The organism is Caballeronia sp. HLA56 (assembly GCF_054655155.1).
The window spans coordinates 965,892-1,022,282 of record NZ_BAAHOB010000001.1 but is presented as its reverse complement, the minus strand read 5'-3'; the positions used below and the strand labels follow the sequence as shown (position 1 = coordinate 1,022,282).

The 56,391-nt window shown below is 61.8% G+C and carries 56 protein-coding genes and 1 pseudogene (1 of these 57 cut by a window edge); 45 read left to right on the top strand and 12 right to left on the bottom strand.

The window, feature by feature from the left end; all coding sequences use genetic code 11:
- The first annotated feature begins 471 nt into the window (after positions 1-471).
- A complete protein-coding gene (locus ACYQ47_RS04760; protein WP_244829348.1) occupies positions 472-1,146 on the top strand; it encodes a hypothetical protein in 675 nt (224 codons plus the stop codon).
- Between the two features lie 146 nt (positions 1,147-1,292).
- Complete coding sequence (locus ACYQ47_RS04755; protein ID WP_370652191.1) at positions 1,293-4,262, top strand: EAL domain-containing protein; 2,970 nt, start codon at positions 1,293-1,295, stop codon at positions 4,260-4,262.
- Positions 4,263-4,281: 19 nt separating this feature from the next.
- Here the strand turns inward: ACYQ47_RS04755 and ACYQ47_RS04750 are convergent, their stop codons facing one another.
- Entirely contained in the window at positions 4,282-4,491 is a 210-nt protein-coding gene (locus ACYQ47_RS04750) for a hypothetical protein (RefSeq protein ID WP_244829350.1), read from the bottom strand.
- Positions 4,492-4,725: 234 nt separating this feature from the next.
- Between ACYQ47_RS04750 and ACYQ47_RS04745 the strand changes: the two genes are divergently transcribed.
- The 3 genes from ACYQ47_RS04745 to hutI all read left to right on the top strand — a co-directional run bounded on the left by ACYQ47_RS04745 (position 4,726) and on the right by hutI (position 9,030).
- On the top strand, positions 4,726-5,940 hold the full coding sequence (locus ACYQ47_RS04745; protein WP_459904620.1) for an ROK family transcriptional regulator: 1,215 nt from the start codon (positions 4,726-4,728) through the stop codon (positions 5,938-5,940).
- A 169-nt stretch (positions 5,941-6,109) separates the two neighbouring features.
- Positions 6,110-7,798 (top strand): urocanate hydratase, encoded by a 1,689-nt coding sequence (gene hutU / locus ACYQ47_RS04740; protein ID WP_459904619.1) that lies wholly within the window; start codon positions 6,110-6,112, stop codon positions 7,796-7,798.
- The gene (gene hutI / locus ACYQ47_RS04735; protein WP_459904618.1) at positions 7,795-9,030 is read left to right on the top strand and encodes an imidazolonepropionase; all 1,236 of its coding nucleotides are present in this window, start codon (positions 7,795-7,797) and stop codon (positions 9,028-9,030) included. The genes hutU and hutI overlap by 4 nt, the downstream gene beginning before the upstream one ends.
- Before the next feature lie 53 nt (positions 9,031-9,083).
- Here the strand turns inward: hutI and ACYQ47_RS04730 are convergent, their stop codons facing one another.
- Positions 9,084-9,338, bottom strand: coding sequence for a GlsB/YeaQ/YmgE family stress response membrane protein (locus ACYQ47_RS04730; protein WP_244829354.1), 255 nt, complete (start codon positions 9,336-9,338; stop codon positions 9,084-9,086).
- Between the two features lie 216 nt (positions 9,339-9,554).
- Here ACYQ47_RS04730 and ACYQ47_RS04725 point away from each other — a divergent pair, with 216 nt between their 5' ends.
- The gene (locus ACYQ47_RS04725; protein WP_244829355.1) at positions 9,555-10,043 is read left to right on the top strand and encodes a hypothetical protein; all 489 of its coding nucleotides are present in this window, start codon (positions 9,555-9,557) and stop codon (positions 10,041-10,043) included.
- Between the two features lie 89 nt (positions 10,044-10,132).
- Here ACYQ47_RS04725 and ACYQ47_RS04720 read toward each other — a convergent pair whose 3' ends face one another.
- Both ACYQ47_RS04720 and ACYQ47_RS04715 read right to left on the bottom strand, forming a co-directional pair.
- Complete coding sequence (locus ACYQ47_RS04720; protein ID WP_459904617.1) at positions 10,133-12,007, bottom strand: OmpA family protein; 1,875 nt, start codon at positions 12,005-12,007, stop codon at positions 10,133-10,135.
- A 148-nt stretch (positions 12,008-12,155) separates the two neighbouring features.
- Positions 12,156-12,335 carry a hypothetical protein gene (locus tag ACYQ47_RS04715; protein ID WP_244829357.1) on the bottom strand — a complete coding sequence of 60 codons (180 nt, stop codon included), beginning with the start codon at positions 12,333-12,335 and terminating at the stop codon, positions 12,156-12,158.
- A gap of 203 nt (positions 12,336-12,538) precedes the next feature.
- On the opposite strand from ACYQ47_RS04715, the gene ACYQ47_RS04710 reads away from it, so the two are divergent.
- Positions 12,539-12,835 (top strand): YciI-like protein, encoded by a 297-nt coding sequence (locus ACYQ47_RS04710; RefSeq protein WP_459904616.1) that lies wholly within the window; start codon positions 12,539-12,541, stop codon positions 12,833-12,835.
- Here ACYQ47_RS04710 and ACYQ47_RS04705 read toward each other — a convergent pair.
- Positions 12,832-13,824, bottom strand: coding sequence for a LysR family transcriptional regulator (locus tag ACYQ47_RS04705; RefSeq protein WP_244829359.1), 993 nt, complete (start codon positions 13,822-13,824; stop codon positions 12,832-12,834). The genes ACYQ47_RS04710 and ACYQ47_RS04705 overlap by 4 nt on opposite strands.
- A 194-nt stretch (positions 13,825-14,018) precedes the next feature.
- The gene (locus tag ACYQ47_RS04700; protein WP_244829360.1) at positions 14,019-15,284 is read right to left on the bottom strand and encodes a mechanosensitive ion channel family protein; all 1,266 of its coding nucleotides are present in this window, start codon (positions 15,282-15,284) and stop codon (positions 14,019-14,021) included.
- A gap of 192 nt (positions 15,285-15,476) precedes the next feature.
- Between ACYQ47_RS04700 and ACYQ47_RS04695 the strand changes: the two genes are divergently transcribed.
- The 18 genes from ACYQ47_RS04695 to ACYQ47_RS04610 all read left to right on the top strand — a co-directional run bounded on the left by ACYQ47_RS04695 (position 15,477) and on the right by ACYQ47_RS04610 (position 32,323).
- Positions 15,477-16,448 carry a MurR/RpiR family transcriptional regulator gene (locus tag ACYQ47_RS04695; RefSeq protein WP_250526854.1) on the top strand — a complete coding sequence of 324 codons (972 nt, stop codon included), beginning with the start codon at positions 15,477-15,479 and terminating at the stop codon, positions 16,446-16,448.
- Entirely contained in the window at positions 16,445-17,413 is a 969-nt protein-coding gene (locus ACYQ47_RS04690; protein WP_250510204.1) for an isoaspartyl peptidase/L-asparaginase family protein, read from the top strand. The genes ACYQ47_RS04695 and ACYQ47_RS04690 overlap by 4 nt, the downstream gene beginning before the upstream one ends.
- Positions 17,410-19,302 carry a dipeptide ABC transporter ATP-binding protein gene (locus ACYQ47_RS04685; protein ID WP_250493577.1) on the top strand — a complete coding sequence of 631 codons (1,893 nt, stop codon included), beginning with the start codon at positions 17,410-17,412 and terminating at the stop codon, positions 19,300-19,302. The genes ACYQ47_RS04690 and ACYQ47_RS04685 overlap by 4 nt, the downstream gene beginning before the upstream one ends.
- A 62-nt stretch (positions 19,303-19,364) precedes the next feature.
- The gene (gene gsiB, locus ACYQ47_RS04680; RefSeq protein WP_370652206.1) at positions 19,365-20,894 is read left to right on the top strand and encodes a glutathione ABC transporter substrate-binding protein GsiB; all 1,530 of its coding nucleotides are present in this window, start codon (positions 19,365-19,367) and stop codon (positions 20,892-20,894) included.
- Between the two features lie 12 nt (positions 20,895-20,906).
- The gene (gsiC, locus tag ACYQ47_RS04675; protein ID WP_244829365.1) at positions 20,907-21,827 is read left to right on the top strand and encodes a glutathione ABC transporter permease GsiC; all 921 of its coding nucleotides are present in this window, start codon (positions 20,907-20,909) and stop codon (positions 21,825-21,827) included.
- 7 nt (positions 21,828-21,834) lie between these two features.
- Positions 21,835-22,734, top strand: coding sequence for a glutathione ABC transporter permease GsiD (gsiD, locus tag ACYQ47_RS04670; RefSeq protein WP_250493576.1), 900 nt, complete (start codon positions 21,835-21,837; stop codon positions 22,732-22,734).
- The gene (locus ACYQ47_RS04665; RefSeq protein ID WP_250526850.1) at positions 22,731-23,741 is read left to right on the top strand and encodes a DmpA family aminopeptidase; all 1,011 of its coding nucleotides are present in this window, start codon (positions 22,731-22,733) and stop codon (positions 23,739-23,741) included. The genes gsiD and ACYQ47_RS04665 overlap by 4 nt, the downstream gene beginning before the upstream one ends.
- Complete coding sequence (locus ACYQ47_RS04660) at positions 23,738-24,562, top strand: M55 family metallopeptidase (protein WP_244829368.1); 825 nt, start codon at positions 23,738-23,740, stop codon at positions 24,560-24,562. The genes ACYQ47_RS04665 and ACYQ47_RS04660 overlap by 4 nt, the downstream gene beginning before the upstream one ends.
- Before the next feature lie 86 nt (positions 24,563-24,648).
- Positions 24,649-24,867 (top strand): hypothetical protein, encoded by a 219-nt coding sequence (locus tag ACYQ47_RS04655; protein WP_459904615.1) that lies wholly within the window; start codon positions 24,649-24,651, stop codon positions 24,865-24,867.
- Between the two features lie 46 nt (positions 24,868-24,913).
- Positions 24,914-25,291 carry a fluoride efflux transporter CrcB gene (gene crcB, locus ACYQ47_RS04650; protein ID WP_244829370.1) on the top strand — a complete coding sequence of 126 codons (378 nt, stop codon included), beginning with the start codon at positions 24,914-24,916 and terminating at the stop codon, positions 25,289-25,291.
- 129 nt (positions 25,292-25,420) lie between these two features.
- The gene (locus tag ACYQ47_RS04645; RefSeq protein WP_459904614.1) at positions 25,421-25,906 is read left to right on the top strand and encodes a GNAT family N-acetyltransferase; all 486 of its coding nucleotides are present in this window, start codon (positions 25,421-25,423) and stop codon (positions 25,904-25,906) included.
- A gap of 119 nt (positions 25,907-26,025) precedes the next feature.
- Positions 26,026-27,567 (top strand): histidine ammonia-lyase, encoded by a 1,542-nt coding sequence (hutH, locus tag ACYQ47_RS04640; RefSeq protein WP_459904613.1) that lies wholly within the window; start codon positions 26,026-26,028, stop codon positions 27,565-27,567.
- On the top strand, positions 27,564-28,259 hold the full coding sequence (gene hutC, locus ACYQ47_RS04635; protein ID WP_244829373.1) for a histidine utilization repressor: 696 nt from the start codon (positions 27,564-27,566) through the stop codon (positions 28,257-28,259). The genes hutH and hutC overlap by 4 nt, the downstream gene beginning before the upstream one ends.
- A gap of 2 nt (positions 28,260-28,261) precedes the next feature.
- A complete protein-coding gene (locus ACYQ47_RS04630) occupies positions 28,262-28,837 on the top strand; it encodes a HutD/Ves family protein (protein ID WP_459904612.1) in 576 nt (191 codons plus the stop codon).
- A gap of 18 nt (positions 28,838-28,855) precedes the next feature.
- Complete coding sequence (locus ACYQ47_RS04625) at positions 28,856-29,011, top strand: hypothetical protein (protein ID WP_250467353.1); 156 nt, start codon at positions 28,856-28,858, stop codon at positions 29,009-29,011.
- 112 nt (positions 29,012-29,123) lie between these two features.
- Positions 29,124-29,927, top strand: coding sequence for an N-formylglutamate deformylase (gene hutG / locus ACYQ47_RS04620; protein WP_459904611.1), 804 nt, complete (start codon positions 29,124-29,126; stop codon positions 29,925-29,927).
- A 313-nt stretch (positions 29,928-30,240) separates the two neighbouring features.
- Positions 30,241-30,549 (top strand): DUF4148 domain-containing protein, encoded by a 309-nt coding sequence (locus tag ACYQ47_RS04615; protein ID WP_459904832.1) that lies wholly within the window; start codon positions 30,241-30,243, stop codon positions 30,547-30,549.
- A gap of 448 nt (positions 30,550-30,997) precedes the next feature.
- Positions 30,998-32,323, top strand: coding sequence for a DUF1996 domain-containing protein (locus ACYQ47_RS04610; RefSeq protein WP_459904609.1), 1,326 nt, complete (start codon positions 30,998-31,000; stop codon positions 32,321-32,323).
- A 21-nt stretch (positions 32,324-32,344) separates the two neighbouring features.
- On the opposite strand, the gene ACYQ47_RS04605 is transcribed toward ACYQ47_RS04610, so the two are convergent.
- A complete protein-coding gene (locus ACYQ47_RS04605) occupies positions 32,345-33,040 on the bottom strand; it encodes a TetR/AcrR family transcriptional regulator (RefSeq protein ID WP_250467350.1) in 696 nt (231 codons plus the stop codon).
- Between the two features lie 352 nt (positions 33,041-33,392).
- Here ACYQ47_RS04605 and ACYQ47_RS04600 point away from each other — a divergent pair, with 352 nt between their 5' ends.
- The 7 genes from ACYQ47_RS04600 to ACYQ47_RS04570 all read left to right on the top strand — a co-directional run bounded on the left by ACYQ47_RS04600 (position 33,393) and on the right by ACYQ47_RS04570 (position 41,895).
- Positions 33,393-34,673 (top strand): allantoate amidohydrolase, encoded by a 1,281-nt coding sequence (locus ACYQ47_RS04600; RefSeq protein WP_459904608.1) that lies wholly within the window; start codon positions 33,393-33,395, stop codon positions 34,671-34,673.
- A gap of 93 nt (positions 34,674-34,766) precedes the next feature.
- Entirely contained in the window at positions 34,767-36,089 is a 1,323-nt protein-coding gene (locus tag ACYQ47_RS04595) for an NAD(P)-dependent oxidoreductase (protein ID WP_459904607.1), read from the top strand.
- Between the two features lie 38 nt (positions 36,090-36,127).
- Positions 36,128-37,414 carry an NAD-dependent dihydropyrimidine dehydrogenase subunit PreA gene (gene preA / locus ACYQ47_RS04590; RefSeq protein WP_459904606.1) on the top strand — a complete coding sequence of 429 codons (1,287 nt, stop codon included), beginning with the start codon at positions 36,128-36,130 and terminating at the stop codon, positions 37,412-37,414.
- Positions 37,415-37,446: 32 nt separating this feature from the next.
- The gene (locus ACYQ47_RS04585) at positions 37,447-38,958 is read left to right on the top strand and encodes an NCS1 family nucleobase:cation symporter-1 (protein WP_459904605.1); all 1,512 of its coding nucleotides are present in this window, start codon (positions 37,447-37,449) and stop codon (positions 38,956-38,958) included.
- A gap of 46 nt (positions 38,959-39,004) precedes the next feature.
- On the top strand, positions 39,005-40,483 hold the full coding sequence (hydA, locus tag ACYQ47_RS04580) for a dihydropyrimidinase (RefSeq protein ID WP_310393540.1): 1,479 nt from the start codon (positions 39,005-39,007) through the stop codon (positions 40,481-40,483).
- A gap of 127 nt (positions 40,484-40,610) precedes the next feature.
- Positions 40,611-41,381, top strand: a complete 771-nt coding sequence (locus ACYQ47_RS04575) for a CDP-diacylglycerol diphosphatase (RefSeq protein WP_459904604.1) — start codon at positions 40,611-40,613, stop codon at positions 41,379-41,381.
- 13 nt (positions 41,382-41,394) lie between these two features.
- Entirely contained in the window at positions 41,395-41,895 is a 501-nt protein-coding gene (locus ACYQ47_RS04570; protein WP_459904603.1) for a BrnT family toxin, read from the top strand.
- Positions 41,896-41,977: 82 nt separating this feature from the next.
- On the opposite strand, the gene ACYQ47_RS04565 is transcribed toward ACYQ47_RS04570, so the two are convergent.
- The 3 genes from ACYQ47_RS04565 to ACYQ47_RS04555 form a co-directional block, all read right to left on the bottom strand.
- Entirely contained in the window at positions 41,978-42,292 is a 315-nt protein-coding gene (locus tag ACYQ47_RS04565) for a hypothetical protein (RefSeq protein ID WP_244829384.1), read from the bottom strand.
- 93 nt (positions 42,293-42,385) lie between these two features.
- Complete coding sequence (locus ACYQ47_RS04560) at positions 42,386-43,627, bottom strand: aspartate carbamoyltransferase (RefSeq protein WP_244829687.1); 1,242 nt, start codon at positions 43,625-43,627, stop codon at positions 42,386-42,388.
- A gap of 72 nt (positions 43,628-43,699) precedes the next feature.
- Positions 43,700-44,119, bottom strand: coding sequence for a secondary thiamine-phosphate synthase enzyme YjbQ (locus ACYQ47_RS04555; protein ID WP_244829385.1), 420 nt, complete (start codon positions 44,117-44,119; stop codon positions 43,700-43,702).
- 88 nt (positions 44,120-44,207) lie between these two features.
- On the opposite strand from ACYQ47_RS04555, the gene ACYQ47_RS04550 reads away from it, so the two are divergent.
- From ACYQ47_RS04550 to ACYQ47_RS04540, 3 genes and pseudogenes are all read left to right on the top strand, one after another.
- On the top strand, positions 44,208-44,696 hold the full coding sequence (locus tag ACYQ47_RS04550; RefSeq protein ID WP_250467345.1) for a BON domain-containing protein: 489 nt from the start codon (positions 44,208-44,210) through the stop codon (positions 44,694-44,696).
- A gap of 108 nt (positions 44,697-44,804) precedes the next feature.
- Positions 44,805-45,290: pseudogene (locus ACYQ47_RS04545) on the top strand (NfeD family protein); the annotation flags it as partial.
- Positions 45,291-45,303: 13 nt separating this feature from the next.
- Positions 45,304-46,077: a slipin family protein gene (locus ACYQ47_RS04540; protein WP_244829387.1), complete on the top strand. Its 774-nt coding sequence runs from the start codon at positions 45,304-45,306 to the stop codon at positions 46,075-46,077.
- Here ACYQ47_RS04540 and ACYQ47_RS04535 read toward each other — a convergent pair.
- Together ACYQ47_RS04535 and ACYQ47_RS04530 are read right to left on the bottom strand one after the other, a co-directional pair.
- Positions 46,074-46,610 carry a carboxymuconolactone decarboxylase family protein gene (locus ACYQ47_RS04535; RefSeq protein ID WP_459904601.1) on the bottom strand — a complete coding sequence of 179 codons (537 nt, stop codon included), beginning with the start codon at positions 46,608-46,610 and terminating at the stop codon, positions 46,074-46,076. The two genes, ACYQ47_RS04540 and ACYQ47_RS04535, sit on opposite strands and share 4 nt — an antisense overlap.
- 127 nt (positions 46,611-46,737) lie before the next feature.
- On the bottom strand, positions 46,738-47,322 hold the full coding sequence (locus tag ACYQ47_RS04530; RefSeq protein ID WP_309848741.1) for a DNA-3-methyladenine glycosylase: 585 nt from the start codon (positions 47,320-47,322) through the stop codon (positions 46,738-46,740).
- Positions 47,323-47,369: 47 nt separating this feature from the next.
- On the opposite strand from ACYQ47_RS04530, the gene ACYQ47_RS04525 reads away from it, so the two are divergent.
- The 10 genes from ACYQ47_RS04525 to ACYQ47_RS04480 form a co-directional block, all read left to right on the top strand.
- The gene (locus ACYQ47_RS04525; protein WP_244829390.1) at positions 47,370-47,807 is read left to right on the top strand and encodes a low affinity iron permease family protein; all 438 of its coding nucleotides are present in this window, start codon (positions 47,370-47,372) and stop codon (positions 47,805-47,807) included.
- 497 nt (positions 47,808-48,304) lie between these two features.
- On the top strand, positions 48,305-48,481 hold the full coding sequence (locus ACYQ47_RS04520) for a Flp family type IVb pilin (protein ID WP_244829391.1): 177 nt from the start codon (positions 48,305-48,307) through the stop codon (positions 48,479-48,481).
- Positions 48,482-48,545: 64 nt separating this feature from the next.
- A complete protein-coding gene (locus tag ACYQ47_RS04515; protein ID WP_250467343.1) occupies positions 48,546-49,055 on the top strand; it encodes an A24 family peptidase in 510 nt (169 codons plus the stop codon).
- A gap of 12 nt (positions 49,056-49,067) precedes the next feature.
- A complete protein-coding gene (gene cpaB, locus ACYQ47_RS04510; protein ID WP_244829393.1) occupies positions 49,068-50,045 on the top strand; it encodes a Flp pilus assembly protein CpaB in 978 nt (325 codons plus the stop codon).
- Between the two features lie 44 nt (positions 50,046-50,089).
- Positions 50,090-51,589, top strand: coding sequence for a type II and III secretion system protein family protein (locus ACYQ47_RS04505; RefSeq protein ID WP_250510186.1), 1,500 nt, complete (start codon positions 50,090-50,092; stop codon positions 51,587-51,589).
- A 10-nt stretch (positions 51,590-51,599) separates the two neighbouring features.
- A complete protein-coding gene (locus tag ACYQ47_RS04500; RefSeq protein WP_244829395.1) occupies positions 51,600-51,980 on the top strand; it encodes a CpaD family pilus assembly lipoprotein in 381 nt (126 codons plus the stop codon).
- Positions 51,981-52,004: 24 nt separating this feature from the next.
- Positions 52,005-53,225, top strand: a complete 1,221-nt coding sequence (locus ACYQ47_RS04495; RefSeq protein WP_459904599.1) for an AAA family ATPase — start codon at positions 52,005-52,007, stop codon at positions 53,223-53,225.
- Positions 53,225-54,634: a CpaF family protein gene (locus ACYQ47_RS04490; protein WP_250510185.1), complete on the top strand. Its 1,410-nt coding sequence runs from the start codon at positions 53,225-53,227 to the stop codon at positions 54,632-54,634. The genes ACYQ47_RS04495 and ACYQ47_RS04490 overlap by 1 nt, the downstream gene beginning before the upstream one ends.
- Entirely contained in the window at positions 54,631-55,605 is a 975-nt protein-coding gene (locus ACYQ47_RS04485; protein WP_244829398.1) for a type II secretion system F family protein, read from the top strand. The genes ACYQ47_RS04490 and ACYQ47_RS04485 overlap by 4 nt, the downstream gene beginning before the upstream one ends.
- A protein-coding gene (locus ACYQ47_RS04480; RefSeq protein WP_244829399.1) for a type II secretion system F family protein crosses the window boundary here: on the top strand, positions 55,602-56,391 show its 5' portion. Its footprint extends 170 nt past the window's final position; the window shows 790 of its 960 coding nt (coding positions 1-790); its start codon is at positions 55,602-55,604; the stop codon falls past the right edge of the window. Before ACYQ47_RS04485 ends, ACYQ47_RS04480 begins: the two co-directional genes overlap by 4 nt.

Here is a 56,391-nt window from a genome sequence, read left to right as displayed (position 1 = left end):
GTCCCCTTTTTTTAGTCTTTTGACGTGATTACGCGATATTTCGTATTGCTTGACAGACGGCTATTCTCCTGAATACCTCTCACGGCATTTGGTGGCTGTTGGCCCTCGTTTCTTTTCACTCTTCTTGTGCATGCATATTCGAATACCGGCTATGCATATTTATTTTTGCAGCAGTTGCCCGGCGATTAGTTCGGCAATTAGAATAAAAGTTCTAATTGTTTAGCCTGAATTTTGCTGAGAAACAGTGGCAAGCGCGCACCCCGTTATTTGACTTCGTGAGAGGCTCGATTCGCCGTGTGAGGGCACAACCTTAAAACGCCCATATCACGCGGCAATTTCCTAATCGCCAAGAAAAATGGGGTTTACAAAATGGAACGTCTGAACCTTGCCACGAATGCCGCCGCTAACCAATCTGAAACGGCGCTTCGTCCGACACTCACGGTAGTGCCCGCACTTCAGAAAACGGAACGCATGCCGTTTACTATCCGTATCGTCCAGGACGACGACGGGCTCCAGAAAGCCGTAAGCATCAGGCGTTCTGCGTATGGTCGGCATTTGCCCGAATTCGCCGAGAAAATGACGATCGAGCATTCCGATCGCGATAGCGGCACCGCGGTTTTGCTCGCGGAATCGAAACTCGATGGCGCGCCGTTGGGCACCATGCGCATTCAGACCAATGCGTATGCGCCGCTCGCGGTCGAGCAATCGATCAAGCTGCCGGGTCATCTCGCCGAAAGCCGTCTCGCGGAAGCAACGCGCCTTGGCGTGGCGGGCGGCATGGTGGGAAGAGTCGTGAAGGTGGCGTTGTGCAAGGCGTTGTGGATGTTCTGCGAACTGCATGAGATCGACTGGATGGTGATTACCGCGCGTGCGCCGCTCGACCGGGAATACGAAGCCATGCTGTTCAAGGACGTGTTCGGCGTAAACGAGTATCTGCCGATGGCGCACGTGGGCGGCATGCCGCATCGCGTGCTGGCCAAGGAAGTGGCTGTCGCGCGGCAGCGTTGGGAAGAGGCGCGTCACCCATTGTTCAACTACATGGTGAATACGCATCATCCGGACATCGATTTGCAATCTGTAGATTTATCTTTTGACTGGGAACCGGTACGATGCCCTGAGGCTCCGCTGATGGCTTACGGCCGGTAGAAGAAGGGCTGCGGTAACGAAAGCAAGAGCAAAAAAGCCGGGCCCGAAGTGGTCCGGTTGGCCAAAGAGTGCGGTGGCGGGGGCAAGCTCGGCTCCGCCGCGCCTCTCGCCGGCAAGATCGGCGCAAACGGGGGGCTTATTCAGGTATGGCGTCGGTTATTCCAGCTTCCTTATCGAGATTCAGACGCTCGGGCTCGTGGATCGACGGCGCGTTGTACGCGGTCGCCGTCTACGCGGTCCCGTTTCTGATCGCACTCGGTACGCTAGCGACGCTCTTCTTTTTACCCCGCCAGTACGAAACGCGGGGCGCGGTCCCGCTCGAACTTCACGTTCTCGCCGATCATGGCGACTCGCTCGGTCCAGAAGCCGCGCGCGAAGCCCTGCGCGCCGCACCGGCCACCACGCGCTACAACACGCATCTCTCCGAAAAACCCGTCTGGTTTTCCATCACGGCGCCCGTCATGAGCACGGAGTCGTCGACTGCAATCGAACTGCCTTCGCGCCACGCGCAGTCGCTTTCATGCTGGAACGCCAGTAACCTCCAGCCGCTCGGCACCGCCGATCGCGAAAGCGTGAGCGGCGAGATGCATCCGGTCAAGGCCGGTTTCTTCGTGCAGGTGGGGCGCATCAAGGCACCGTTGTCCGTCATTTGCCGCGGCGTTTATTCGGGCCCGGCGCAGATCAACGCGTTTGCGTGGGAATGGCAAGGTCTCCGAAGCTCGGCGCTCGACTTCCAGGAAAGCTCCGGGCTGATCGCGGGCGGTTTGCTCACGCTCGCGGTATTCGTTTTCGTCACCGCGTTGATCAATCACGAATGGACGTACGTGATATTCGCGGTGTGGCTCGTCGGCAATCTGCGTTTGTGCGCCAACGCCATGGGCTGGGACATGCAGTGGCTCGGCCGCGTACTGCCAGCCGACTTCATGACGCCGCTCAGGCAAATCACGTTCGCCGCGTACTACTTGCTGACCGCCGCGCTATTCCAGCAGCTGTTCCGCCGCGAATTGCGCGTGGTCGGTTACCGGTGGCTTTTGCGTGTCATTCAGTACGTCGGCATCGTGCTCCTTGGGGCAGCCGTGGCGTTGCCGTATTCGCTGTTCATTCCGACGCTGTGGGTCATTGCCGGCTTCGGTATCTGCGTGCTGCTGTTCTTCCTCGTGCGGCTCGTGTGGATGGCCCGTTCGCGCACGGTCATGTGGTATGTGGCGTCGCTCGCCATCGTGCTGTTTTCCACGTTCTCCGAAGTACTTGGCGCGGCGTTCGGCCTCAAGGTGCTGGTCGGCGGCGTGAACACGGTAATGGCCGCGCTGTCGTCGAGCATGATGGCGGCGTTTGCCATCGCCGAGCAGATGCGCGCCGAGCGCGACTTCCGCCGTCAGGCGCAGATGGAATTACGCAACACTTACGAAGTCACGCCAATCGGTCTCTTCACGCTCGATACCGACGGCCGCTTCGTGCGCGCCAATCCGGCGCTGCGCTCGATGCTCGACCTGCAGAAAGCGGAATACAAAGTCCGCCACTGGAACGATTACTTCGAGCCCGGCGCGTGGGGCGCGCTGCAGGCGCTGGCATCGAAAGGCAGTGACGGTGAGCTCGAAATGGGCGGTTCCGCCGCGCGCGGCACGGGCGAGCGGCGCTATCTATTGAAGGCTATCCGCTCGAATGGTTGGATCGAAGGCTCGCTGCAGGACACGACCGAACGTTCGCGCGCTGTCGAGCGTCTGCGCTTTCTCGCGGAGCATGATCCGCTGACGGGCTCGCTGAACCGGCGCGGTATCGAGAAAGCTATTTCCGCCCAAAGCGATGAAATGTTGCCGTGGGCGCTTGCCTATGTCGACCTCGACCGCTTCAAGCTCGTGAACGACCTCTTCGGCCACCGCAGTGGCGACGAAGTCTTGCGACAGGTCGCGGCACGCACGCGGGCGCACTTCGCGCGCAATTACGCAGTGGGGCGAATCGGTGGCGACGAGTTCGTCTGCGTCATGCACGACACGTCGATTGAAGACGCCATCGCGCAATGCCGCGAACTCATTTCCATTCTTTCTGACGCGCCCTATCAGGTCGGAAATCGCGCGTTTCAGGTGAAGGCTTCGATCGGTCTCGTCGAATGCTCGCAGGGCGTGCGCGTGCAGGACGCGCTGTCGCATGCGGATCGCGCGTGCCGCGAAGCGAAGAAGGTCGCGCATACTCACCTCGTCACGTACCGCAAGGGCGCGGCGGCGTTCGAGGAGCGCGCGGAAGAATTGAAACTCGTCGAGACGCTCGGCCGCAATCGTCTGCCGCCGGGCCTTTTTCTCGTGATGCAGCCGATCATGTCGTTATCGGCGCCAACGGAATCGCTTAATTTCGAAGTACTTCTGCGCATGCGCGCGCCGGACGGCACGACGCTGCCTGCGGGCAAGGTGATCGTCGCGGCGGAAGAGTCCGGCAATATTGCTGCAATCGACCGCTGGGTCATAACCACGTTGCTCGAATGGATCGAGGCGCATCGCCATGAATTGAAGAACACGCAATTCATTTGCGTCAACCTTTCAGGCGGTTCGCTCAACGACGAGCAATTCATGGAGGACATTTTCGCGTTGTTCGCGCGGCATCAGTCAGTGGTGCATTACCTTTGCCTCGAAATCACCGAAAGCGTGGCGCTGCACGATCTGGAGAACACGCAGCGCTTTATCGCGCGCGTCCATGACATGGGCGGCAAAATCGCGCTCGACGACTTTGGCGCGGGTTATTCCTCGTTCAAATATTTGAAGGCACTTTCCGCCGATGCGCTGAAAATCGACGGCGAATTCGTGCGCTCCATGTGTGCGCATCCGGCGGATATCGCCATTGTCGAAGCCATCGTCGCGCTTGCGCGCAATCTCGGCATGCGCAGCGTGGCGGAATGGGTCGAAGACATCGATACCCTGCGCGCATTGCAGGAAATCGGCGTCGATTATGTGCAGGGTTTTTTAGTCGCGAAACCGCAAGACAGCGTCGCCATTCTTTCGGCGACTTCCGCTGCGAGTTTCGTAAAAGATCCGGAAGTGGTGAGTTTTGTCGAGTGCCTATCCGCGCCGGCGCAGGCGCTCGCATTCGACTATGAATGGCGCGCCCGCGCCGCGGGCACCCATTAATTTCTATTTTCGAACCCGTTCAGGCGGGTTTCGATTCACTCAAAATTTTGTTCGCCGCGATGGGAATGCGCGTGTCGTCCCATTGCGCGAGCCATTGAATCTCCTTTTGCGTGAAATAGCCGGGATGATTGCGCAGCGCGAACTGCAGGGAATCGACGATGTGATCGCGAATGATCTGCGGGGCGTTGTCGTCGTTGACAATCGCGTGAAGGGCTTCGAGTGTGCTCATGTTGCGTGGCCTGGCCGGTGAATAGGGAACGTCGGCGTCACCATAACCCGATAAAAATCGCGAAACATATTGCAGCGCGAAACTTTCCATGCGGCGGTTTCCTTACAGGAGCTTGCTAGAATCGGCGCGGATGCCTCAAATCGATCAACGCGCCGGACTTGAAGCGGGAGCCGCTTATGAACGACCTGGAGCGCGCTTCGCCTGGCGCGTGTTTGCGCTGCGAAGAGGGCGCGCATGCCTGATCGATCCTCGCGCCAAGCGTCTATTCATTCAGTCGGCTCGAATCAGCTCGGCATGCGCCAATTCAACGAGCGCATCGTGCTGCAGGCCATTCGTCTGCACGGCGCGCTGCCGAAGGCGGACATCGCGCGCCTCACGCGCCTTTCCATGCAAACGGCGTCGATGATCGTCGATCACCTTATCGACGACGGCCTGCTCGTGAAGGAAGCGCGAACGCGTGTGCCGGGGCGCCTCGGGCAGCCATCGGTGCCGATTGCGCTGCGAGCGGACGGCGCGTTTTCCATCGGCGTGAAAGTAGGGCGACGCAGCCTCGACGTGCTGTCGATGGACTTCACCGGCGCCATTCGCACGCGCGACACGCTCGACTATCCCTATCCCGATCCCGCCACGCTTTTCACGGAACTTGCCGCACGGCTCACGCGCGCCATCGACGCGCTCGGCGACGACGCGCGCAAGATCGCGGGCATCGGCGTGGCGGCGCCGTTGTGGCTCGGCGGCTGGCGCGATTTCTTCGATACGCCGCCCGACGTGCTCGCCGCATGGAACGAGATCGATATCCGCGGGCGCATTCAGGCGCTCACGGCGTTGCCCGTCGAGTTCGCAAAGGACACCACGGCCGCCTGCGCCGCCGAACTCGTGATGGGGCAAGGGCGCGGGTTGCGCAACTTTCTGTACGTGTTCATCGGGACGTTCATCGGCGGCGGGCTGGTCATCGACGGCCGCTTGCACGCGGGGCCGGGCGGCAACGCGGGAGCAATCGGCTCGCTGCCGCTGCAAAAGCGCGACGGTGCGGCGCAGTTGCTCAACACCGCGTCGGTCTATGTGCTCGAAAAGGCGTTCGCGGCGGCCGGCGCGCCCGCCGCCGCCGCTCACGACGAACGTGCATGGTCGGCTTCGCTGCGGCCGCTGTCCGAGGCGTGGCTCGACGACGCGTGCCCGGCGATCGCGTTGAGCATCGCGTCGTCGGCGGCTTTGCTGGATCTCGAGGCGGTCGTGATCGACGGCGAAATCGATCGCGGCTTGTTGCGCGAGATCATCCGGCGTACGGATGAAGCGCTCGGCCATTTCGACTGGCAAGGCATGACGCGTCCACGCCTGGTGGAAGGACAGATCGGTACCGATGCACGCGCGATGGGCGGCGCCATTCTGCCGCTTTACGCGCACTTCGCGCCGAAGCATGAATTGTTTTTGAAGCCGCTGGAGACTTGACACGGGCGGTTTGCATTGTCTATACAACGCGCTGGCAAACACGACAAATCGGCGTCGGGAAATCCCTAATACAATGAAAGTTGTATATACAAGAACATGAACTCGAATTCGGGCCTGCGAGAAATCCGCGTCCGTTCGCTCAATCTTCCGACGCGCAGGAGCCTGCCTCGTGACCTCATCTTTCCGTTATCGCGACACTGAAATTCGCGCCCCGCGCGGCACACGACTCAATGCCAAAAGCTGGCTGACTGAGGCACCGCTGCGCATGCTGATGAACAATCTCGACCCGGAAGTCGCCGAGAATCCGCGCGAACTGGTGGTCTATGGCGGAATTGGCCGCGCGGCGCGTGACTGGCCGAGCTTCGACAAGATCGTCGAAACGCTCAAGCGGCTCGAAGCGGATGAAACCCTGCTGATTCAATCGGGCAAGCCGGTTGGCGTCTTCAAGACGCATGAGAACGCGCCGCGCGTGCTCATCGCCAATTCGAATCTCGTGCCGCACTGGGCGAACTGGGAGCATTTCAACGAACTCGACGCCAAGGGTCTCGCCATGTACGGGCAGATGACGGCGGGAAGCTGGATCTACATTGGCAGCCAGGGAATCGTGCAGGGCACGTATGAAACCTTCGTCGAAGCCGGTCGGCAGCATTACGGCGGCGATCTCAAGGGACGTTGGGTGCTGACCGCCGGACTTGGCGGCATGGGTGGCGCGCAGCCGCTCGCCGCGACGCTCGCGGGCGCGTGTTCGCTCAATATCGAATGCCAGCAAAGCCGGATCGATTTCCGTCTGAAGACACGTTATGTCGATGAACAAGCCACCGATCTCGACGATGCCCTTGCCCGCATGCAGCAATACACGTCCGAAGGACGCTCGGTGTCAGTCGCACTCTGCGGGAACGCCGCCGATGTTTTGCCCGAACTCGTGCGCCGTGGCGTGCGCCCGGACCTCGTAACCGATCAGACGAGCGCGCACGATCCGCTCAACGGCTATCTGCCGAACGGCTGGACGTGGACGCAGTATCGCGATCGCGCGCAAAGCGATCCGCAGGGCACGGTGAAGGCGGCGAAGCAATCGATGGCCGAACACGTGCGGGCAATGCTCGCCTTCCGCGAACAAGGCGTGCCGGTGTTCGATTACGGCAACAACATCCGCCAGATGGCCAAGGACGAAGGCGTCACGAATGCGTTCGATTTCCCCGGCTTCGTGCCCGCCTATATCCGGCCGCTGTTTTGCCGGGGCGTCGGACCGTTCCGTTGGGCCGCGCTTTCTGGCGATCCGCAGGACATCTACAAGACCGACGCGAAGGTAAAGGAGCTGATCGCGGACGACGCGCATCTGCATCGCTGGCTCGACATGGCGCGCGAACGCATCAGCTTCCAGGGCTTGCCGGCGCGCATCTGCTGGGTCGGCCTCGGGCAACGCGCGAAGCTCGGCCTCGCGTTCAACGAGATGGTGCGCAACGGCGAGCTGTCCGCGCCGGTGGTGATCGGCCGCGATCATCTCGATTCCGGTTCGGTCGCGAGCCCCAACCGCGAGACCGAGTCGATGCGGGACGGCTCGGACGCCGTCTCCGACTGGCCGCTTCTCAACGCGCTGCTCAACACGGCGAGCGGCGCAACGTGGGTATCGATCCATCACGGCGGCGGCGTCGGCATGGGCTTTTCGCAGCACGCGGGCGTCGTCATCGTCTGCGATGGCAGCGTCGAAGCCGACGCGCGTATCGCCCGCGTGCTGCATAACGATCCGGCCACCGGCGTCATGCGTCATGCCGATGCGGGCTACGACATCGCCGTCGACTGCGCGCGCGAGCAAGGCCTCGACTTGCCGATGATCGACGGAGCGAACGGCAAGCGATGAACAAGCTCTGGCAGCATTGCCACGTCGCAACCATGACGGGCGGCAAGTATTCGATCATCGAAGATGCCGCGATCCTGACGCATGGCGGGCGTATCGAATGGATCGGGCCGCGCGTCGCCGCGCCGGAGCGCGATTGCGAGCGTATCGATCTCGAAGGCGCGTGGGTTACGCCGGGTCTAATCGATTGCCATACGCATCTCGTCTTCGGCGGCGACCGCAGCGGCGAATTCGAGGCCCGTCTGGAAGGCGCGAGCTACGCGGAGATCGCGGCGCGCGGCGGCGGTATTGCAAGCACGGTACGCGCGACGCGTGAAGCCAGCGAGGACGCGCTGTTCGAAAGCGCCCGCGCGCGCGCCGTCGGCCTGCTGCGCGACGGCGTGACCGTGCTCGAAGTCAAATCCGGCTACGGGCTCGATCTCGCGAACGAACGCAAGATGCTGAGAGTCGCGCGGCGTCTTGGCGAAACGCTGCCCTTGACCGTGCGCGCGACCTGTCTCGCAGCTCACGCACTGCCGCCCGAGTATGCGAATCGCGCGGACGACTACATCGCATTCGTCTGCGATGAAATGTTGCCGGCGCTCATCGATGAAGGCCTGGTCGATGCCGTCGATGCCTTTTGCGAGCATCTCGCGTTTTCGCCGCAACAAGTCGAGCGAGTGTTTCTCGCCGCGCAAAAACACGGCGTGCCGGTGAAGCTGCACGCCGAACAGTTGTCGTCGCTGCATGGTTCGACCCTCGCGGCGCGCTATCAGGCGCTTTCCGCCGATCATCTCGAATACATGACGGACGATGATGCCGCGGCGATGGCAAGCGCGGGCACCGTCGCCGTGCTGCTGCCTGGCGCGTTCTACATGCTGCGCGAAACGCAGCTACCGCCCGTCGATGCCTTGCGACGCCACGGCGTTCCAGTTGCACTCGCCAGCGATCTGAATCCCGGCACATCGCCCGCGCTTTCGTTGCGGATGATGCTCAACCTCGGCTGCACGCTCTTTCGTCTGACGCCGGAAGAAGCGCTCGCTGGCGTGACCCTTCATGCGGCGCGCGCACTCAGCCTGCACGGCTCGCATGGATCGCTGGAAGCGGGAAAGGCGGCGGACTTCGTCGCGTGGAAAATCGGTCGGCCGGCCGAACTGGCTTATTGGTTGGGCGGTTCATTGTCCAATTGCGTGGTGCGAAACGGCGAAGTGGTGACGACTTCTGTCTGGCAATACGGCCTTACGGCGTTAAGGTAATAAAAAAACGCCTCGTCCAAAAGCACGAGGCGTTTTTCGACAACCGATAAGAATCACACGCTGCGCTTGCGGATCATGCCCCACACGACGAGCAAGATGATTGCGCCGATCACGGAGGCGATCCATCCGGCGGGCTGCCCGGGCTGATACCAGCCGAGCGCGCGTCCCACATAGCCCGCCACCAGCGAACCGACGACCCCCAGCACAATGGTCATGATCCAGCCCATGCTGTCATCGCCTGGTTTGACGGCGCGCGCAATGAGCCCGATAACCAGTCCGACGATCAAAGTCCCGATGAATGCAAACATGCGGTAGCTCCTTCTGAATTGCTGCTCGTTGGCTGAGATTGCTCCGGACGCATTCCGGCACGTCCAAAGTAGCACGCGACAATGCGTTTGGATATGACACGCCGCGCGACTTGGCCGGGATTGGCCATTCGGCCAGTCTCCTTAGCACGTGGGATGCCACGTCATCTCGCGCGGTAAAATCCGTGTTCTGCATCACTTTGCCTGCACGGCGCCGCCATGACCGATTCCGATTTCCCCGCAACCGACGACCCGATTCACGAAGACCGCCTCTGGCGCGACGACGGCTGGACCGCTCGCGTCATGAAGAACGAAGACGACGATGGCTGGGCCGTCGCGATGATCCAGGCGGGCGAGGCCGAGCCCGCGCTCGTCGGCCCGTGGACCATGGGCCGCGACAAGAAGAACCCGAAGCCGCTGGACGCGAACGCTTTTCGCACGCTGGTCAAGACGGCGTCGGAGGTATTGCGCCGTCACGAGCAGCAGCGGCATGCCATGCTGCACAAGAACGTTTCCATCGACGTACGTGGCGAAGACGTTACCGTCACGCTGGAAATCGTCCCCGACGATGACGACCCCTACGCCAACCTGAAGGCCTTCGATGCATTTGGCACGCAGCTCGCGCACGTGCGCGTGTCGCCTGCGTTCAAGCTGAGCAAGACAAGCGCCGAACGCTGGGCCGAGAACGACTACGCGGCGCCGCATTGAGCGGCGCTCGAAAAGCGTCAGCGCAATAAAAAAGCCGTCGCATTTGCGACGGCTTGCAGACAACGAGCAGCGAGTCACCGACCCGCAGCTTATTTCACGACGAACTCGATACGACGGTTGGCGAAACGACCGCTTGCGGTGGCGTTATCGGCGATAGGGTTTGCGTCGCCGTAGCCGTTCGACGTGAGGGAATTCGAAGGCACGCCGGCTTTCATCAAATAGCCGCGCACGGCTTGAGCGCGTTCCCTCGACATTTCCAGTTTGGCTGACGGAACACCTGTTGCGTCCGAGTATCCCGCGACTTCGAGTTTGACCATCGAACCCTTGGCCGCGCAGTCTTTCAGCAACGCGGCAGTCTGATCCAGCGTGGCATACGCGTCTTGCGGCACGGTTGCGCTGGAGCGTCCGAAGTTGACCACCTGCAGATCGAGCACCTTCGAGAGCTTGTCGCCGGAACAGGAATCTTCCGCGGCGAGCAGTGTCTTCATGGCGCTGCGGAACGATTGCGTGGCATTGGCGACCGCGCTGTCCACGTTGAACGAGGTGACCTGAAACATGTCGCCGAAGGTGGTTTTCAAGCGATCCATCCAGCCGAATTTCGCTTCGGCGGCCGTGCCGCTCAGTTCAACCTTCGAACCCGCGATTTTCGCTTCCGCGCCCGGCACGGCCATTAGCGGCAAGAGATCCGTCACGTGCGAAAGCCACGTGGCGGGACGCGCTTGTGCATCGACGGAAACGTTGGCGCTGTAGTTCTTGCCAAAGTGCTGTTCAAGTGCATCGATTAGACGTTGCTTCTCGGCGTCCGTGGCAACGGTTGCCTCGATCGAAGGAACGCCCGCAGAACTCACGTGAAACAGCAAGCTGGCGTCTTTCGACTTCGCCGGTGCTGCATCGGGTACGGAAGCCGCCGCGATGCCGCTTGCGGCATCGACCGAGGAAGCAATCGCCGTTGCGGATGCCGTGTCCGCGCGCAGCGTGTCTGAACCATTGACTTGTGTCTCGACCGAAGATGCAGCCGGTGTGACCTGCGTGACGGGTGATGCAGCGGTCGACGCTCTCAGGTCGAACTTGTCGCCGTTCGTAAAGCCACGGTAGTACACCGCCGCGAGAATCGCGGCGAGCATGGCAAACAGGAGCCAAATCCATTTGTGCGACTTTTTCGGCGCGGGCTTGCGCACGGGTGCTCGCATTTGGGTCGTTGCGGCCGCGAAAGCGGGGGCGGGAGTGGAAGCAGGCGCAGGCGTGGGCGTGGGTGCGGGCGCGGGTGCGGGTGCGATAGGCGCAATGGCTCGCGGCGCCGGTGGGGCTGTCGTCGCAATGGCCGCCGTTGCCGGAATGGTTGCAATAGCGGGCTCAAGTGCCGGTTCCAGCGTCGAACCGACGGCATCCAGGCGGCCCGCGATATTGCTGGCAAAACCTTCCGTGTTGCCAAGACCAATGGCGGCCGCGATTCCGTTCGAAAGCGTTGCGCGGATTTCGGCTACCTGATCGCGCAACAGCGCGGGCAACGCATGCACCGAAACCTGCGAGAGCAGGAAGTAATGCTTCATCACACCGAACAACACGGCGGAGAGCATGCCCGAGAGGGCCGATGTAGCTTGTGCCGGCACGCCGGTCTCAATGGAAGCCGCATCTGTCAGAGCGTCGATGCGTTGTCCCGTCGCGCGCGCGGCCATCAAATGTCCGCTTGCTTCGAGGTGTTTGAGGCCACTCGTCGTGGTTATCACGTTGCTCAACTGATCCGCGATAAAAGCGTTCGCGTCCGGCGACATGACGACCGTGTACAGCGCGTTCGCGCCATCAGCAAAAGCCGAACGTTCCATGAGAGATGCAACGAGACCAGGCACTGCGCGTGCGGTCAGCTGCTGAACGATTTGCGCAGGGATACCGAATTTCTGCGATAGCTGTTCCGCGATTTGGTCCGTAATCGCGGACCTGACTGCCTGGACCAGATTGATGCTCATCGACTGTCTATCCTATATGCTGTAGCGCCAGATGAAGGCGCATTGACGCGACGCATTTTATATGCGCAGCTATCCTAAAATATTTTCGAGATACTTATTTACAGAAACCGTTACGTTCGTGTCACGGTTGAGCGGGCATGAGCTCGAATCAGCGTGCCCGAAGGGAAGAATCCGAGAAAAAGCGGGCCACGCGTTTGGCGGCGATTCCGAGCCATGATGCTTCGGATGGCATGGGTTCGTGCTGATGCACGTTCGATGCGAGGATGGCGTAGACCGGGTTCGAATGGACGAACGCGCGATACGACGCATCGAGAGGTGAAGTCCACACGCAAGCACGGCATTCGTGCTTCGAACAGCTGCTGCAGGGAGGTTGATCGCGCTTCATGACGGGTCCTTGACTTAACCTGTCGATGATGTTTGATCCTTGCGGGGAACGCGATCGGACGCTTCTGATTGGAGTCTTAAAATAACTCCGAAAGCATGCAAAATAGGATACTTCGCACGTTCGCAATCACATCAAGGAGACAGACGATGCATTACCTGATGATCTACGAACTCAGCGCCGACTATCTCGAGCGGCGCGCGGAATTTCGCGATGCGCATTTAAAGCTCGCCTGGCAGGCAGCCGAGCGCGGCGAGATCGTGCTGGCCGGTGCGCTCGATGCGCCCGCCGATCGCGCCATATTGCTGTTTCAGGGCGACTCGCCCGCGGTCGCCGAGGCGTTCGCACGTAACGATCCTTACGTGGTGAACGGTCTCGTCGAACGCTGGCAAGTGCGCAAGTGGAACACCGTGGTGGGCGAGGACGCGGCCACGCCCGTTCGTTAGACGTCGGCGGTTTCTTCCGAAGGCCGGTCGCGGCGTGCGGGCGCGTTGCGGCGCGCGGCGCGATAAAGGCTCGTGAGCGTATCGTCCATTTGCTGCGTGCGCTCGAAGAGGTCCGCGAGCCAGTCGACGAATACCGAGACGCGCGGCGTCGCCTGCCGGCTCTTCAAGAACGCCACCGAGACCCGCAGCGGCGGCGACTTCCATTGCGGCAGCACTTCCACCAGTTGCCCCGAGCGCAGATACGGCTGCGCGGCGATCCGCAACGGCTGTATCAGTCCGAGCCCTTCTATGCCGCACGCAAGATACGCGTGTTCATCGGCGACCTGGACGAAGCCGCGCATCTTCATGGTGACGGCTTCACCGTCCACGTCGAAATCGAAATCGGCGGGGCGGCCATTCTTGCTCGACACGCAGTTCACCGCGACGTGCTGCGCGAGTGAATCGACCGATGCGGGCATGCCGTGCTTTTCCAGATACGCGGGACTCGCGCAAGTCACTTGTTCGAGCACGCCAAGCCGCCGCGCGATGAGCCCCGAGTCAGGCAATTCGCCAAGCTGCACGCTGCAATCGACGCCTTCGCCGACCAGATCGACATTACGCATGCCGATGCCGATCGACAGTTCGATCTGCGGATAACGCGCATGGAACTCCGGCAACGCGGGCACGACGATGGACGTCGCGACGGTGTCCGGCATCTCCACGCGCAACCGTCCGCGCAGACGTTCCTCGCCCGCGCCGAAGCCGGATTCGAGTTCGTCGATATCCGCGAGAATCTGCGCGCAACGTTCGTAATAAGCGGCGCCGTCGACCGTGAGGTTCAGGCGGCGCGTGGTGCGGGCGAGCAATTGCACGCCGATCAATGCTTCGAGTTGTTGCACAGTCGTCGAGACGCTTGCACGCGGCATGCCGAGCGATTCGGCAGCGCGCGTGAAGCTGTTCGTATCGACGACACGCGTAAAGACACGCATGGCATGGACGCGATCGATCACGTTGAGTTTTCCTTATTCCGACGATGGAAAGGCGATGCGCGCCACTACACACCGCCGCTTGACCGGGCAGGCGAAGCGGCGGGAAACAAGGCACATCGGCGATGATCACATCGTAAGGATTCGAAACCCTTGCGTGAATACACAAAACTGGACGATTCTTGCCCGATTCTTCCCGCGCCCGTGTGAAGGCGTAATCAAAGCGTCGGCATTTCGCCGCGCAGACGGCCCGAGAGTCCCGACATATCCGCGCCCGACGGCGCTTGGTAGAGCCGCAATCCCATCTCCGGAAGAATGGACAGCAGATGGTCGAAGACATCGCCCTGAATGCGCTCGTACTGCGTCCAGGCGGTCGTCGCGGTGAAGCAGTAGACCTCCACCGGAATGCCCTGCGATTCGGGCTCCATCATGCGCACCATGATCGTCATGTCCTGCCGGATCTCGGGATGCCGCTGCAAGTAAGCCAGCGCGTAGGCGCGAAACGTGCCGATGTTCGTGAGCCTGCGCCGGTTCGCGGGTTCGTTGGCGAGTTCGCCGAGATTGCGGTTGGCCTGTTCGACTTCCGTTTGTTTTTGCTGCAGATAATCGTGCAGCAGGCGAAAGCGCATGAGACGGTCGGTTTCGTCGTCGCTTAGAAAGCGCACGCATTGCGCGTCGATACGCATGGTCCGCTTGATGCGCCGCCCGCCCGATTCGAACATGTGCCGATAATTGCGATAGCTCTCCGAAAAGAGCTTGTAGGTCGGCACCGTGGTGACCGTGTTGTCCCAGTTCTGCACCTTGACCGTATGCAACGCGATGTCCTTCACGAAGCCATCGGCGGATGCTTGCGGCATCTCGATCCAGTCGCCTATGCGCAGCATGTCGTTCGACGTGAGCTGCGTGCTCGCGACGAGCGACAGCAGCGTGTCCTTGAACACGAGCAGCAGCACGGCGGACAACGCGCCGAGACCCGAGAGCATCCAGAGCGGCGAACGGTCGATGAGAATGGACAGCACGAGCACGCTGCACACCAGCGCGAGCGCGAGCTTGCCGATCTGGACATAGCCCTTGATGGAGCGCGTCTGCGCTTCCTTGCTCGATGCATAGACATCCTGCCACGCCGATAACGCGCTGCCCGTCGCGAGGAACACGCACACCCACGCGCCGCTGTGCGCCACACGCTCGATGACCGTCGCCCAGCGGCCGATATGCGGCACGTCGTCGATACCGAGCGCAATGGTCGCAAACGGCACCGCGTACCACAACCGGTGATAGGCGCGCCGGCGGATGAACGCCTGATCCCACGCGGTGTGTCCGGCCAGCACGAGCAGCCGGTGCGCGATCACGAGCACGATGCGCGCGACCACCCACTGCACGAAGAGCGCGACGAGCGCCAGCATGACGATGCCGAAGACCAGTTGCGCCCACGGATGCGTGGGCAAATGCTGTTGCAACTGGTCGGGCAGAAAATCGAGATTCATGGCTTCCACGAAAGGGCGAATGCAAGGCGCCCCTTATTGTGCATGAACGCGCACCATTTCCGCGCGCACGGTTTGCTCGATGACCGTCTTATCGAAAACCCGCGTTCGATGAAAATGAATTTTTTTCGGCGATTGTTTTGGGTAAATATACTTTCATTGCATTTGCTTACAGCGGGAGTTGTTCCAGCGCCCATGTCACGCTTACCAGCGGTCCATCCGTCGACGGATGCCGACGATCTGATCTCCGCGCGCATCGCGGCGGCCATGCCGGGCCTGACGCCGATCCATCAGCGCATGGGCGCGTTCGTGCTCGCCAACCTGTTTCGCTCGGCCACCATGCGGATCGACGAACTGGCGGAAGCGGTCGGGGCATCGGTTGCCACGGCGAACCGCTTTGCGCGCGCGCTCGGTTTTTCCGGCTATCCCGCGTTTCGCGAGGCGCTGGTGCGCGGCTTCGAAGCCACCATCGCGCCGGTCGAACGATTGCGCTCCGCGCTGGAATCGCCCGCTAGCGGCGCGGATGTCTTCGATGCCTCGCTCGCGCAGGCCTCGGCGAACCTGCGTCTTGCCCAGACTTCCGTCGATGCCGCGAAGGCCGTCGCCGTCGTCGAAGCCATTCTCGCGGCGCGCCAGGTCTTCGTGCTCGGTTACGGCGCGAGCGCGTTCCTCGCCGGTCTCATGGAGCATGGCCTCACGCCTTATTGCGCGAACGTGCAGTCGCTCGCGCTGACGGGCGGGCCATCGCATGCGGCGCGGCGTCTGTTCACGGCATCGCGCGAGGATTTGCTCGTTGCCATCGCCTTCCCGCGCTATGTCGACGACACCATCACGCTTGCGCGGCAAGCGCGCGACCATGGCGTGCGCGTGGTTGCGCTCACCGACAGCATCGCGTCGCCGCTCGCGCGTATCGCGGATCTCGTGCTGACCATCGGCGCGGAACGGCGGCTCGCCGCGAATTGCGACACCGCCGTGCTTGCCGTCATCGAAGCCTTGTGCGACGCCGTTGCGCATCGCGCGAAGCGTTCGGTCGAGGCGGCATCCGGATTGACCGAATTCGTGCTGCCGTGGCTCGTCGCACCTTCTATCCTCAAGAGTGCGTCCGGCGTGCAAACACCGCGCCGCCGGCAGACTCGACATCCCCACACGGAGCCGCGCGAATCATGAACGCCATTCCGGTCATTGCCATTCACGGCGGCGCCGGCACGATCGTACGCGCCGCGCTCAAGAGCGACGCCGAAGCGCGCTATCACGCGGCGCTCGCGGAGATTCTGCGCGCGGTTGAACGCCTGCTCGCCGATGGCGGCAGCGCACTCGACGCCGTCACCGAAGCCGTGCGTCTGCTCGAAAATTGTCCGCTTTTCAATGCAGGTCACGGCGCGGTCTTCACGTCCGCGGGCACGCACGAACTCGATGCATCCATCATGGACGGCGCGACGCTCGAAGCAGGCGCCGTCTCGTGCGTGACGCGCTTGAAGAACCCGGTGCTCGCCGCGCGCCGCGTGCTCGACGTGAGCGAACACGTGATGTTTACGGCGGCCGGCGCGGAAGCGTTCGCGGCGGCGCAAGGCCTCGAATTCGTCGAGCCGTCGTACTTTCATACCGATGCGCGCTACGAGCAATGGCAGAAGGCGCGTGGCGCATCCGGCACGATGCTCGATCACGACGCCGCGACGCTCGCCGCGGGCGAAGACGATCCGCTCGATCCCGCGAAGAAGTTCGGCACGGTCGGCGCGGTGGCGCTCGACGCGCACGGTCATCTCGCGGCCGCGACATCGACGGGCGGCATGACCAACAAGCAGATCGGCCGCGTCGGCGATGCTCCGTTGATCGGCGCGGGCTGCTACGCGAACGATGCGACCTGTGCGGTCTCGACCACGGGCACGGGCGAGATGTTCATGCGCATGCTGGCTGCCTACGACGTGGCGGCGCAGATGGAATATCGCGGGCTGCCGCTCGAAGTCGCCGCGCGCGATGTCGTGATGAACAAGCTGCCGCGTATCGATGGACGCGGCGGGCTCATCGCCGTCGATGCAAAGGGCAATGTCACGCTGCCGTTCAATACCGAAGGGATGTATCGCGGGTTCGCGCGCGTGGGCGAGCAACCCTTCACGGCGATCTACCGCACATGACGACGTTACCCGACGCACGCGTCATCGACGTACGCGATCTCTCCGTCACTTTCCGCTCGCGCTCGCGCACGGTCGAAGCGGTGCGCAACATGTCTTTTGCCGTCGATCGTGGCGAGACGCTCGCCATTGTCGGCGAATCGGGATCGGGCAAGTCGGTGACGTCGCTTGCGCTCATGCGTCTCGTCGAACACGGCGGCGGCGCGGTGACGGCAGGCAGCATGGCGTTCCGGCGACGCAGCGGGCAAGTGCTCGATCTGGCGCAAGCCTCGTCCGCCACGATGCGCGGCGTGCGCGGCGCCGATATCGCGATGATCTTCCAGGAGCCGATGACCTCGCTCAATCCAGTGTTCACGGTGGGCGATCAAATCGCGGAAGCCATCGCGCTGCATCAGGGCAAGAGCCGCGCGGAGGCGAAGAACGAAGTGCTGCGTCTGCTCGATCTCGTGCGCATTCCCGAGGCGCGCCGCGTGTTCGGGCGCTATCCGCATCAGTTGTCGGGCGGTATGCGGCAGCGCGTGATGATCGCCATGGCGCTTTCGTGCCGGCCCGCGCTGCTCATTGCCGACGAACCGACCACCGCGCTCGACGTGACCATTCAGGCGCAGATTCTGCAACTCGTGCGCGGCCTACAGGACGAGATGAACATGGCCGTGATCTTCATCACGCACGACATGGGCGTGGTCGCGGAAGTGGCGGATCGCGTGCTGGTGATGTATCGCGGCGAGAAGGTGGAGGAAGCCGAATCCGACGCGCTGTTCGCGCGTCCGCGGCATCCGTACACGAAGGCGCTGCTCGCCGCCGTGCCGACGCTCGGCGCGATGCAGGGCACCGATCGCCCCGCCAAGTTTCCGATTCTCGAAGTGGAGCCTGCCGAACTCGCCCCCGACGATGCCAGCGCGCTGCGGCCATCCGCGGCGGTCGAAAGAGAGACGCAGCCCGCCATCGACGAAACCGCGCGGCCAATTTTGCGCGTGCGCGATCTGGTCACGCGCTTTCCGGTGAAGACCGGCATCTTCGGACGCACGACGGCGGCGGTGCATGCGGTCGAGCGCGTGAGTTTCGATCTGCGTCCGGGCGAGACGCTTGCGCTCGTCGGCGAATCGGGCTGCGGCAAGTCGACCACGGGGCGCTCGCTCTTGCGGCTCGTCGAAAGCCAGAGCGGTTCCATCGAATTCGACGGACGCGACATCAGCGCGCTGAAAGGCCCCGAACTTCAGGCGCTGCGCCGCAATATCCAGTTCATCTTTCAGGACCCGTTCGCCTCGCTGAATCCACGTTTGACCGTGGGCTTTTCCGTGATGGAACCGCTCCTCGTCCACAACGTCGCAAGCGGACGGGAAGCGCAACAACGCGTGGATTGGCTGCTCGAAAAAGTCGGCTTGCCGCCCGAAGCCGCGCAGCGTTATCCGCATGAATTCTCGGGCGGGCAACGTCAACGGATCGCCATTGCGCGTGCGCTTGCATTGAACCCGAAAGTCGTGATCGCCGATGAATCCGTCTCCGCGCTCGATGTCTCCGTGCGCGCGCAGATCGTCAATCTCATGCTCGATCTGCAGCGCGAACTCGGCGTCGCGTATCTCTTCATCTCGCACGACATGGCGGTGGTCGAGCGCGTGAGTCATCGCGTGGCGGTGATGTATCTCGGGCAGATCGTCGAGATCGGGCCGCGCGCGGCGGTGTTCGAAGCGCCGCGTCATCCGTACACGAGAAAGCTGATGAGCGCGGTGCCGGTGGCCGATCCCGCGCGCCGTCACGCCAAACGCATGCTCGCCGCCGACGAAATACCGAGCCCCATTCGCAAACTCGGCGACGAACCGGTGGTGGCGAAACTCGTTGCGGTCGGCCCGGACCATTATGTCGCCGAGCATCATGTCGGCGGCGCTTATTAAGCGCTAGTCAAGATCAGTCAAGTCAAAGGAGTCTAACGATGCCGTCAACGAAATCCAGCTCCATGCGCGCGCTTTTAGCCGCGAGCGCATGCGTATTCAGCGCGCTTGCCGCCGCGCCCGCGTTTGCCCAGAGCACCGCCGTGATGGCGGTGGCCTCGACCTTCACGACGATGAACCCCTACGATGCCAACGACACGCTCTCGCAAGCGGTCGCCAAGTCGTTCTATCAAGGGCTCTTCGGCTTCGACAAGGACATGAAGATTCAGCCCGTGCTCGCGACGAGCTACGAAGCGAGTCCGGACGCGAAGGTCTACACGGTCAAGCTGCGGCAGGGCGTGAAGTTTCAGGACGGCACCGACTTCAACGCCGAAGCCGTGAAGACAACCTTCGACTGGGTCACGGACCCGAACAACAAGCTCAAGCGCTACGGTCTTTTCAACAAGATAGAGAAGACCGAAGTGATCGATCCGTACACGGTGAAGATCACGCTCAAGATGCCGTTTTCCGCGTTCATCAACGTGCTCGCGCATCCGGCGGGCGTGATGATTTCGCCCACCGCGTTGAAGCAATACGGCAAGGACATCGCGTTTCATCCGGTCGGCACGGGACCGTTCGAGTTCGTCGAATGGAAGCAGACCGACGACCTGAAGGTGAAGAAGTTCGCGGGCTATTGGAAGAAGGGCTATCCGAAGATCGACATGATCGACTGGAAGCCGGTGGTCGATAACAACACGCGCGCCGCGCTCATGCAAACGGGCGAAGCGGACTTCGCTTTTTCGATTCCGTTCGAGCAGGCCGCGACGCTCAAGGCGAGCCCGAAGGTTGATCTGATCGCGGCGCCTTCCATCATTCAGCGCTACGTGAGCATGAACACGTCGCAGAAGCCTTTCGATAATCCGAAGGTGCGTCAAGCGCTCAACTATGCGATCAACAAGGACGCGCTCGTGAAGGTTGCATTTGCCGGTTACGCGGTGCCGTCCGAAGGCGTGGCGCCGCCGGGCGTGGACTTCTCCACCAAGCTCGGGCCGTGGAAATACGATCCGGCCAAGGCGCGCGAGCTGCTGAAGGAAGCGGGTTATCCGAACGGTTTCGAGACCGTGTTGTGGTCGGGCTATAACCACACGACGGCGCAGAAGATCATCCAGTTCGTGCAGCAGCAGCTGGCGCAAGTGGGCGTGAAGACCACGATCGAAGCGCTCGAAGCCGGCCAGCGCGTGCAGCGCGTGGAAAGCGCACCGGAGCCGGCCACCGCGCCGGTGCGCATGTACTACGTCGGCTGGTCGTCGTCGACGGGCGAAGCGGACTGGGCCATCTCGCCCTTGCTCGCGAGTTCGTCGTTTCCGCCGAAGCTCTTCAACACGGCCTATTACAAGAACGATACCGTCGATTCCGATCTGCAAAAGGCGCTCACCACGACCGACCGAAAGGAGAAGACGCAGCTTTACGCCGACGCGCAAAAGCGCATCTGGGACGACGCCCCGTGGATCTTCCTCGTCACGGAGAAAGTGGTGTATGCGCGCAGCAAGCGTCTGACGGGCGCTTACGTCATGCCCGACGGCTCGTTCAATTTCGACGACATCGCGATCAAGTAAAGCGCCTCGACGATGCTTACCTTCCTCGCCAAACGCCTCTTCGGGCTCTTGCCGACGCTCTTCATCGTCGCGGTGCTGGTGTTTCTGTTCGTGCACATGTTGCCGGGCGATCCCGCGCGTTTGGCCGCCGGGCCCGAAGCGGATCAGGCGACGGTTGCGCTCGTGCGGGCCGATCTCGGTCTCGACAAGCCCTTGCCGCAGCAATTCGCGAGCTTCTTCGGCAAGATCGTGCATTTCGACTTCGGCATGTCCACGCGCAGCAAGCGGCCGGTGAGCACGGAGATCGGCGAGCGCTTCATGCCGACGCTCTGGCTCACGCTCGCGAGCATGGCGTGGGCCGTGGCGTTCGGCATGGCGATAGGCATCGTCTCGGCGGTCTGGCGCAACCAGTGGCCGGACCGGCTCGGCATGACCATCGCGGTATCGGGCATCTCGTTTCCCGCCTTCGCGCTCGGCATGTTGCTGATGGAAATCTTTTCGGTGAAGCTCGGCTGGCTGCCTATCGTCGGCGATGGCTCGTGGCAGAGCTACGTGCTGCCGTCGCTCACGCTCGGCGCGGCCGTGGCCGCCGTGATGGCGCGCTTCACGCGCGCGTCGTTCGTCGAAGTGCTCGGCGAGGACTTCGTGCGCACCGCGCGCGCGAAGGGCGTGCACGAGCCGATGGTTATCGTCAAACACTGCCTGCGTAACGCGATGATCCCCGTCGTCACCATGATGGGCCTGCAGTTCGGCTTCCTGCTGGGCGGCTCGATCGTGGTCGAGAAAGTGTTCAACTGGCCGGGGCTCGGGCGCCTGCTCGTCGATGCCGTCGAGATGCGCGACTATCCCGTGATCCAGGCCGAAGTGCTGCTGTTTTCGCTGGAGTTCATCGTCATCAATCTGGTGGTCGATGTCCTCTACGCGGTCATCAACCCGACCATTCGTTTCAAGTGAGGACCGCATGAGTGTGACAGCCACAGAGGCGAAGGTCGCGGTCGCGCCGCAACAGGAGATCCGCACGCCGTGGACGGAGTTCTGGCGCAAGCTCAAGCGTCAGCCCGTGGCGCTCGCGGCGGCCGTGTTCGTCGTGCTTCTGATCCTGATCGCGGTGATCGCGCCGTATATCGCGCCTTACGACGCGGAAAATTATTTCGATTACGACGCGCTCAACGCGGGGCCTTCGGCAGCGCACTGGTTCGGTGTCGACTCGCTCGGCCGCGACATTTTGAGCCGCATTCTCGTCGGCAGCCGCATTTCGCTCTCGGCGGGCTTGCTGTCGGTCGTGATCGGCGCGGTGATCGGCACGTTCTTCGGGCTGCTCGCGGGCTACTACGAAGGCTGGTGGGACCGCATCGTCATGCGTATTTCAGACGTGCTGTTCGCGTTCCCCGGCATTCTGCTCGCCATCGGCGTGGTGGCCATTCTCGGTAACGGCATGATCAACGTGATCTGCGCGGTGGCTATCTTCAGCATTCCCGCGTTCGCGCGGCTCGTGCGCGGCAATACGCTCGCGCTCAAGCACCTGACGTATATCGAGGCGGCGCGCAGCATAGGCGCGTCGGACTGGACCATCATCATGCGGCACATTCTGCCGGGGACCATTTCCTCGGTCGTCGTGTATTTCACCATGCGTATCGGCACGTCGATCATCACGGCGGCGAGTCTCTCGTTTCTCGGCCTTGGCGCGCAGCCGCCGACGCCCGAGTGGGGTGCGATGCTCAACGAAGCCCGCGCCGACATGGCGATGGCACCGCATGTCGCCATCTTCCCGAGCCTCGCGATCTTTCTCACGGTGCTTGCGTTCAATCTGCTCGGCGACGGTCTGCGCGACGCGCTCGATCCCAAGCTCGACCGGCCGTGAAGCCGCCGCATATCGGCGTGCTCGACGCGGGCGCGCGCAACAGTATCGCGGACGTGACGGGCGTGAGCGTTGGCCATTACACCCTCGCCGATGGCGCGATTCAAACCGGCGTGACGGTGGTGCGCGCGCATGACGGCGATGCGTATCGCAACAAGACGCCAGCGGCGGCATGCGTCATCAACGGCTTCGGCAAGAGCGTCGGGCTCGTGCAGATCGATGAACTCGGCGTGATCGAAACGCCTGTCGCGCTCACCAACACCTTCGCGGCCGGCACGGTGGCGAACGCGCAGATCCGCGCGGCGCTCGAAGGCAATCCGCGCATTGGCCGCGACTGGCCGAGCGTGAATCCGCTAGTGCTCGAATGCAACGACGGCTTTCTGAACGACATGCAGGCGTTCGCCGTCGAAGAAGCGCATTACCGGCATGCGCTCGCTTCGTGTTCGCCGGACTTCGCGCGCGGCGCCGTGGGCGCGGGACGCGGCATGTCGTGCTTCGACTTGAAGGGCGGGATTGGCACGGCCTCGCGTGTCGTCGATATCGGCGATGAACGCTACACCACGGGCGCGCTCGTGCTCGCCAACTTCGGACGCTTGCCGCAACTCACGATTGCCGGCGATGCCATTGGACACACGCTGCAAGCGCAGGCGCCACAACGCGAGCAAGGTTCGATCATCATGCTGATCGCCACCGACGCACCGCTCGATGCGCGGCAGCTTCGCCGTCTCGCCATGCGCGCCGCAGCCGGGCTCGCGCGCACCGGTTCGGTCTTCGGTCACGGTAGCGGCGACATTGCGCTGGCGTTTTCGACGGCGTACACCGTGCCTCATGACGCCGAGTTCATCGACTTGCCGCGCTTGCTGCCGGACGCGCGTCTCGATCCGCTCTTTCAATGCGTGGCGGACGCCACCGAACAGGCCATTCTCGACGCGCTCTTCAGCGCCGAAAGCGTCACGGGCCGCGACGGGCATCGTCGCGCGTCGCTCAACGAAGTGTGGAAAAGCCAATGAAAGTGTTGATTTCGGTGGATATTGAAGGCGTCGCGGGCGTGTTCCATCCGGAGCAAACGCGCGCGGGCAACGGCGAATACGAACAGGCGCGCCGCTTCATGACGAACGAAGCGAACGCCGCCGTGCTCGGTGCCTTCGATGGCGGCGCGACCGAAGTCTGGGTCAACGATTCTCACGGCGGCTTTCGTAATCTATTGCCGAACGCGTTCGATCCGCGCGCGCGTCTCGTGCTCGGCAAGCCGCGCACGCTCGGCATGATGGCGGGACTGGAGGCATCGCCGGAACTGGTGTTCATGGTCGGCTATCACGCGCGGGCGCAGAGTCGCGGAATTCTCGCGCATACCATCAACAGCGCTGCATTTGCGCGCGTGATGCTCGACGGAGAAGAGGTTGGCGAGGCCGCGCTCTATGGGCAGCTTGCCGAGGCGCGCGGCGCACGCGTCGCGCTCATCACGGGCGACGACGTGTTCGGCGCGGAGACCTTGCCCGTGTTCCCGGATGCGAACTTCGTTTGCGTGAAGACGGCGCACGGCTATTCGAGCGGCGTTACGGATACGCCTGAAGCCGCGTGCGCATCGATCAGGCGCGCGGCGAAGGAGACGGTCGAGGCCTCGCGTCATTCAAGTTCACGCGCACACCATGCACCGGACTCACGCCGTTGCGAACTGCGCACGCAAAGCTCCGCTTATGCCGATCTCTTCTGTCAGTGGCCGACGCTCGAACGGCTCGATGCCGTCACGCTCGCCTTCGATGCGCCCGGCATCGAACAGGTCGTACGCACACTCAATTGCCTTTCGGCAATGTCCTTCATGTTACGGTGAACGGAGGAACTATCGTTAGAATGGAGGTCTTGGCTGATCGGTCATCGGCACGGTACTTTCTTCAACGATTTTTTGCAGGCGCTTTCATGCACGACGTGAAGCTCGAACACAACGACGATGCGACGCTCGATCCCGCCGCTCCGCAACTCGTCATGCGCGGCTCGCTTTTCATCGACGGCCACGAAGCCGGTTGCTGGGAAGAGCGGCGCAATGGCACATGGGCGGCGCGGCTGCGGCACGCCGAGCAGTGGATCGTCGAGACGAGCCGCGCGGCGCTGATCGAGCGGCTTGCCACTGACGCCTGAGCGCATCCCGAGTGCGGACAACCTTTCAATCACATCGATTTTATTTATGTATTTGTCGATCATCGCGGTGGGAATAGGCGGCGGGCTGGGATCGCTGCTTCGTTGGGCGCTCGGTTTGCGCCTCAATGGAATCTTTCCAAACCTGCCGCTCGGCACCTTTGCATCGAATGTGATTGCCGGATACATCATCGGCGTGGCGGTCGCGACCTTTGCGCGCTTGCCGGACATCTCCGTTGAATGGCGTCTCTTCGTCACGACCGGTCTGATGGGCGGCTTGTCCACGTTCTCCACGTTCTCGGCCGAAGTGGTCGCGCATCTTCAGCAAGGGCGGCCCGGCTGGGCGCTCGCGGAGATCGCGCTGCACGTCGGCGCGTCGCTCGCAATGACCGCGCTCGGTATTGCGACGGTGGCCTGGGTCAGCTGATCCACGCACGTTGCCGCAGCGCCGCGTTCCGCATGAACTCCTACTTTTTTCCCGCGTGTCTTCACGCTCTTTCGCCGCTGCTTCGCGCACGCGGCTTGTTTCTTTTGACTGCAATACGAAGGTGATGAGATGGTCGAGTTCGAGTCCCAGTTCCCGAGAGTTGACATCAGACCGTACCAGGCGAGTGACCTCGACGGCGTAATCGATCTGTTCGTGCGCGCCGTTCGTGAAAGCGCGTCCGAGTACTACAGCCCGGCACAAATCGATGCCTGGGCGCAAACCGACCGCGAGGAGTGGCATGCCGCCCGCCTCAGCCGGCCAACCTGGGTGGCATTCACGGACGACGAGCTCGCCGGTTTCGCCGATGTCCACGAAAACGGGCTCATCGACATGATGTTCGTCGAGCCGAGGCATCAGCGCAAAGGCGTGGCCACCGCGCTGCTCGCGTCCATCGAGGAGCTTGCCGAGAAAAACGGCATGCGCGTGCTGCACACGTATGCGAGCTTGGGCTCGCAGCCGTTCTTCGAGTATTGCGGCTTCACCATGCTGCTTGCGCGGGCTGTCGAGGTGCGGGGGCAGCGCTTCGCGCAACTCGTGATGGAGAAAGTGCTGTAGCTGTATAGACAAGTCAAGCGCTATGTTCGGGATTGCCTCGGTGTAATCCCGGATATCCCCTTGTTTCGTCCTTTCTGCCCGTTTAGACTTGTGCCTAACTTGTATAGACAGGAAGAAACATGATTACGCTCACGCCTGGCAAGCTCACGCTGCCGCAATTACGCCGCATCGCGCGCGGATCGGATTCGCTGAATCTCGATCCCGCGAGCTTCGCCGCCATCGACGCGAGCGCGCGCGCCGTTGCCGCGATCGCCGCCAAGGGTGATCCGGCCTACGGCATCAATACGGGCTTTGGGCGGCTCGCCAACACTCACATTCCCGCCGATCAGCTCGAACTTCTGCAGCGCAACCTGGTGCTGTCGCATGCGGTCGGCGTCGGCGAACCGATGTCGCGACCGGTCGTGCGTCTTTTGATGGCCCTCAAGCTGTCGAGTCTCGGGCGCGGCCATTCGGGCATTCGCCGCGAATTGATCGACGCCCTCGTCACGCTTTTCAATGCCGATGTATTGCCCGTCATCCCCGTGAAAGGCTCGGTCGGCGCGTCGGGCGATCTCGCGCCGCTCGCGCATATGTCGACGGTGCTGCTCGGTATCGGCGAAGTCATGGTGCGCGGCGAACGCGCAAGCGCGCTAGATGGCCTCAAGCTGGCCGGGCTCGAACCGCTCACGTTGCAGGCGAAGGAAGGGCTCGCGCTGTTGAACGGCACGCAGGCATCGGCGGCGCTCGCGCTTTACAACCTCTTTGCCATCGAGGACCTGTTTTGCACCGGCCTCGTTGCGGGCGCGCTGTCCGTCGACGCGGCCGCGGGCTCCGTCGTGCCGTTCGATGCACGTATCCATGAGTTGCGCGGACATCGCGGGCAGATCGATTCGGCGGCGGCGTATCGCACGTTGCTGGCGGGCTCGGGCATCAACCTGTCGCACGCCGATTGCGAGAAGGTTCAGGACCCGTACAGCCTGCGCTGTCAGCCGCAAGTGATGGGCGCGTGTCTGGATCAGATGCGTCATGCGGCCGACGTGCTCTTGATCGAATCGAATGCGGTTTCCGACAATCCGCTGATTTTCCCGGACACGGGCGAAGTGCTCTCAGGCGGCAACTTTCACGCGGAACCCGTTGCCTTCGCCGCCGATAACCTCGCGCTCGCCGCCGCCGAAATCGGCGCGCTGGCCGAGCGCCGCATCGCGCTTCTGATCGACTCGACGCTTTCCGGCTTGCCGCCGTTTCTCGTACGCGATGGCGGCGTGAACTCCGGCTTCATGATCGCGCATGTGACGGCGGCGGCGCTCGCGTCCGAGAACAAGACGCTCGCGCATCCTGCTTCCGTGGATTCCTTGCCGACCTCGGCGAATCAGGAAGATCACGTTTCCATGGCGACCTTTGCCGCGCGCAAGCTCGGCGATATCGCGAGCAACACGGCCAATATTCTCGCCATCGAACTGCTTGCGGCAGCGCAAGGCGTCGATCTGCGCGCGCCGCATCGCACGAGCGCGCCACTTATCGACGTGATGCAGACCATCCGCGCGCAAGTCGCGCATTACGACCTCGATCATTACTTCGCGCCCGATATCGCCGCCATTGCGACGCTCGTGCAGGCGGGCGAGATTGCAAAGCACAGTCCGTTTTCCTTTGCCTCGGAACAGAGCGCGGATCGAAGCGCATGAGCACGCCCGCGTATCAGGAGATCAAGGACTACATCCTCGAGCGCATTCACGGCGGCGAATGGAAGGAGGGCGATCAGGTGCCCTCCGAGAACGAGCTCGCGCGCGAGTTCAAAGTGGCGCGCATGACGGTGAATCGCGCGGTGCGTGAACTGACGGCCGAACAGGTGCTCACGCGTGTGCAGGGCGCGGGCACGTTCGTGGCGCAGCCGAAATACGCTTCGACACTGGTCGAGATTCGCAGTATCTCCGATGAAATCGTCGCGCGCGGGCATGCGTATCGCGCGGCGGTGCTGCATCTGGGTGCCTCTATCGTCGATGAAGCGCTAGCCGCCGAAATGCAGCTTGCGCTCGGCAGTCCCGTGTTTCATTCGCGTGTGCTGCACTTCGAGAACGACGAGCCCGTGCAACTCGAAGAGCGCTACGTGAACCCGGCCATTGCGCCGGAGTACGCGCGTCAGGACTTCACGAAGATCACGCCGAATCAATATCTGATGGTTGCCGCGCCCTTGCAGCGGGTTGAATATCGGATCGAGGCGTCGTTGCCATCGCCGGAGATTCGCCATGCGCTCGCGATGAAAGATCACGAGCCGTGTCTGCTGCTGCATCGGCGAACATGGTCGCGCGACACGGTGGCGTCGGTCGCGAATCTGTGGCATCCCGGCGACCGCTATCAGTTCACCGGCCACTTTTGATCATGGCAACCGTCCTGCGCGCATCATCGCTCGCGGCCGTGCCGTGGAAGAACGGCGGCGGCATTACGCGCGAACTCGCGGCGGAACCGGAAGGCGCGTCGATGGATACGTTCGCGTGGCGGCTTTCCATCGCGGATGTGTCGGCGGATGGCGCGTTTTCGAGCTTCGCGGGCGTGGATCGCGTGCTGATCCTGCTCGATGGCGCGGGCATGACGCTCGCCGAACCCGACTATGTGCACACGTTGAACGAGCCGCTCGCGATGGCGCGCTTTGCCGGCGAAACGCCCATCCACGCGGCGCTCGTGCAAGGTCCGACGCGCGACTTCAACGTGATGACGCGTCGCGGTCGCGCGCATGCTTCGGTGACGAGCCGCTTCGAGTCGCATGAATGGACGCCGGACCACGACGTGACGTTTTTGCATTGCGCGCGCGGCATGTTGAACGTCATGCTGGCCCATGGAGAACGCATCGCGCTCGCAGCGGGCGACAGCTTGCGTATCGAAAGCGCGGACGGACGCGTCGCGTGCGAAGCATCGCAAGATGCGTCGTGGTTGCAGATAGGCATCCATACGCCGTGAACGCGTGGATCGCGCCAGATGCCCGATGGCTGGCAACGCAACATGATGCTCGAATGGATGGAAGACGGCCAACGCGTGCGGCATCGCGCCAACTGTCTTTTCGATGCCGCGCTCGACGGAGGAACGCGGCTCCAAAAGCTGGCTTTCCGATACGGTTTTCTGCGAGCATGGTGAATCGCCGAAACGCGACGTCTTCGTCGGCGGATGCAAGATCATCGACGCAAGTTGTCAGGCGGACGAAGACGCACTGCGTTCATTCATCGACTACTGAAACGCGAGGCATCACATGGACGATTGTGCGATCTACACGCTCGAGCGCGGCACGGCGCCGTTGCTCATCTCGATCCCGCACCGCGGCACGCGTATACCCGACGGGCTCGCGCAAGAAATGACGCCGGTCGCGCGGAAAGTGGATGATTGCGACTGGCATCTCGAACGGCTTTATGACTTTGCGCGCGAGATGGGCGCGTCGATTCTGCTGCCGCAATTCGCGCGCTATGTCATCGATTTGAATCGTCCGCCCGATGACGCCAATCTCTATCCGGGCCGCGATACGACTGGCCTCTGTCCCGTCGATACGTTCGAGAAAGAGCCGCTTTATCTCGAAGGTCATAAGCCTTCACGCGAACAGATCGAGGCGCGCCGCGCGCTCTACTGGCAGCCTTATCACGATGCGCTCGCTTCCGAACTTGCCGCCTTGCGCGAGGAACATGGGCACGCGTTGCTGTGGGAGGCGCACTCCATTCGCTCAGTCGTGCCGCGCTTCTTCAATGGCCGGCTCACGGATTTCAACTTCGGCACGGCGGATGGAGCATCAGCGGCGCCTGAACTGGCCGAGCGGCTCGCGCAGGTCGTGGAGTCGGACGGACGTTACACAACGGTGGCTAACGGGCGCTTCAAGGGCGGTTACATAACGCGTCGCTACGGTCAGCCGGCCAACGGGATTCACGCGGTGCAACTGGAGCTCACGCAGGCTACTTACATGAACGAGGCACCGCCTTATTCCTACGATGAGGCGCGCGCGAGCGACGTTCAGCCCTTGTTGCGGGAGTTGGTCGTCGCGGCGTTGGAGCATGTGAAAGAGCCCTGAATTTAGCTGGCGTCAGTATGACCATTGTCTGACGCCGCTGTAATGATGTTTTTGGGCAGCACTGATTGTAGTGCCCTCATCTGGCGTGGAAAATCATTACAAACAATAACTTAACGTCTGTCGAACTGCTGAAGACTTGCAGTTGCGCATGCGCCATTGTTGCGACTTCGACAAATATATTTCCTGCAAATCGGGGTTTCCCCTAGGTCGCGTCCCTCCTACACTGTTTTCAAGCGAAACGAAATCAGAAACTGTTTAAAAGCTTCCGGCTTCGTCTTCGATTTCAAAACAAAATCCCAGGAGGTTCATCATGATCAAGTCTTTCGTTCCGGCTCTCGTTATTGCTTCGGCTCTGGCCGCTCCGACTTTCGCCTTTGCACAAAGCAACGGCCCTGTGACCCGCGCAGAAGTTCGCGCCGAGCTGGTCCAGTTGGAAAAGGCTGGCTATAACCCGTCGACGGACCACGCGTTCTACCCGCAAAACATTCAGGCAGCCGAAGCGCGCGTGGATGCACAGCAAGGTACGTCGTCGTACGGCGCATCGACTGCGGGTTCGTCGCAAGCGGGCGCACGTCCGTCAGCGTCGATCTCGGATCGTAACTCGGTCTACTTCGGTCATTAATAGATCGAATACCGGCAAGTTGCAGTGGTGGTGGCAGTGGCAGTTGAAGGTGAGGTAGATGGCAGAAAGCGTAGTAACTTGCGAGAAGCGTAGTAGAGCAGTTCTGCAGTAAGCAGCACCAGGAACGCCGACCGCGATTTTTGCGGCCGGCGTTTTTTATTTCGACGCGTTGTTTAATGCGGTGATCGCTCGATTTAATCGGCGCGAAAAAAGAAACGCAGATCGGTTTTGTTCACTTTCGAAATGAGTCGGCTTATGTGCACGAGTTAAATATCGCGCGTACTTGCAAAGGAGCGTCAATAAAATAATAAAACGAGGCTCTCTCGATGTCCCGGTATCCTAGAATTCATGTGGCAGAACGACGGCCAATAAATTCAACGGTCGATATTCAACGTGAATCAATGCTTGCGGCGAGCATTTTACTTTATCGAGAGAGCTGAGAATAGTCATGAAAAAAGCCACCTCCTTGCTGCGACTTCTATTGCTAATCCTCCTAGCAGCTACGACAACCGGCGTTTATGCCGGTCAGTTCAGCGTACAGTGCGCGTATTCTCACACGAAGCCCGACGATTCCATTGTTCGTTACGGATTACCCGGACTTGCCATGCAGCACGATTTTTTCGGCAACCGATCGACCGATGCCTTCAGCGACCTCGCAAAGCTGAATGTGAATAAAGCCACGACGTGTAACATTACTGCCGATGCGTCCGCTTATTGGGTGCCGCAATTGAAGCGCGCCGCCGGAATAGTGGTCCCCGACTTCCAGAAGACCTACTACCAAAAGAATACCGAACTCCCGGTCGTCACCGCTATCCCGCAGGGTCTGGAGATGCTCGCCGGCGACCACCACGGAACCGCGGCAAATCCGGCTATTGCATATTTTTGCCAGAATGTGGGCTACATGGCGAACCCGCCGACGAGTTGTACCGTTGTGAACGGCAACGCCCAGTTTGACATCGTGATCAATTTTCCAGACTGTTGGGACGGCGAGCACATTAAACCGGATTTCTCCTCGGGCGTTCAGAACATGGCTTACCACAATAACAAAGATGGTTCATGTCCCGAAGCTTATCCGATCAAGATTCAGCAGTTGCAATTAAACTTGCAATACACGCTTGGCAATAACGGCGATCTGAACGGCGCGCAGTTGTCGATGGACCCGATCATGGTGAACGGCGTGCTGACGCCGCAATGGGGCAGTTTATATACCGCTCACGCCGACTTTATCAATGCATGGAAGCCGGATAGCCTTCAATACGCAACCGACAATTGTTCCAATAATGGAAACACCGCGTGCAGCAGCGATATTCCGACTTACTACGTAAAGTCCAATTCGGATACGTGGCTTGACTCCGGCGGCACTCCGCACAATGCAGACGAGAAACTGCGCGTAGGTCCGGGCGACATTATTTTCATGAAGTTTCCGACGCCCGTAATCACGGACTACACCTATCAAACCGCGTTCATACAGACTCAGGGTGGCGACGTCACCGACTCCACGGCGGTCTACTTGTACCTATTCGCCGCCGCAACCAATTGGGACGATCAAAACAAGCCACCTACCGGAAGTGCCTGCACGCCGCAGTCCGTTGGCGCTATCTATCTCGACAACGTTAATAAACTCCGGATAAATTCCATCGACGCATACGTCAAGCAGCAAATTGCCGCGAAGGCGCCTGAAATTGCTATCTGCATTAAAAACAACACGAGCAAGGTCGTCGAATTCAACTCGCGCGAAGTGAAAAACGGCGTGCCTGCACTGTTTTTGAAATAACGCTGGCCGCCACCTAGGCGGCTATCGGATTTCGTTGCCCGGCGAACGCGCGCCACACGCGCGAAGCACCAGCCGCACGACTTCCTCGGTCTCCTCGTCGAACGCCTTTCGAGTCAGCGCGCGCTTGCCCTTCAGCGCGCGAATCTGCGCGTCGAAATCGGCGTAATGCTGAGTGATCGCCCATATCAGAAACATGAAGGTCTGCGGTTCGACAGGCGCAAGCAGTCCACGCGCGATCCATCCTTCGATTACCGTGACGCGCGTATCGAGCCACGGTTTTACGCGTTCGTTCAACACGTCTTGCATGTGATGCGCGCCGTGAATGATCTCGCTTGCCCAGACTTTCGATCCGAGCGGCCGGCGCCGCGACAACTCCATCTTTGCGCGCACATAACCGCCGATTGCTTCGGCAGGATCGTCGCTGCATTCGAACGTATCCGCCGCGCGATGCCAGTCTTCAAAGAGGTCTTCGAGCACGCGTCGATAGAGCGCGAGCTTGGTCGGGAAGTAGTAATGCAGATTGGCTTTCGGCAGGCCGGCGCGCTCGGCGATCATCGCGGTGCTCGCGCCTTCGAGTCCTTTCTCGGCGAAAACGGCTTCGGCGCAAGCCAAAAGGTGAGCCTCGTTGGTCTCGCGAATTTGTGCCTTGCGCCGCCGCAAAGGCGGAACGGCGTTACTGCTTTCTTCGATGCCGGGCGACGCTTCGTCGTGTCTCATTGTTCCTTCCGTAGGCCTCGTGTGCCGCATCGTGCCTGATTTGCGGCGTTCGTGCATGCCGCGCTGTTCTCAATTCTGCATGCCTCAGCAAGTTCGACCAAGTGATGCTGCAGCGCAATGGCACGCTTCTCGCTCTGTTCGCTTCAACACGAAAGACGTTGATTTGCTTATTTTAATCGGCTACAACCTGTCCAGTCGGACAGGATTTGAAGCGAAACCGAATGGCTCGAATGCAGCATCGATCGTACAAGTAAAAGCATGCACCGCGTGCGTGCAAGTCTGCACCCGCCGCGCGCCGGATGCACGAAAAGCAGTCCCCGACATACGAAGTTCATCGTAAGGAGCGAGGCGCATGAACGCGGTTACGGATGCAATGAGAGAGGCTGGTCTCGACACGTCCATCAAGGTCAACGGTCAACGTCTGTGGGATAGCCTGATGTCGATGGCGAAGATCGGCGCAACGCCCAAAGGCGGTGTCTGCCGGCTCGCGCTGACCGATCTGGACAAGGAAGGGCGCGATCTCATCGTGAGTTGGGCGAAAGAAGCGGGCTGCACGGTGAGCGTCGACCAGATGGGCAACGTGTTCATGCGCCGCGCGGGCCGTCATCCCGACGCGCTGCCCGTCATGACGGGCTCTCACGCCGATTCTCAGCCGACAGGCGGCCGCTTCGACGGAATCTACGGCGTGCTCGGCGGCCTCGAAGTAATCCGCACGCTCAACGATCACGCGATCGAGACGGAGCATCCCGTCGAGGTCGTCATCTGGACCAACGAAGAAGGCTCCCGCTTCGCGCCGGCGATGGTCGCATCGGGCGTATTCGCAGGCGTGTTCTCGCTCGATTACGGGTTGTCGCGCAAGGACGTCGATGGCAAGACCATCGGCGAAGAACTCGAACGTATTGGTTATGCAGGCGACGTTCCGTGCGGCGGCCGCAAGCTGCACGCGGCGTTCGAATTGCATATCGAGCAGGGCCCGATTCTCGAAGCCGAGGATAAGACCATCGGCGTCGTCACCGATGCGCAAGGCCAGCGCTGGTACGAGATCACACTGACGGGTCAGGAAGCGCATGCGGGCCCGACGCCCATGCCGCGCCGCAAAGACGCGTTGCTCGGCGCATCGCGCGTGGTGGATCTCGTCAACCGCATCGGACTGGATCACGCGCCGCTCGCCTGCGCCACGGTCGGCATGATGCAGGTCTATCCGAACTCGCGCAACGTGATTCCGGGCCGCGTGTTCTTCACCGTGGACTTCCGTCATCCCGACGACGCCGTGCTCGCGAAGATGGACGCCGCGCTGCGCGAAGGCGTCGAGCGCATTGCGGGCGGCATCGGCCTCACAACCGAACTCGAGCAGATCTTCTACTACGAACCCGTCAAGTTCGATGCCGCGTGCGTCGACTCCGTGCGCGCGGCAGCCAAACGCTTCGGCTATTCGCATCGCGACATGGTGTCGGGCGCGGGCCACGACGCGTGCTACCTCTCGCAAGTCGCGCCGACATCGATGGTATTCGTTCCTTGCGTCGACGGCATCAGCCATAACGAAGTAGAAGACGCCTCGCAGGAATGGATCGAAGCGGGCGCGAACGTGCTTTTGCACGCCATGCTCGAGCGCGCGTCGGAACCCGTCTCTTAACTGCTATTCGTCGATACTTTCCAAAGCGCCGTTCGCGTCGTCCCGCGCGAACGGCGGGAATCGCTACGTCCTCATATCGAAGAAGGAACGCGTATGACCATGAAGATTGCGGGCCACAGGCTCACGCAGGAACAACTCGCATGCGAGTTTTCGGATGTCGCGCCCTTGCTCGATGCGACTGCCGCCGCCGCCGCGGCAAGCCGCTGTCATTACTGTTATGACGCGCCATGCGTGCAGGCTTGTCCCACGCAGATCGATATTCCGAGCTTCATCCGCAAGATCAGTCACGGCAATCTCAAAGGCGCGGCCGTCGATATTCTCTCGGCCAATCCGCTCGGCGGCATGTGCTCGCGGGTGTGTCCGACCGAAATACTGTGCGAAGGTAGTTGCGTACGCAACCATCCGGGTGACGAGCCGGTGCGAATCGGTGCGCTGCAGCGCCATGCAACCGATTCGGCGATGGCGCGCGGCGAACCCTTGTTCAAGCGCACGCCGGAAACGGGACGACGAATCGCGATCGTCGGCGCGGGACCGGCGGGACTTGCGTGTGCGTATCGCCTCGCGCTGGCCGGCCATCAGGCGATCATTTTCGATGCGCGCGCCAAACCCGGCGGTCTCAACGAATACGGCATCGCGGCGTACAAGACGGTGGAAGACTTCGCGCAACGCGAGATCGAATGGCTGCATTCGATCGGCGGTATCGAAATCAAAACGGGCGTGGCGCTCGGCCGCGATGTGACGCTCGACGAACTGCGCAAGCAATACGACGCGGTGTTCATCGGCTTCGGTCTGGCGGGTGTGCGTGAGCTGGCGCTGGAAGGCGAGTCGCTCGAAGGCGTGATGAACGCGGTGGATTTTATCGAGCAAGTGCGTCAGGCCGATGACCTCGCGAGCGTGCCGGTCGGGCGGCGTGTAGTGGTGATCGGCGGCGGCAATACGGCTGTCGATGCCGCCGTGCAAAGCCGCAAGCTCGGCGCGACCTCGGTGACCATGGCGTACCGGCGCGGCGTCGAGAACATGGGCGCGACCTGGGCGGAACAGGAGTTCGCGCAGAACAACAACGTGACCATCGTGACGCATGCGAACCCCGTGCGTCTGATCGGCGCGGACGGACACGTCACGGGCGTGGAGTTCGACCGCGCGGGCGAGCGCTTGATCATCGAAGCGGACATGGTGCTGAAGGCCATCGGGCAGACGCTCGTGCCGGTGGGTATCGACCGGGAATTGTTGAGTCTCGATGGCGGGCGCATCGTCACCGACGAGAACCGTCAGACGACGCTCGCGAAAGTCTGGGCCGGCGGCGACTGCGCGACCCACGAAGGACTCGATCTCACCGTGCAGGCCGTGCAGGACGGCAAGCTTGCGGCGGCGTCCATTGGCGCGTCCTTCGAACTCACGGCGATCAAGGCCGCATAAAACCCCCGCAACGCATTCGATACGGAGCCGCTAAAAACATGGCCGATCTTCGCTGCACTATCGCTGGCATTACATCGCCGAATCCGTTCTGGCTTGCATCGGCGCCGCCGACCGACAAAGCGTATAACGTCAACCGCGCGTTCGAAGCGGGCTGGGGCGGCGTCGTATGGAAGACGCTCGGACTCGACCCGCATGTGGTCAACGTCAGTTCGCGTTATGGCGCCGTGCAATGGAACGGGCAACGCATGGCGGGCCTGAACAACATCGAGCTGATCACCGACCGCCCGCTCGACATCAACCTGAAAGAGATCGCGCAAGTGAAGCGCGACTGGCCGGACCGCGCGCTGATCGTCTCGCTGATGGTGCCGTGCAACGAGAAAGACTGGAAGTGGATTCTCACGCAGGTGGAAGACACCGGCGCGGATGCGGTCGAACTCAACTTCGGCTGTCCGCATGGCATGAGCGAGCGTGGCATGGGCGCGGCGGTCGGGCAAGTGCCGGAGTATGTCGAGATGGTCACGCGCTGGGTGAAGGAAGGCACGCAGTTGCCGTGTCTCGTGAAGCTCACGCCGAATATCAGCGACATTCGCATGGGGTCGCGCGCGGCGTTCAAGGGTGGCGCGGATGGCGTGTCGCTCATCAACACCATCAATTCGATCGTCTCCGTCGACCTCGACCAGATGGCGCCGATGCCCACCGTCGATGGCAAAGGCACGCACGGCGGCTACTGCGGCCCGGCCGTGAAGCCGATTGCGCTCAACATGGTCGCCGAGATCGCGCGCGACCCCGAAACGCCCGATTTGCCGATCTCGGGCATCGGCGGAATCTCCACCTGGCGTGACGCCGCCGAATTCATGGTGCTAGGCGCGGGCAGCGTGCAGGTGTGCACGGCGGCGATGCACTACGGGTTTCGCATTGTCTCCGATCTTGCTGACGGCCTCTCGAACTGGATGGACGAAAAAGGCTACGCCACGCTCGACGACATTCGCGGGCGCGCGATGCAGAACGTGACGGACTGGAAGTACCTCAATCTCAAGTACGACATCAAGGCGCGCATCGATCAGGACAAGTGCATCAAGTGCGGGCTGTGCCATATTGCGTGCGAGGACACGTCGCATCAGGCCATTCTCAAGGAGAAGGACGGCAAGCGTCACTTCGAAGTCGTCGATGCCGAGTGCGTCGGCTGCAATCTGTGCATGCACGTATGCCCGGTCGAGCAATGCATCACGATGGAACGCGTCGATGCCGGCGAGTACGCGAACTGGACCACGCATCCGAACAATCCGGCGCGTGTCGATGCGGAAGAAGCCGCCAAAGCCGCCTGAAGTCATTGCAACGATCAACAGGAGTTCGTCCGATGAAGCAGACAGCGCAATCTGTCGATCCGAATTTCGCGGCCAACTTGCAGGCGAGCAGCCTGTATAACGACGACCTCGCGCCAACGGGTCCCGCGCAGCGCACGTGGAAGTGGTATCACTTCGCGGCGCTGTGGGTTGGCATGGTGATGAACATCGCGTCCTACATGCTCGCGGCGGGGCTCACCGAGCAGGGCATGTCGCCGTGGCAGGCGGTGGTGACGGTGTTGCTCGGCAACGTGATCGTGCTCGTGCCGATGCTCCTGATAGGTCACGCGGGGGCGAAGCACGGCATTCCTTACGCGGTGCTGGTGCGCTCGTCGTTCGGCACGCAGGGCGCGAAGTTACCGGCGCTGTTGCGGGCCGTCGTCGCGTGCGGCTGGTATGGCATTCAGACGTGGCTTGGCGGCAGCGCGATCTACACGCTGCTCAACATTCTCACGGGCAACGCGCTGCACGGCGCGGCGCTGCCGCTTCTCGACATCTCCGCCGGACAGCTTGCGTGCTTCCTCGTGTTCTGGGCGCTGCAGATTTACTTCATCGTGCACGGTACCGATTCGATCCGCTGGCTCGAAAGCTGGTCCGCGCCGATCAAGGTGCTGATGTGCATCGCGCTCGTCTGGTGGGCGACGAGCAAGGCGGGCGGCATCGGCAACATGTTGTCGGCGCCGTCGCAGTTCGTCGCGGGTGGCAAGAAGGAAGGACTCTTCTGGGCGACGTTCTGGCCGGGTCTCACCGCGATGGTCGGCTTCTGGGCGACGCTCGCGCTGAACATTCCCGACTTCACGCGCTTCGCCCGCTCGCAGCGCGATCAGGTGATCGGGCAGTCCATCGGTCTGCCTGCGCCGATGGCCTTGTTGTCCGTGATTTCGGTGGTGGTGACATCGGCGACGGTCGTGATCTACGGCAAGGCGATCTGGGACCCGATCGACCTGACGAGCCGCATGACGGGCATCGGCGTGGGCGTTGCGCTCGTCATCCTCACGCTCGATACCATGTGCTGCAATCTTGCGGCCAATCTCGTCGGTCCGGCTTACGATTTTTCGAGTCTCTGGCCAAAGGGCATTTCGTATCGCGCGGGCGGCATGATCACGGCGACGATCGCCATCGTCATGATGCCGTGGAAAATTCTCGCCACCACGCAGGGTTATATCTTTACCTGGCTCGTCGGTTACTCGGCGTTGCTCGGGCCCGTCGCGGGCATTTTGATGGTCGATTACTTTCTGATTCGCGGCACCCGGCTCGATCACCGCGAACTCTTCGATGAACACGGCGAATATTCGTATAGCGGCGGCTGGAATATCGCGGCGGTCGTGGCGCTGCTCGTCGGCGTGCTGCCCAATTTGCCGGGCTTTCTGCATACGGCGTTCCCCGCGTCGTTCCCGAACGTGCCGGCGTTCTTCAACATGCTTTATACGTATGCCTGGTTCGTCGGGCTCGTGCTGGCCGCGCTCGTGTATGGTTCGTGGATGAAGCTGCGTGGCAGCCCGCAGGCCGGGGTTCTGAGCGCATGAGCGTCCGAAGGAATTTTCGAAGCCCAAGATTCGCAAGGAGAAGACAATGCCAACCCTGATTCGCGGCGGCACCATCATCGATCCAGAACGCAGCTATCGCGCAGATGTGTTGTGCGCCGACGCCGCGTCCGGCGGCACGATCCTGGCGATCGGGCCGGATCTCGAAGCACCGGCGGGCACGAAGATCGTCGACGCGGGCGGACAGTACGTGATGCCCGGCGGGATCGATCCGCACACGCACATGGAACTGCCTTTCATGGGCACGACCGCCAGCGACGACTTCTATACCGGCACGGCGGCGGGCTTGTCGGGCGGCACGACGAGCATCATCGATTTCGTGATTCCGAGCCCGAAGCAACCGCTCATGGCAGCGTTCAAGGAGTGGCGCGGCTGGGCCGAGAAGGCATCGGCGGATTATGGCTTTCACGTCGCGGTGACGTGGTGGGACGAATCGGTGCATCGCGACATGGGCCTGCTCGTGCATGAGCACGGCGTCTCCAGCTTCAAGCATTTCATGGCCTACAAGAACGCGATCATGGCCGATGACGAAGTGCTCGTGAACAGCTTCACGCGCTCGCTCGAACTCGGCGCGCTGCCGACCGTGCATGCGGAAAACGGCGAGCTCGTGTTCCAGTTGCAGAAGCAACTGCTTGCGAAGGGCTTCACGGGACCGGAGGCGCATCCGCTTTCGCGGCCGCCTGAAGTGGAGGGCGAGGCGGCCAATCGCGCGATTCGCATCGCGCAGGTGCTCGGCGTGCCTATCTACATTGTGCATGTATCGGCGAAAGATGCCGTCGATGTCATCGCGCGTGCTCGCAGCGATGGCCTGCGTGTGTTCGGCGAAGTGCTGCCGGGGCATCTCGTGATCGATGAATCGGTGTATCGCGATCCCGACTGGACGCGTGCCGCCGCGCACGTGATGAGCCCGCCGTTTCGCACGAGCGAGCATCGCGAGGCGCTGTGGCGCGGGCTGCAGTCCGGGCAGCTTCACACGACGGCGACGGATCATTGCGTGTTCTGTGCATCGCAAAAGGCCATGGGGCGAGAGGACTTCACGAAGATTCCAAACGGCTGCGGCGGCGTGGAAGACCGGATGTCGGTGTTGTGGCATCACGGCGTGAACATGGGGCGTCTCACGCCGAACGAGTTCGTGCGCGTGACATCGACCAACGCGGCGCAGATCTTCAATCTGTATCCGAGGAAGGGCGCGGTGCAGGTGGGTTCGGATGCGGACCTCGTCGTGTGGGACCCGGCGGCGACGCGGACCATTTCCGTAAAGACGCATCATCAGAAGGTGGACTTCAATGTGTTCGAGGGCATGACGGTGCAAGGCGTGGCCACGCATACGCTCACGCGCGGCGAACTCGCCTGGACCGATGGCGATTTGCGCGCGGTACGCGGCGCGGGTCAATACCTGAAGCGTCCGCCAAATTCGTCGTACTTCGAGGCGGCGCGCGTGCAGAACAAGCTGAAGGAGCAGCATCCGGTGGAGCGCGCGGGGGATAAGGCGATGAAGGCCGCCTGAGTGGTTCGAACCGGCCTCGTGTGGCTCGACGCTGCACGGGGCTTGGTCACATCCGAAGCATGTTCACACGCTTGCAAGCATAATCCGGCACGCTGTCCTCTTATCCAGCGCTGCCCGAATCATGCCGATGCGAAACCTCCACAAGCTTTGCCTTCTCGCCGTCACGACGGCCTTCTGCACGACGCTTTCCACTGCGCGCGCGGCGAATCCGAACGCGCTGTGGGAAATCGTCCACGACTATTGCGAGCCCGCCGCCGAGGGCGCGCCGGTCAAGCAGAAATGCGCCGACGTAAACCTCACGGACGGCTACGCGGTGCTGAAGGATATCGTGGGCGTCGCGCAATATCTGTTGATTCCGACGGCGCGTGTGAGCGGCATCGAAAGTCCCTTGATACTGGAGCCGCAGACGCCGAATTATTGGCGCGACGCATGGCGAGCGCGCCGTTATGTCGATGACAAACTACGCCGCTCCTTGCCACGCGATCAAGTGTCGCTTGCAATCAACTCGGCAAGCGGGCGCACGCAGAACCAGTTGCATATTCATATCGACTGCCTCGCGTCCGACGTCGCGCAGACGTTGCGCGAAGTCGGGCCGGGCATCGGCCGCGAATGGGCGCCGTTGCCGGTGCGCTTGCGCGGGCATCGGTACGACGCCATGCGGATCGACGACGCGGATCTTACGCATACCGATCCTTTTGCGCTGCTCGCGCGTTACGCGGCGCGTCGCGGACAAACGATGGGCGACCAGACGCTGTTGCTGGCCGGCGCATGGTTGCCCGATGGCAAGCCCGGATTCTTTCTTCTCAACGATCATGTGCAACCGGGTGACTGGGCTTCGTCGGAAGAACTGCAGGATCACACGTGCGCGTTAGCCGATCGGTCTATAGAGAAACCGTGACGAAAGAGCAAGAATGAAGGCAGGCTGTTTCATTCGGATCACGAAGAAAAATTTTGTGACGCCGCTTGAACGCCTCTTGTCAAACTTCTTTCATGTAGTCACGATAATGCACATCGACATCTTGTTCGATCCGCAGAAGGACGCGGCGAACGTCAATCGTCATGGCATGTCGCTGGAACGTACGCGGGAAATCGCGTGGCGAGAGGTGATGTGTCACGCAGACGCTCGTCGCGACTACGGCGAGGTACGCGAGGTCGGCTTCGTGCCGATAGAAGGGAAAGTACATTGCGTGGTGTTCACGCAGCGAGGCGGCGCATTGCGAATCATCAGCTTGCGTCGCGCCAATAACCGGGAGAATGAGAGATATGAGCGGAGCATCGTACAGGTTTTACCGCAATACGCCGGAAGAGGAGGCGGAGATCGAACGGGGCATTCAGATGGACCCCGACACCTTCGTCCCTTCAGACGAGTGGTTCGCACAGATGAAACCGTGGGCGGATCGTCTGCCGAGTGAGTCACCCGCCGAGCAGATTGCGCCGCCGCGTTGACGTCCTGCATGTGCGACTGACTTCCCCAGTCAGTCGCGCGGCAACGGGTCAATGCGCTTCACGGCTTATCACTCGATGCGCGAACACTCGCGGACCGACGCCTTCGACCCGCGCTTCCGGCATGACCCGTCGCAAAGTGCGTAATGTGAACGCAAGGTCTTCGCTCGCTACATCGAATTCGAGCCTTAGCGCGCATCCTTCGCGCTGCGCCTGACTGACATATACGCCGAGAGGCGAGTGAAACAACTGGCGGATGCGCTCGCAAGATGCATCGTCGTTCGCCATGCGGGCGCGCGCCATGATCCGCAACCGCTGACAAGCGCCGCCGTGATGGCCGGCAAACTGCGCAAGTGTCATATCCATGATCGGGCTCCATCGCGTCTTTTCTTGATATAAGCATACGCGGGGCCTTGTCAACGCCGTATCAGGAAACAGATGCGGCGCGTAAAAATCTCATTAATCGAAGCCCTGAAAAACCGCGTCGTCCGGGCCGATGGAAGCCGGCGATTTCCACGTCGCGTCGCGCATGGAATGCCGCACCTGATGCTCAACGCCTAGCAGAACGGCAAAGATCGCCATGCGGACTGCAATGCCGTTGTCGGTTTGCCGGAAGATGGCAAGACGCGGATCGTGATTCAGGTCGGTGGCGAGATCGTTCGCGCCGGGACGGCTGTCGCGCGGCAGCGGATGCATGATGAGCGTGTCGCGTCCGCAGGCTTCGTTCACGAGCGCCTGGTTGATCTGGAAGTCCGGCGTATAGCCTTCGATGGACTCGTCCGCGAAGCGCTCTTTCTGAATGCGCGTGGCATAGACGACATCCGCGCCCGCAAGACCCGCGCGCAGATCGCTCGTCTGTTCGATGACATGATCGCCTCGCGCGATGCGCTCGATGATATGCGCCGGCATTTCCAGCGAACCCGGCGAAATCAGCGTGAACTTGAGGCCCTTGTAAAGCGAGAGCAGCTTGGCAAGCGAATGGACGGTGCGGCCATATTTGAGGTCGCCGACCATCGCGATATGCGCGCCATCGACTATTTTCCCGAGCCGCGAAAACTCGCGCTGGATCGTGTAGAGGTCGAGCAGCGCCTGGCTCGGATGCTCGCCGGGGCCGTCGCCAGCGTTGATCACGGGAATGTTGGTCGCACGCGCGAACTCCGCGACGGAGCCTTGCTCGGGATGCCGCACGACGATAGCGTCCGCATAGCCGCTGATCACGCGGCTCGTGTCGTAGATGGATTCGCCCTTCGCCATCGACGAGAACGTGAAGCCGGTCGTGTCGACCACCGAGCCACCGAGCCGACAGAACGCCGAGCCGAAACTCACGCGGGTACGTGTGCTCGCCTCGAAGAACAGGTTCGCCAGCACCGCGCCCTCCAGCACGCGCGTGATTTTGCGGCGCCGCGCGATGGGCTGCATCATGTCCGCTGTGCGAAAGAGCGCTTCGGCCGATTCACGCGAGAACTGATCGATGGAGACGAGCTGCGGGCGGCCTTCGTATGCAATCGACGGATATACGCTTTGCGTAGATGTTCCACCCTCGGGCATGCCGTCCAGAATCTCGCCGACATAGCGCGCGGCGATCTCCGGCATGGCGCGCGATTCCGGCGACTCATCCGGCAGAAGCCATGTGTCCAGCGCACGCCGCGACACGCCGATGCGGGCCGCGAAGGCATCGCGGGTCATGTTCAGACGCCGCATGGCGTCGCGAAGCACGGTCTGTTGCTGGCTCACGGTCGTCGCTCCTTGAATGTACGCGGAGCGTATATTAGGTCACTCGCCGATCAGATGCAACACCAGTTCGCGATCATGCGACGCCGTGCGGTGCTCGAATACGTATATGCCTTGCCACGTGCCGAGCACCATGCGGCCCGCTTCGACCGGAATCGAGAGCTGGACGGTGGTGAGCGCGGTGCGCAGATGCGCGGGCATGTCGTCGGGACCTTCCGCGTCGTGGACATAGCGGCCCGGCGCTTCGGGCGCGACGGTTTCGAAATAGCGTTCGAGGTCCGTGCGCACGTCGGGATCGGCGTTCTCCTGAATCAAGAGCGACGCGGACGTGTGTCTGCAGAAGATGGTCAGCAAGCCGGTGCGGATATCCTGATGATCGACCCAGCGGTCGATGGCGCGCGTGACTTCGTGCAAACCGCGCGAGCCGGTTGCAACCGTCAGATGTTGAAGTGCCTGTTTCATGTCGGTCCCGTTCGAAAAGATGCGAAAGATGCGGGAAGATGCTTCTGTCAGTCTACCGGCTATGCTTTTGGCAAGGGAGCAAAGAGCGATGACATCGAAAGTCCCGCCCGGATGGCGCTATCTGACCGCGTTGGCGTGCCTGCTGCCCGTCACGCTTGCGGCACTCGCCGACGACGCACGCGTCAATCGCGGTGACGACCCGTTCATGCAAGTATCGAAAGCAATCGCGAATTGCCCGACCCCGCGCGGTCCCGTCGAAACCGAACAGGAATGGCGCGACGAAGCGCATTACCGCATCGAGCGCGGCAATAGCTGCTGGATCGCGGGACGCTGCCGCCTCTCGAACAGCTACGCGTACGACCGGGAAATCGCCGAGAGCACGACGCGCCGCCTCAACGCGCTCAACGCGTCGCTGCAGTGGCGCGAGCACACCAGCCTGTGGCTCACGATCCAGCGCCGCTTCATCTATCTCGACGGCTGCGTCACGCGCGATTTCGACAAAGCGCGCTTCGTATCGGAATTAGGCGAGACCGCCGATGTCGAAAAGATCATCGACCGGACGACAACGCAGCCCTGAGCGCGCAATTCGCGCGTAAGCTGAAAGCAGCATCGTCCCCGGCGGTCGTCGCCCATGAAAACCCATCTTTCCGAGTGGCTCAGTCATATGTCGCTGATGGCCACGTTCTTGCCACTCGACTCCGCCGGTCTGGGTCTCGTCGTGCTGGGGCTCGGCTTACTCGTCGCGGAAATGTTCCTGCCGACCTTCGGCGCGCTCGGCATCGGCGGAATCATTGTGTTTTCGACCGGCGCGCTCATGCTCGTCAATAGCGGAGTGCCTGCCTTCGGCATGCCCTTGAGCTTCGTGACGGGGTTCGCTATCGTGGCCGCGCTCTTCGTGTTCGGCGTGTCGAGCGTCGCCTTGAAGGCGCGCAAGCGGCCCGTGGTGAGCGGCAGCGAAGCGATGCCAGGCAGTATCGGCGTGATGCTCGATGCAACCGGCGCCGCGCCCGCAAGTGGCTGGGCGCGTGTGCACGGTGAACGCTGGCGCGTGCAGACGGCTTCATCGCGAGAACTTCCAGGCGAGGGCGCGCTCGTGCGTGTGCTGTCGCGGCACGGACTGACGCTCATGGTCGAAGCGCTGGAGCGCGACCGGCAATCGCATCAACACTAACGAGGCATTAAAAATGGGGCTTACTTTTGGGTTTGGCGGCATTGTCATTGCGCTCGTCATCATTCTCGTGCTTTCGTCGGTGCGCATTTTTCGCGAGTACGAACGCGGCGTCGTGTTCACGCTCGGCCGCTTCTGGAAAGTGAAGGGGCCGGGGCTCGTGCTGATCATTCCGGCGGTGCAGCAAGTAGTGCGGATGGACCTGCGCACCGTCGTCTTCGACGTGCCGCCGCAGGATGTCATCACGCGCGACAACATCTCGGTGAAGGTGAATGCGGTGGTGTACTTTCGCGTCGTCGACCCGGAGAAAGCGGTGATTCAGGTCGCGCGTTTTCTGGAAGCCACGAGTCAGCTCGCGCAGACCACCTTGCGCGCGATACTCGGCAAGCATGAACTCGACGATCTGCTTTCGGAACGCGAGCGCCTGAACAGCGACATTCAGCGCGTGCTCGATGCCCAGACCGATGCCTGGGGCATCAAGGTATCGAATGTCGAGATCAAGGACGTGGATATCGCCGAGACGATGATCCGCGCCATCGCGCGCCAGGCCGAAGCCGAGCGCGAGCGCCGCGCGAAGATCATTCATGCGGAAGGGGAGTTGCAGGCATCCGAGAAACTTCTGCAAGCGGCTCAGATGCTGGCGCAGGCGCCGCAAGCCATGCAACTGCGCTACTTGCAGACGTTGACGACGATCGCCAGCGACAAGAGCACCACAATCGTCTTCCCCATACCGATCGATATCGTGAGCGCGGTGCTCGACAAGATCGGCAAGGGTGGCCGCGAGAGTTAAACCAGCGCGGGGAAGTCCAGCGTGGTGTCGTTCACGCGATTGAAGAGATTCGTGAAGTTGATGACGCTCGCGGCGAAGAGCGCGTCGATCACTTGCGCGTCGCTGTAACCTGCCGCGCGCACGGCATCGAGCACTTCGGCTTTCACCGTGCCGCGTGAACCGGTGGCTTCGCGCACGAAACGCACGAGCGCATCGCGTTTATCGTTGCCGGTGGCGGTACCCGCGCGAATCTGCTTCGTTTCTTCCTGCGTGAGACCGGCCAGCTTGCCGACGACCGTGTGCGCGGCTTCACAATAATCACAACCTGCCTGTCCGCTAACGGCGAGCTTCACGGCTTCGATATCGGCTTTGCTCAAACTGCTTTTAGCGAGCGTCGCGTCATTGGCGAGCGATGCCGCGAGCGCGCCGGGACTATGCGTGCCGACGGTTGCATACGCATTGGGTACGCGGCCTGCGGCCTTCTTGATCTTGGCGAAGAGTTCGGCGGTGTCACCCGTGGCTTCGTTCACATCGACTTTGGAAATGCGGGACATGGTGTGCTCCTTTTGGTTGATTGCCATGTGTCGTGGCATGGATGCACTGTATGTCTTTGCGGGAATCGCGTGAATGCTCTCCAGGCTCGGAAAGATGCTCGCGCGTCTCAATCGAGTGGATGATGTTTCAAGAAGAGGATGGAAAGGGTTTGCTCACGAACCTCGACCCGGCGAGGCCGAAGCGCCAGGGCACGTCCATTGCCTTGGAAATGCCGATGCGCGGCCCGCTCACAATATCGACTGCATCGTCCGGTGCTTCGACGCAGAACGGCGCTTCGAGCAGCGACATGCCGTTCTGCTTATGCGTGATGCCCAAGGCTTGCGCTAGGCGGCCCGGACCGGAACAAAGCAGCTTGATGGGTTCGAGCCCGCGTCGTTCGCGCATGAGATCGAGTCCGACGAGCGGCTCGATGGCGCGAATCAGCACGCCGGCGCCATGACCTTCTTCGCGGCAAACGAAGTTCAGACACCAGTGGATGCCATAGGATCGATAGACATAAGCATGAGCGGACGGTCCGAACATGACCGCGTTGCGCGGCGTGAGACCCGAGAAAGTATGCGAAGCGGGATCTTCGCGGTCGTATGCTTCGGTTTCGACGATACGTCCACCGACGCCATCGAAAGTGACGATGGCGCCGATCAGCTGCCGCGCCACGATGTCCGACGCGGCATTGAAGTCGATAGCAGAATGGAGTGTGGGCTTGGCTTTCACAGAAGGTATTCTAACCGCGCACAAGATAACGACGGAGAGATGCTCACATGAAGTCTTCCTGGTTCCTCAAATTCTCGAATGGTCTCTCGCGCGTGGCGGGACATGCGTCGACGTTCATCATTGCGGTCGTGCTGGTGATCGTGTGGGCCGTCTCCGGGCCGATCTTTCACTTCAGCGACACATGGCAGCTTGTCATCAACACGTCGACTACCATCGTCACGTTTCTCATGGTGTTCCTCATCCAGAACACCCAGAACCGCGATACGGCCGCCATGCAGATCAAGCTCGATGAATTGATCCGTGCAGTGGACAACGCGCATAACGCTTTACTCGACCTCGAAGAACTCGACGAGAAAGACCTGGCCATTTTTCGTAAGCGCTATGCAAAACTGGCGGAGGAAGCGCGTGACGACTTGCGCTCGGCGAGCAAGGATATCGACATGCCGATTTTCCCGAACGATGCCAGACGCAAGGAAAAGAAATAGTGGGATATTGCGCCCGATGACAGTCGCGCTCAAGGTTAAACAAAAAGTTTGCAGAACGTGCTAAAGCGCGTGACAAGCAGGTATTAATGGTTGTAGCATTAACCTTACAGCGCGATATCCGGTTTTAGCGATGCTTGAATATTAAGCGGCATCGGTCGCGGCGGCGGCCTCGAACGCCGTCGAAGCCCTGCATGTAAAGGCGGAGCCCGTACGCTTGGCAAACGTTTTCTGAAAAAAATACAAAGACACGAAGAGTCGCGCGCTCGCTGTCAAGACACGCTTCAAACCCGCTAAAAGAAAAATTTCTCTCTATAAAGTTCTAGCGTCGTTTGCCGACAGCGGTCTAGTTCATTCATTTTAAAACGTCGAATTAAGGCCATTTCCGGCCTCTAAATGGCGAAGTAATTCCTTGTGGCTCTAGCTAGGATTGCTGTACCCGGTACCCCTAATGCCGGGCCGCACCTACCTACTCAATGCAAAAACAAGGAATGACCAAAATGACCAAGTTCTTCAAGAAATTCATCCGCGACGAACGTGGCGTCAGCGCGATGGAATACGCGATTCTGGCCGGGATCGTCGGCGTGGCGCTCGTCGCCGTGGCAGGCACGTTCAGCACCAGCGTTTCGGGCTGGTTCACGTACCTCAACACCAAAGTCACCGCCGCCCAGAAGTAACGACGTATTCGAGATCCGCGTCTCGCGGATCTCCCCCTTTCTTTCACTCGGTATCCGGTCCATCGTGCTGCTCGCATCCCTTGCCATCCGTCTCATCGTGCTGTGCGCGCTCTTGGTGCTCGCCGTCATCGATGTCCGTGCGCGTCGCCTGCCGACCGGGATCGTGCTTGCGATCGGTTCGCTCTTCTTTGTCGATGCGTTGCTGCGAAAGCTGTCGCTCGACGAGATCATCGCGCATCTGATACTCGCGTGTGTCGTGTTCGCGGTCTGCGCCGCGCTTTTCGCCGCAAAGATGCTCGGCGGAGGCGATGCGAAACTCGCGGCCGTCATCTTTCTCTGGGCTGGCGTCAGTCTGTCGCTGCCGGCTCTCACGCTCATCTCGCTGATCGGGACCGTGGTGTCCCTCGTCAGTCTCGCCACCCGCAACATGAAGGCCGATCAGACATCGTCGCCCATGCGCGCGCTGGCGATGTTCTCCGGCGCGCGCGGCGTGCCTTACGGCGTGGCGCTGGCGCTCGGCGGCGGTCTTGTGATCGTGCTGCCGGCCGCGCTTCCCTTGTTAATGACGCATTAGGCCGGCACTCACATGTCCAACTTCATCAAGTTCGCCGTTCTTCTCGTCGGCGCCCTGCTCATCGCTCTGGTCGTGCGTGTGGTGGTGGCAAGCGCGAGCAAGCCGTCCGCGCCCACCGTCAACACGGAGAAGGTGCTGGTCAGTGCAGCCGCCTTGCCGCAGGGCTTGCTTCTGCGTGACGAGGACATCACCTGGAAACCGATGCCGGCCAACGAAGTGCCGGTCAATGCCGTCGTGTCGGGCGCGCAGAACGCGCCGGAACTCAAGGGTGCGCTGTTGCGCCATCCGGTCGAAAGCGGCGCGGTACTCGTCGCCGACGACGTGATTCTGCCGAACGCGCCGGGCTTTCTCGCCGCGACGCTCAAGCCCGAGATGCGCGCCGTCTCCGTAGCCGTCGACGATGTCTCCGGCAATGCCGGCCTGATCCAGCCGGGCGACTACATCGATCTGATCCTCACGCAGCAGATGGACCGCCGCACCGATTCGCCGGACCTCGCGGTGTCGAGCGAAACGGTGGTCGAACATGTGCGCGTGCTGGCCGTCGGTTCAGAAATCAAGCGCCCGAAAGCCAGCAGCGACGTACCCGATATGAGCGCGCGAGCGCGCACCGTCACGCTCGAAGTGACGCCGCGCATGGGCGAAGTCGTGGCGGTTGCCGCGCGCCTCGGCAGTCTCTCGCTCGCCTTGCGCTCGTTTGCTACTGCCAGTCGCGATCCGGCCGCCGCCGCCGCGGCAGCCAGCGCGACGTCGACCGAACGTCCGCCAATCTGGGCCGGCGACATCTCGCGCGCCGTTCGCTCGTTGCCGCACGCAAGCCGCGCGCCGCAGAGCGCGCCTGGCGTGGCCGCCGCGCCGCCCATGCCGCGCACCGTGATGGTTTATCGGGGCTCGGAAAAGTCGGATGGTCAGAACGTCGCCCAGGCGGCAGGCGGGGCGCCCGAGAACGCGCCACCGTTGCCCGGCGTTCCGTCGCTTCCCGTCCAGCGCTAATGCCCCAAGCCGGCGGTGATCCGGCGACCAAGGAAAAGATAGTCATGAAAACGCAGTTCAGTTCGAGATCGACGCCGATGCTGCCCACCGCGGCGAGCCTGCTCGCGCTCGTGTGCGCGGCATTCGGCCTGACGCCGCTCGCGCATGCCGCCGGCGCTCAGGTGATCAACGTCGCGGCTCGTCCGGGCGCGGGCGCCGTGCCGTCTAAAGGTGCCGCTACCGCCGAGGCAAGCCAGGGCGTACTCGCACTCGATGCAGGCAAAGGCTCGATGCTTCATCTGCCCGAGGACGCCGTTTCGGTGTTCGTGGCCGACCCGAGCGTCGCGGATGTGCAGGTGCCGTCGCCGCGCGCGGTCTTCGTGCTCGGCAAGAAGGCCGGTTCCACCACGGTCTACGCGCTCGGCGCGAACAACAAGCCGATCTTTCAGAAGACCGTTGTCGTGACGCGCGACATGGTCGCGTTGCGCGCCATGCTGAAGGCGCGCTTTCCCAACACGAATATCGATGTGAACGGCATACAGGGCTCGCTCATTCTGACGGGGCAGGCGCAGAATCCCGCCGAGGCGGATACGGTCGTGCAGGCCATCACGCCGATGCTCGCGGACAAGGAAGTGCTCGTCAATCGCATGACCATCGACAAGCCCTTGCAGATTCAACTGCGGGTGCGGATCACGGAAGTGGACCGCAACGTGACGCAGCAGTGGGGCATCAACTGGCAGGCTATCGGCAGCGCGGCCGGCAACTGGTATAGCGGCATCTTCAGCGGCCGTCAGATCTACAACTACAACCAGCCCATCACGACTTCGTCGGGCTCGGTGACCTATCCGCTCAATCTCGCGACCAACAACGCTTACTCGCTGTTCGGCGGGTTCCGGACGGCCAACACCGATATCCGCGCGCTTGTCGATGCGCTGAATCAGGAAGGCCTGCTCACGGTGCTCGCCGAGCCCAATCTCGTCGCGCTTTCGGGCCAGACGGCGAGCTTCCTCGCGGGCGGCGAGTTTCCGATTCCGGTGTCGCAGATCAACGGCGCGATCACGGTCGAATTCAAGCAGTTCGGCGTCAAGCTCGACTTCACGCCGACCGTGCTCAACGACCGCCGCATCAGCCTGAAAGTGCGGCCGGAAGTCAGCCAGATCGACACGACGGCAAGCGTCACGACCAACGGCGTGACCGTGCCGGGCCTTTCGGTGCGCCGCGCGGATACCACCGTCGAACTGGCGAGCGGTCAGAGCTTCGCCATTGGCGGGCTGCTCCAGAGCAATACGACCGACCTCGTATCGCAAGTACCCGGCATCGGCTCGATCCCTGTGCTCGGCAAGCTGTTTTCCTCGTCGAACTACCAGAACAACAAGACCGAGCTCGTGATCATGGTGACGCCGTATATCGTCGAGCCGACCGATCCGGCCAAGCTGCGCACACCGATCGAGTCGCTGGTGTCGCCGAGCGGCGACATCGAATATGGTTTCGCCCGAATGTTTGGGGGCACCGAATCGGCACCGGGAAACCCTCGTCTCGTCGGCGCGGCCGGCTACGTCTATTGAGCCTGATGCCATGAACCACGCACGTTTCATTTCGCTCTTCACCGCCTGCTCGCTCGCTTTGCCGCTTGCTGGCTGCTTCATCAAGCCGCCCGTGAGCATGCCCGATTCACGCGTCATTGGTTACGACGGCAACGCCGCCGTGCCGCCCGACTGCGAGAAACTCACGCGCGCCTCGCTGTTGTTCGATTCCGGCGTGCGACGCCCGTCGATGCAATGGGGCTGTGCCACCTACACCAACCTCGCGGCGCAGGTCGCGAACCCGCAAGACCTCGTGAATCCGCAGACGCTCGGCCCCGCCGATGCCGCGGTCGCCGCGAGCGCCGTGCATCGCTATGAGACGGGTCAAGTGATTCCGCTCGACACCACGACGACTACGCGCAACGGCAAGTAAGCGCGCCTTCGAGACACCGACGCCATGAGCACCACTGAATTCTCGTTGATCAAAGGCAAGTCCGCCGTGCGGGCCGCGGACTTCATCGCCTTCGTCGCCGACCGCCAGACCGAGCAGGTTCTGAAAGCCTTCGTGCTGGAGCAGGCGTTGCCGCACGCGCATATCGCGGTGGGCAGTATCGACGAAGCCATCTCGCATGTCACCAAGCTCGAGCGTTCGCCGCAGTTTCTGCTGGTTGATTTGCACGACTCGGCGATGCCTCTGTCCGACCTCGGCCGGCTTGCCGAAGTGTGCGAGCCTTCGGTACAGGTGATCGGCATTGGCGAGCGCAACGACGTCGGCCTGTTTCGCAGTCTGCTCAAGATCGGCGTGCACGACTATCTCGTCAAGCCGCTGACGGTGGAGTTGCTCAAGCGCACCGTCAACACCGCCGACGGCAAGGTGACGCCGGTGACGCTCACGCGCACGGGCAAGACCATTGCGTTCGCGGGCACGCGCGGCGGCGTCGGCGTGACGACGCTCGCGCTCAATCTTGCGCGACATCTGGCAGACACCACGCATCGGCGGGTCGCGTATGTCGATCTGAACCTGACGGGCGGCGCCGCCAACTGCATGCTCGGCACGCAGAGCAACAATGGTCTTTCGGACGTGCTGGAAAACGCGCATCGTCTCGATCCCCAATACGTCGAGCGCACGCTGATGGCGAACGGCAGCCGTCTGTTCATGCTCACCGCGGATATCGACTACGGCGCCGAGCCGCCGTACAAGCCCGGTGCGCTCGCCCGCGTGATCGAACTGCTGTGCGACAGCTTTCACTATGTGATCATCGATATCGGCAATCCGAGCGCGCCGTTGTCGCAGGAAGCGTTAAACCATGCGTCCCGCGCGTATCTCGTGACCGACCGTTCCGTGCATTCGACGCGCGAGTCGATCCGCCTTTTGCGTTACATCGAGAATCGCGACAACAATCCGCCGACCTCGATCCTGCTCAATAACCCGAGTGCGGTGAGTGCGGGCAAGGTGCAGCCGAACGACTTCATGTCGGCGGTGGGCCGCTCCGTTCTGCATGAGATCCAATTCGAAGCCAAGGCGCTCGCCACCGCCGAAAACCTTGGCGAAGCGCCCAGAGATAAGACGCCGAACGGGTTCAATCAGGCTATTACGCGTATTGCGAGCGATCTCACCGGCCAGCAAGCTGCCGCCGGGCGCTCTTTGCTGCGCAAGTTCAGTCTGAGGAGAGGCTGATGTTCGGGCAGAAGCAGGCATCCCGGGCGACGCATTCTGCATTTGCACTGGCTCAAGAAGGAGCATCCGACCAGGCGAGTATTGCCGAGCCGGCCATTCCGGTGGCGGACGCGCCCGCGCGCTTGCACGTGGCGGAGAGCAGCGAATCGCTGGTGCGCTCGGATCTGTTCAAGGTGATTCGCGCAGGCGTGTTCGGTTCGATGAACGCATCGGTGGTGGTCGGCAAGACGCGCGAGCAGATGAAGCCGGGCATCGAGCAGCTCGTGATGGAGATCGCCGAGCGCGAAGGTTTGAACGTCACGATGTCCGAGCAGCAGCAGATCGTGGGCGAACTGCTCAACGACATGTACGGCCTCGGGCCGATCGAGCCGCTGCTCGCCGACGAAAGCATCACCGACGTGCTGGTGAACGGTCCCGATCAGGTCTATGTGGAACGCCACGGCCGTCTCGAACTCACGAACTGCAAGTTCCGCGACAACGCGCACGTGACCAACGTCGCGCAGCGGATTGCGGCGGGCGTGGGGCGGCGCGTCGACGAAAGCAGCCCGATGGTCGATGCGCGTCTCGCGGACGGCAGCCGGGTCAACGTCGTGCTCCCGCCGCTCGCGATTCATGGCGCGTCGATTTCCATTCGGAAGTTTTCGAAGCGCAACATCACGCTGCACCGCATGGCGCAGCAGGGCAACATGTCCCTCGCGATGGCAACCGTGCTCAAACTCGCGAGCACGTGCCGGCTCAACGTCATCGTGTCGGGCGGTACGGGTTCGGGCAAGACGACGCTGCTCAACGCGTTGTCGCACTTCATCGGTCACGGCGAACGCACGGTGACGATCGAGGACGCGGCGGAACTGCAACTGGTGCAGCCGCACGTCGTGAGCCTGGAAACGCGCCCCGAGAATGCCGAAGGTCTCGGCGCCGTGACGCAGCGCGACCTCGTGCGCAATGCGCTGCGGATGCGCCCGGACCGCATCATTCTCGGCGAAACGCGCGGCTCCGAAGCGTTCGACGTATTGCAGGCCATGAACACCGGCCACGACGGCTCGATGACCACCATCCACGCGAACACGCCGCGCGACGGCATCACGCGTCTGGAGAGCATGGTGATGATGGCAAACGGCAATCTGCCGCTCCTGTCCATTCGCCGCCAGATCGCGAGCGCGGTGCACCTGATCGTGCAGATCGAGCGGATGCGTGACGGCATGCGCCGCGTCACGCGCATCACCGAACTGGTGGGCATGGAAGGCGACGTGATCATCACGCAGGACTTGTTCACGTTCCGCTACGACGCAACCGCCTACAGCGAGGAAGTGAAGGGCGCGTACGAATCGGCGGCGGTGCGCCCGGCGTTCTCGCAGCGCGCACAGTACTACGGTCTCGAAGATGCATTGCTCGAGGCGATGCAGCCATGAACACGATCAACCTCGTCACGATCTGCGCGTTCGTCATTGCAATTCTCGGCGGCATGATGTTTTTCATCGTGCAGGACATGCGGAATAACCAGCCGCATGCGCGCATTCGCACGCGCATGCGCGAATCGTTCGAGATGCACGGTTCGCCCGAGAAGAACGCCAGCAAGAACGAGATCAATCTGTTCAAGGTCAAGAAGCAGGAGAGCGTGTACTCGCGCTTTCTCGGGCCCAAGGTCTCGCGCCTGAAAACGGTGGCGGGGAAGAACGGCATGCGAATCGTGATCGTCGCGGCGATTCTCGGCGAGCTGCTCGCCATCGGCATGGTGGACATCATGCCGCTGCCGAGTTTCGTCCAGCCGCTTCTGATCGTCTTCCTGCCGGTCTTCACGCTGGTCAAGGCGTACAACTTTCTCGTGGAGCGCTTTCGCCGCCGTTTTCTCAACGGCTTCCCGGAACTGATCGATCTGATCGTGCGCGCGGTGCGTGCGGGCGTGCCGGTCACGCACGTCATCACCACGGCAGCCGACGAATGCGCCGAGCCGCTCAGGAGCGAGTTCAGGATCATGAGCGATTCCCTGCAAGTGGGTCTAGACCTCGAGGAAGTGCTGACGGTGGCGGTCAAGCGGATCGAGATCGCGGACTTCTCGTTTTTCTGCGTGTGTCTGCTCCTGCAGCGGGAAACCGGCGGTCAGCTCGGCGAAACGCTCGAAAACCTGGCGAATATCGTGCGCACGCGCCGCGAGATTCGCGTCAAGACCAAAGCGCTCACAGGCGAGGCGCGCATCACCACCAAGATTCTGGCGGCGGTGCCCGCTTGCATTATCGGCAGCCTGTACTTCCTCAACCGCGACTACATGAAGGTGCTCACCAACACCGATAGCGGCAGCAAGCTCCTGACCTTCGCCGTGATCTCGATCGTCATGGGACTCATGGTCATCAACAAGATTTCGAAGCTGGATACCTCGCGATGAACCCGGAACAGATCCAGACGCTCATTAACCTGCTGATGCTGATTGCGCTCTTTGCCGGGCTCGCGGGTTGGTGGCTGACGCGCCATGGCGGCCAGCGCGGCCGCATTGCGGAGCGCACCCGGCTCGCGGCGCATGCCGAGCGCATCGACCTTGCTACCGGCAACGACGACGAACTCAACTTTCGCGCGCGCGTGATGCGCCGTCTCGCGCGCATTGGCGACAAGCTGCCGCTCTTCGACGCCAAGTATCGCCTGAAGTTGCGCAAGGAGCTGATCAGAAGCGGTTATCGCAGCAATCTCGCCGTCTCGGTTCTGCTGGCGTCGAAATTCTGCGTGGGGCTCATCTGTGCGACGCTCACGGTCATGCTGGGCTCGCATATTCCGATGATCGGCGCGTATCCCGCGGTGCGCGGCGCGGCGATGCTGATGGTGTTCATCGTCGGCATGATCGTTCCGGAATATCTGCTGAATTTCGTGGGCGCCCGCCGCCGCAGGGCGATGGCCGCCTCGCTGCCCGACGCGCTCGACTTGCTCGTGATCTGCACCAACGCGGGCAATAGTCTCGGCGTGTCGATCCGTCGCGTGGCCGACGAACTCGCAAGCATCTGCCCGCCGCTTTCCGACGAATTTTCCCTTACCGCCGACGAACTGAAGCTTTCTGGCGACAGCACGCGCGCGTTGAACGGGCTCGCGGAGCGCATCGATCTGCCTTCGATCCGCGCGCTCATTTCCACCCTCACTCAGTCGATGCGCTACGGCACGCCGATCACGCAGGCGCTGCGCACGT

Bases quoted from the DNA above. Each gene is read 5' to 3' on its own strand.
- ACYQ47_RS04760 (WP_244829348.1), top strand. From the start codon at position 472: ATGCCGTTTACTATCCGTATCGTCCAGGACGACGACGGGCTCCAGAAA.
- ACYQ47_RS04755 (WP_370652191.1), top strand. From the start codon at position 1,293: ATGGCGTCGGTTATTCCAGCTTCCTTATCGAGATTCAGACGCTCGGGC.
- ACYQ47_RS04750 (WP_244829350.1), bottom strand. From the start codon at position 4,491: ATGAGCACACTCGAAGCCCTTCACGCGATTGTCAACGACGACAACGCC.
- ACYQ47_RS04745 (WP_459904620.1), top strand. From the start codon at position 4,726: ATGCCTGATCGATCCTCGCGCCAAGCGTCTATTCATTCAGTCGGCTCG.
- hutI (WP_459904618.1), top strand. From the start codon at position 7,795: ATGAACAAGCTCTGGCAGCATTGCCACGTCGCAACCATGACGGGCGGC.
- ACYQ47_RS04730 (WP_244829354.1), bottom strand. From the start codon at position 9,338: ATGTTTGCATTCATCGGGACTTTGATCGTCGGACTGGTTATCGGGCTC.
- ACYQ47_RS04725 (WP_244829355.1), top strand. From the start codon at position 9,555: ATGACCGATTCCGATTTCCCCGCAACCGACGACCCGATTCACGAAGAC.
- ACYQ47_RS04720 (WP_459904617.1), bottom strand. From the start codon at position 12,007: ATGAGCATCAATCTGGTCCAGGCAGTCAGGTCCGCGATTACGGACCAA.
- ACYQ47_RS04710 (WP_459904616.1), top strand. From the start codon at position 12,539: ATGCATTACCTGATGATCTACGAACTCAGCGCCGACTATCTCGAGCGG.
- ACYQ47_RS04700 (WP_244829360.1), bottom strand. From the start codon at position 15,284: ATGAATCTCGATTTTCTGCCCGACCAGTTGCAACAGCATTTGCCCACG.
- ACYQ47_RS04695 (WP_250526854.1), top strand. From the start codon at position 15,477: ATGTCACGCTTACCAGCGGTCCATCCGTCGACGGATGCCGACGATCTG.
- ACYQ47_RS04690 (WP_250510204.1), top strand. From the start codon at position 16,445: ATGAACGCCATTCCGGTCATTGCCATTCACGGCGGCGCCGGCACGATC.
- ACYQ47_RS04685 (WP_250493577.1), top strand. From the start codon at position 17,410: ATGACGACGTTACCCGACGCACGCGTCATCGACGTACGCGATCTCTCC.
- gsiB (WP_370652206.1), top strand. From the start codon at position 19,365: ATGCGCGCGCTTTTAGCCGCGAGCGCATGCGTATTCAGCGCGCTTGCC.
- gsiC (WP_244829365.1), top strand. From the start codon at position 20,907: ATGCTTACCTTCCTCGCCAAACGCCTCTTCGGGCTCTTGCCGACGCTC.
- gsiD (WP_250493576.1), top strand. From the start codon at position 21,835: ATGAGTGTGACAGCCACAGAGGCGAAGGTCGCGGTCGCGCCGCAACAG.
- ACYQ47_RS04660 (WP_244829368.1), top strand. From the start codon at position 23,738: ATGAAAGTGTTGATTTCGGTGGATATTGAAGGCGTCGCGGGCGTGTTC.
- ACYQ47_RS04655 (WP_459904615.1), top strand. From the start codon at position 24,649: ATGCACGACGTGAAGCTCGAACACAACGACGATGCGACGCTCGATCCC.
- crcB (WP_244829370.1), top strand. From the start codon at position 24,914: ATGTATTTGTCGATCATCGCGGTGGGAATAGGCGGCGGGCTGGGATCG.
- ACYQ47_RS04645 (WP_459904614.1), top strand. From the start codon at position 25,421: ATGGTCGAGTTCGAGTCCCAGTTCCCGAGAGTTGACATCAGACCGTAC.
- hutH (WP_459904613.1), top strand. From the start codon at position 26,026: ATGATTACGCTCACGCCTGGCAAGCTCACGCTGCCGCAATTACGCCGC.
- hutC (WP_244829373.1), top strand. From the start codon at position 27,564: ATGAGCACGCCCGCGTATCAGGAGATCAAGGACTACATCCTCGAGCGC.
- ACYQ47_RS04630 (WP_459904612.1), top strand. From the start codon at position 28,262: ATGGCAACCGTCCTGCGCGCATCATCGCTCGCGGCCGTGCCGTGGAAG.
- ACYQ47_RS04625 (WP_250467353.1), top strand. From the start codon at position 28,856: ATGCCCGATGGCTGGCAACGCAACATGATGCTCGAATGGATGGAAGAC.
- hutG (WP_459904611.1), top strand. From the start codon at position 29,124: ATGGACGATTGTGCGATCTACACGCTCGAGCGCGGCACGGCGCCGTTG.
- ACYQ47_RS04610 (WP_459904609.1), top strand. From the start codon at position 30,998: ATGAAAAAAGCCACCTCCTTGCTGCGACTTCTATTGCTAATCCTCCTA.
- ACYQ47_RS04605 (WP_250467350.1), bottom strand. From the start codon at position 33,040: ATGAGACACGACGAAGCGTCGCCCGGCATCGAAGAAAGCAGTAACGCC.
- ACYQ47_RS04600 (WP_459904608.1), top strand. From the start codon at position 33,393: ATGAACGCGGTTACGGATGCAATGAGAGAGGCTGGTCTCGACACGTCC.
- ACYQ47_RS04595 (WP_459904607.1), top strand. From the start codon at position 34,767: ATGACCATGAAGATTGCGGGCCACAGGCTCACGCAGGAACAACTCGCA.
- preA (WP_459904606.1), top strand. From the start codon at position 36,128: ATGGCCGATCTTCGCTGCACTATCGCTGGCATTACATCGCCGAATCCG.
- ACYQ47_RS04585 (WP_459904605.1), top strand. From the start codon at position 37,447: ATGAAGCAGACAGCGCAATCTGTCGATCCGAATTTCGCGGCCAACTTG.
- hydA (WP_310393540.1), top strand. From the start codon at position 39,005: ATGCCAACCCTGATTCGCGGCGGCACCATCATCGATCCAGAACGCAGC.
- ACYQ47_RS04575 (WP_459904604.1), top strand. From the start codon at position 40,611: ATGCGAAACCTCCACAAGCTTTGCCTTCTCGCCGTCACGACGGCCTTC.
- ACYQ47_RS04570 (WP_459904603.1), top strand. From the start codon at position 41,395: ATGAAGGCAGGCTGTTTCATTCGGATCACGAAGAAAAATTTTGTGACG.
- ACYQ47_RS04565 (WP_244829384.1), bottom strand. From the start codon at position 42,292: ATGGATATGACACTTGCGCAGTTTGCCGGCCATCACGGCGGCGCTTGT.
- ACYQ47_RS04560 (WP_244829687.1), bottom strand. From the start codon at position 43,627: ATGCGGCGTCTGAACATGACCCGCGATGCCTTCGCGGCCCGCATCGGC.
- ACYQ47_RS04555 (WP_244829385.1), bottom strand. From the start codon at position 44,119: ATGAAACAGGCACTTCAACATCTGACGGTTGCAACCGGCTCGCGCGGT.
- ACYQ47_RS04550 (WP_250467345.1), top strand. From the start codon at position 44,208: ATGACATCGAAAGTCCCGCCCGGATGGCGCTATCTGACCGCGTTGGCG.
- ACYQ47_RS04540 (WP_244829387.1), top strand. From the start codon at position 45,304: ATGGGGCTTACTTTTGGGTTTGGCGGCATTGTCATTGCGCTCGTCATC.
- ACYQ47_RS04535 (WP_459904601.1), bottom strand. From the start codon at position 46,610: ATGTCCCGCATTTCCAAAGTCGATGTGAACGAAGCCACGGGTGACACC.
- ACYQ47_RS04525 (WP_244829390.1), top strand. From the start codon at position 47,370: ATGAAGTCTTCCTGGTTCCTCAAATTCTCGAATGGTCTCTCGCGCGTG.
- ACYQ47_RS04520 (WP_244829391.1), top strand. From the start codon at position 48,305: ATGACCAAGTTCTTCAAGAAATTCATCCGCGACGAACGTGGCGTCAGC.
- cpaB (WP_244829393.1), top strand. From the start codon at position 49,068: ATGTCCAACTTCATCAAGTTCGCCGTTCTTCTCGTCGGCGCCCTGCTC.
- ACYQ47_RS04505 (WP_250510186.1), top strand. From the start codon at position 50,090: ATGAAAACGCAGTTCAGTTCGAGATCGACGCCGATGCTGCCCACCGCG.
- ACYQ47_RS04500 (WP_244829395.1), top strand. From the start codon at position 51,600: ATGAACCACGCACGTTTCATTTCGCTCTTCACCGCCTGCTCGCTCGCT.
- ACYQ47_RS04495 (WP_459904599.1), top strand. From the start codon at position 52,005: ATGAGCACCACTGAATTCTCGTTGATCAAAGGCAAGTCCGCCGTGCGG.
- ACYQ47_RS04490 (WP_250510185.1), top strand. From the start codon at position 53,225: ATGTTCGGGCAGAAGCAGGCATCCCGGGCGACGCATTCTGCATTTGCA.
- ACYQ47_RS04485 (WP_244829398.1), top strand. From the start codon at position 54,631: ATGAACACGATCAACCTCGTCACGATCTGCGCGTTCGTCATTGCAATT.